We start from the raw sequence: 56599 nt of genomic DNA on the forward strand, positions 1-56599 counted from the left end.
GCACGTCGGTTCATGTCGGCCAAGCACCATGATCGTGTGGCTGGGTTTCCGCAACGGAAGTCACCGCTGGCAGGCTCGCTCAGCGTCGTACACGACGGCGCATCGGCGGGACGTTCTGACCTACTTGGACCGCGGCATTTCGTTGGCGCGTACGCGGACGGCATCAGGACTCACGCCTGGCCGAGCATCTCCGGGTCCACCGCACGGCTCGGGGTCGCCCGACGACCGCGACAAGAATCAACCAGCCGGCAAGAACGAGCGAGGAGACGCACACCACTCTGCCGATCCATACGGGAAACGTCACGATGAGGCTGAGCCACCAACTGACCGGCCGGCCGTACGAACAACGACTCCGGCTAGGCCCGTCACACGCCTCCCTGAGCTCGATCCGATGACCTATGTCGTCCGGCGTGGCGATTGAGTGGTACAACGTCACCTGTTCCATCCGGCGATCTTTTTCGACGTGCACCGTGGCACGGCACTCCCAGGAGTAGCCGACCATCCAGATCGTCACCCGGAACTCACGCTGGCAACTCGTGACCTCACCCGACGCCACCACTGTCGATGGCGAGGTCTTGCCCAGCGTGCTACCCGGATAGAGGTTCAGGACAAGATTGTTGACCAGCCCCACCACGACTGCCACGAGGACCGCCGCCAGGGCCTGCCCCAGGACGAATAGACGATTCCATGGCGTACCACGCCTGTTCCAGGTCGCCAAGGCAGCGGATTGCCGCTGGGCGACCACTACCGCTTTCCGCTCAGCGGCACTTTCCTGCCGGGCGGGCAGCACCATAGCGCCAAGGCTGTTCGGACGGGGAAGCTGCTCCACGAAATCGCCGTCGGCCGCATAAGGCAACTCCAGTTGATACAGCGCATCCAGTAGGGCGACCACGTCCGCGACAACACCGGGCACCCCTGGTTTGGCGATGATGTCGAGGTGTATCTCGTACGCGGTGAAGTCGGCGAGGTCGGCCCGCGCCCCGTCGTAGCAGTCGTTCCAGTGGACCTCGATATCCGAGGCAGCCAACGCGATGCTGCCGGGAGGTCGGAAGACCCCACCAATCAAGGTGCTCAGCGTTGCCGCAAGCTTGGCGACATCATCCCCGCCCCGGACATGGACAATGCAGCAAGGACTTGACTCGGTACGGCCTTCGAGGTCACATGTCGGCACCCGCCCAGCATGCGAATTCCGGTCAAGAGTCGATCGGATGTCGAACATCAGACGTACTCCAACCGCTTCTTCCCCATGGCCACGCCACCGACGCCGTGCCGCGGCACCGCTTCGCTGACTGGGGCGCTAGCGGGCTACGCCCACTGACCGGGACGGCTCCTCCCTGTCCGGTCCGAGCCCGGTCAGGAACCGTACGACACTGTCGACGGTGGTGGGGTCACGCAGGATACGTCGGTGCCCGAGACCACTGGTCGGCAACAGTTCGGCCCCGGGCCAGGCCGCGACGAGCGCCTCACCATCGGTGTAGCGGACCTCCTTGTCCGCATGGTCGTGGACGACCAGCATCGGCGGCAGGTGCTGCTGACCGGCGGCCCGGACCACGATGTCGAACTCGGACATCTGTCGGCCGACCCGCCGTTCGAGCCGACGGAGGAAGCCGGTCCGGATCCGCTCGTCGAATCCGAGCGTCCGCGCGAAGTCGCGGGTGTAGGCCATCGGATCGCCCATCGGGGCGATGAGGACCAGCCGGTCGGCCGGCAGCCCGTCAAGGACGGCGATGGCGGTGGCGGCACCGCCGAGGGAATGCCCGATGACGGTGTACGCCGGTCCACCCACCTCGATCACGGCGGCCAGGGCGTCGACGAACTCCGGCAGCAGACCTCTCCCCCGGCCGAACGCACCGGGTGCCGAGTCGCCGTGGCTCGGCGCGTCGAAGGCGATGACCCGGTGGCCGGCGTCGACCAGTGGGGCGACGAAGGCGCTGAACTGGCCACGCCAACCGCCCCAACCGTGCATCAGGTACACCGCCGGCCCATCACCCCAGGCTTCGGCGACGACCGTACGGCCGTGCACCGTCACGGTGAACCGCTCGCCGGGCGCGTCGGGCGGGCGTACCGGGCCGCGCGGGACCGTACACCAGACGCGCTCGGCCAGTACGGCCCCGGGACCGGGTGCCACCCGCTCCAGCGCCCCGAAGGTCAGGCGGAACGCGCCCATCGTTGCCGTACGAACGATCGTGCTTTTCTTGCTGCGCCAAGCGGCCATCTCGTTCCTTCTCCGTTTTCGGATCCGATCCAGGGGTCTAGCGGATCCGGGCGTTGTCCAACAGCACGTCCACGGCCCGACGGGTCCTGGACACGGCTGCGGAATCCTTCATCAGGCGGTAGGCGTGGAAGAACCCGAGCATGACGCCGTACAGGTCGTGGGCGAACTGTTCGGGATCGGCGTCGGACCGGAACTCCCCCTCGGTGATCCCGCTACGGAACATCTGGGCGATCGACTCCATCAGGTCCCGGTGGTCGCGGACGAGTTGGTCACGGACCGGCCCGGGCTGGTCGTCGAACTCGGTGTCGGCCGACACGAAGAGACAGCCTGCCTTCCGCTTCAGACCGCAGGCCAGCCAGCCCTCCACCAGCACCCGCACCCGTCGCTCGCCACGGGGTGCAGCCAGCGCGGGATGAATGACCGCCTCGATGAAGTTCTGCCGGGCGTACGCCAGGACCTGGAGCTGAAGTGACTCCTTGGAGCGGAAGTGCCCGAACAGTCCGCTCTTGGACATCTCCATCTGGCTGGCCAGGGAACCGATGGTGAGCCCGGCCAGGCCGATCCGGTCGGCTATCTCCGCCGCTGTCGCCAGGACCGCCTGCCTGGTCAGCTCGCCCTTCCCCACGCCGACATCGTTGCGCACGATCGTTCGGTTCGTCAACCACCTCGGTCGCCGACAGCCATCCGGTAGTGCCCCGGCACCAACCATGATCGCTCGCTCTTTGGCGAGTACGGCGAAAAGCCCGATGACGACGGTCGGGTTGGCGCCACCGTGGCTCGGTCGCGCCAACCCGACGGAAGGCTCGATGGTCGGTTAGCGGATCAGACAGAGGTAGACGCCGGAGCGGCAGATGAGCTCGTCGGCGCGGGACCACCAGGTCCTCACACCTCGGTCGTCGCCGAGGTAGTTCCTGACGTCGTCGCCGAGTTCCTCCCCGGTTCCGTCAGCGGTGGGCAGCATGTTGCTGGCGCCGGCGTTGTAACCGATGGCCAGCAGCTCGTCCCGGGTGTAGTCGCCTGGCCAGGTGGTGGGAAGTTGGTCGAGCAGATCGCGCAGGTGCCAGGCAGTGGTCTGGATCGAGAGTTCGTCGTCACCGGTCAACTCGTGGAACTGGCGGCTGCCGAACAGCTCCGGGTGCTTGCGTCTGGTCTCTTCGAAGGTGGCCTTGGACATGTTGCCGAGGCCACGGGAGGCCTCGTCCTGAAGGACCCAGGTCTTGATGTCCTCCCAGGGTCGGCTGTAGCCGAAGCTGCCTTCCTCCCGTACCAGGATCGCCAGGAGCAGCCGGGGATCGATGCCAGCGGCGTTGGCGTGGTTGACCACCAGGTCGATCTTGGTGATCGGAGTGAGACAGGAATCGGTGTGGCGTCCGACGCGACAATGGTTCCAGGCACCTACGGCAGCAGGCTCCGACGAGGTGATCCTGACAGCTCGGGCGGCCAGGACGTCCTTGGCGCCGGCCGGGCCGGGCATGGTGTTGCTGATCTGTGGAGCGAGCGGGACCTCACCGCAGCGTTCGACCTGGGCGGTGATGTCACCACCGGTGTCCAGCCACGCATCGGCCACGAAGCCGATCGCCCGACGCGGGTCCGTGGGGTCGACGACCAGGTCCCAGTACCGGTTCGTTCCACCGTCGCCGGTCACCTCGTCACCCTCGCGGTAACAGGCGACGGTGTAGGAGTGGTCCGCGACGAGAAGCTGCAGTTCGGTTCGGGGGGCGGCCAGGGACGGTCCGGTCTTCACCGCCAGGTGCTCCGTCGCCGTCACCCTTCCGGTGACCGTACGGGGTGCAGCATCGGTCGCCTGCCTGTTGGCGGCGCTGTTGCGGATTCCCGCGCCCAGTTGTCCTTCCCTACAGGGGTCGACCTGACTGGTGATGTCACCACCGGTGTCCAGCCACACGTCGGCGATCCAGCCGGCATCGTTTCCGTTTTCGTCCACGACCCTGTCCCAGTACGGACTGGCACCTTCGGAGCCGGAGATCTGGTTGGGACCGCTCCGATAGCAGACGACGGTGTAGCCGGTGCCATGGGCGGCGTTGCCGATGATGGCCCCTTCCACACCGTCGCGGATGTTCGCCTCCGGGCGTGCGGTAACGGTGCCGCGTACCGTGCGGGTCTCGTCGGCTGAGGCGGCGTAGGTGCCGGTGATACCCGCGCCCACGGCCATCAGTGTGGCCAGCAGGCTACCGAGCTTGATCAGGGTACGGCGGTCAGGTCTGGTACGGGTCGGGACATGCCCTTGTCGGGCATCGCTGTTCGTCATGTCGACCAGCCTCAGCCCGCGAGCCGGCAATCGACTCCGCAACCGGGGCTCAACCGGCTGCAAGCAGGGACAACCGGGCACCGGCAACCTCAACAACGGGCGCAACAACGGCGCTGACCAGGCGGAACAGTGCTCCCTTCGCTGCCATAAGCTGAACTGCAACGCGGGCGCTGACGATCAGCAACACAGCGGGAATGCCGAGGTACGCCCACGGTCGACATTGGATTGGATGGCTTGGTGACAGTTCACGACCTTGCCCGCGCCCTGCCCGACATCGCGACGCTCCGGGACCGGTGTCGGGCGTTGGCGACACTCGCCGGGATCGGTTACCCGTCCCAGCCGGAGTAGCACCCCGTCAGCATCCGAATTGCGACACGACGCGTCACGCAGCCCTGGGGGAAGACGGATTCGAAGAAGTTGTTCTTCCCCCAGGGCTGGTGCTGACTACGCCGTAAGCAGCGGCAGCACCCGGCGACCGAGCAGATCCACCCCGGCGTACGGGGTCAACCCGTGCGGGGTGCCGAACTCCACCCGCGTCGCCCCGGCCTCGAACACCGCCTCGGCCTGGGCGGCGATCTGCTCCGGTGTGCCGGCGAAGGCGAACAGGTCGAGCAGGTCGTCGCCGATCAGCTCGCCGGCCCGTACGTGCTCCTGTCGGGCGACGAGCTGCTGGATCCGGGCCAGCAGTTCCGGGTCCACCTCGACGGTCGGGTCCAGGTCGGCCACCACCGCGAGATACATCGCCACCTCGGTACGCGCCACCCGGCGGGCGAGTGCCCCGTCCTCGTCGACCACGGTGACCGCGCCCAGCACCACGCCGATCTCGGCACCGGATCGGCCGGCTGCCGCAGCACCCTCGTCCAGCCAGGCCCGCATCGTCCTCGCCATCGCCGGATTGGCCGATCCACCGACCTTGATCTCGTCGGCGAATGCCGCAACCTGCCGGGCGGTACGCTCCCCCCAGGTGCCGATCAGGACCGGTACCCGGTCCCGCACCGGGGAATAGCGCAACGCGGTGCCCGGCGCCACCGAGAACTCCCGCCCCTGGTAGCCACGCTCGTCCCGGGCCAGCAGCAGTCGTACCACGTCCACCGTCTCGACCAGCCGACGCAGTGGCCGGGCCTGGGGTACTCCCACCTGGTCCAGCCAGGTGCCCCGGGCCAGGCCCAGGTAGGCCCGTCCGTCCGAGGCCAGGTCGAGTGCCGCCGTCTGCCCGGCGATCTCCACGGGATGCATCGTGAACGGGTTCAGGCAGGCCGCGCCAAGCCGGATCCGTCGGGTGTGCCGGGCGGCCTCCAGCAACGGGAAGATGGGCGGCTGGTACATCAGATCGCCGAACACCGACAGCACGTCGAACCCGTGCCGTTCGGCGAGTTCGGCCAGCTGCGCGTACTCACTGGCGGTCTTGTCCGACTGTAGGCCGACGCCGACCAGCCGCTCACCACCGCCGGTCACGTCAGGTCCCCGGTCGGGATCCGCCGCCGCGCGGTCCGCTCGATCCGCAGGATCACCCGCTCGTCCGGGTCCGGGCAGGCCACGTGGCAGTCCCGGGCCAGCCAGTCGCCGTCCGGCAACGGACGCTGTTTCGCCGGCAGCAACGGCAGACAGGCGGCCAGAGCGTACAGGCAGAAGTGCTTGCCCGGTGGGATGGTTATCCGGCTGGATTCGGTCAGTTCCAGGTAGTCGCCGGGCGCGAGTCCGCACACCGAACGCCCCTCGATCCGCTCCACCACGACCCGCAGGTCGTACAGGTCGGTCACCGCGTCGTCGCTGCTCATCGGAGCGCCTCCGCATGGTGGTGCACGATCCGCCAGCCGGTCTCGTCACGACGCAGCACGTCGGTCACGCGGAAGCAGTCGTCCGGCTGCTCACCGGCATAGGTCGCCCGCAGGACGTACCGGACCAGGCCGGTCTCCCCCCACACCTCGGCCAGCAGTTGCTCCGGTACGACGGAGGTGGGCGGCACACCCGACGCGGCGGTGGCGGCCCGCTGGTCCCGCAGGGCGTCGAGCGCGGCCAGCCCGTGCAGCAGGTCGGGCGCGTCCGACTCCCAGATGGTCAGGGCGGGATGCAGATGGGCGTCGAACGCGGGCCGGTTGCCGAGTGCCCGGTACATGGCGGTGATGGTGGCGGTGATCTCTTCGACGGTCATCAGGGCTCGTTTCCGGATGGGCGGACGGCAGGCGGACGGCGGAACTTCGTTGGTGCGGCAGAGCGTCAGCAGGTGGTACGTCGGTTCGGACGGAGGTCGGTTCAGGAGGAGGTCGGTTCAGCTGGCCGACGATAGGGCGGCCAGCCGGGTACGCAACGGATCGAGGCCCATCGGCCCCAGCCGCAGCGCGGTCCGGTGGAACAGTTTGCGGTCGAACGCGGAGCCGTCGCGTTGCTCGGCCTCCCGGCGGGCCTGCTGCCACAGTCGCGCCCCCACCTTGAAGGCCAGCGCCTGCGCCGGCCAGCCGAGGTAACGGTCGACCTCGAACCGGGCGGTCGCCCGGTCCAGCCCGGCGACGTCGACCAGGAAGTCGACCGCCACCGCAGGGGTCCACCGACGGGCATCGGTGAACCCGGTCCCGGCGGGAATCGGCGCGTCCAGGTGCAGTCCGATGTCTATGACGACCCGGGCGGCCCGCCACATCTGGCCGTCCAGCATGCCGAGCCGCTCGGCCGGTCCCCGGTAGAGGCCGAACTCGTCGGCCAGCCGTTCGGCGTAGTGTGCCCAACCCTCGGCGTACCCGTGGACGTGGCACAGCGCCCGCTGCCAGGGATGCAGGTCGGCGGTGGTGAGGGTGATGGCGTGCTGGAGGTGGTGTCCGGGCAGCCCTTCGTGGTGCAACGTTCCGACGTGCCGCCACACCGGCACGCTGGTCTCCCCGGGCGGGACCGACCACCAGATACCGCCGGGTCGGGTCAGGCCCGGGTCCGGCGGGGTGTAGTACATGACGCCGGACGCGGCCGGGCTGAGCCGGCAGACCACGTCCCGGGTGGCGGCCGGGATGTCGAAGTGGGGACCGTCGAGGGCGTCGGTGACCTGGGCGGTCCGGTCCCGTAGCCAGGCCTCCAGGTCCGGGCCGACCGGCACCCGGCCCGCCGGGTCGGCGTCCAGCGCCGCCCGCGCGGTGGCTACGTCCGGATGACCGAGTTCGGCGGCGACCGCCCGCAGTTCGGCGGCGGTGCGTTCGAGTTCCGCCCAGCCGTAGGCGTACAGCTCGTCGAGGTCGACCTGCGCGCCGAGGAAGTCCCGCGCGGTCACCGCGTAGAGATCCCGCCCCACCCCGTCGACCTCGGTGGCCTGCGGGGCCAGCTCGGTACGGAGAAAGCCGGCGAAATCGAGGGTGGCGCTGGCCGCCAGCCGGGCACCGGCGGTCAGTTCACCGGCCAGCACCCCGGTACCGGGATAGCCGGACACCAGCCGACCGTAGAAGTCGTCGACGGTGATCCAGGCGGTGCACTGGTCGGCGACGGCGAGGATCTGGCGGCGGGCGACGACCTGCCCCCGGCCGGCCGACCAGCGCAGCGTGTCGGCGTACTGGCCCAACGCGACCGGCACCCGGCGCAGGTGCGCCGCGACGTCCGCCCAGTCCGCTTCGGACACCCGGGGCAGGTTGTCGAAGACCTGCCGGGTCAGGTGCACCGGGGTGGCCAGCGGTGCCAGCAGCCGGGTGGTGAACCCGCTGTCATGAAGGGCGACCTCGCTGGTGAGCCGGTCCACCAGGGCGGCGGCGAGGGCGAGTTCGGAGGTGCCGTCCGTACTCGCCCCGGCCGCCGCCGTGGCCGTGGTCCGGGCCAGCTCAGCCCGAGCGGCGAACCCGTCCGGGCTGAGGTCCGCGAACCGCGACTGCGGGGTACGACCGGCTGCCTCGGCCGCCACCGGGTCCAGTCCGGCCAGCGCGTCGAGGTACCGGTCGGCCACCTCGGTGATCGTGGTCATCGGCCGACCCGTGCCCGCCCGGTGTCGTCCCGGTAGACGACGCCGCCCTTCATCACCAGGTGCAGGGTGCGCAGCGCCGAGACCGAACGGGTCGGGTCGTCGCGGAGTACCAGCAGGTCGGCGTGCTTGCCCGCCTCGATGCTGCCGAGCCGGTCGGCCTGACCGAGCCACTGCGCGGGCCGGATCGTGGCGGAGCGCAACGCGTCGGCGACCGTCATCCCGGCGTCGACCATGAACTCCAACTCACGCACGGTCGCGGTGGTCTCGTCGTAGCCGGCGTGCGGCGGCATGTCACTACCCAACGCGATCGGTACGCCGTTACGGATGGCGTGTTGCAGGCTCTCCCAGTGCCGGGGCCCGGCGGCCAGCGCCCGGTCCATCAGCCAGCCCGGCACCCCGGAGTCCCGGAAGAACTGCTCGCACCGGCTGACCACGATCGTCGGGACGTACCAGACGTTCCGCTCGGCCATCAGCCGGGTCACCTCGTCGGTCAGCTCGTAGCCGTGCTCGACGCAGTCGAGGCCGAGTTCCACGGCACGCCGGACCGACTCGGCGGGACCGGCGTGCGCGGTCACCTTGCGTCCCCAGTCGTGGGCGACCTGGATGACCGCCGCCATCTCGTCGTCGAGCAGCTGCGGGGTGTCGATCGCCTCGAACTGGCCGGCGATCCCACCGGAGATGCACACCTTGATCAGGTCGGCACCGGCCCGGATCTGCTGCCGGGTGAGCCGGCGGAACCCGTCGGCCCCGTCGGCCTCCAGCGCGTCGGCCTCCCAGCCGTGTCCGCCCGTACAGCAGAGTGCGTGCCCGGCGGTGAAGATGCGCGGGCCGTCCACCGCCCCGCCCTCGATGCCCTTGCGCAGCGCAAAGTCGGCGTACCGACTCTCGCCGACGAGCCGGGCGGTGGTGACACCGGAGTGCAGGGTACGCCGGGCCGAGTCGGCCATCAGCAGCACCAGCTCGGCGAGGTTGGACCGGTGCACCTCGTCGCCGAGGTGACCGGGCAGCCCGAGGGAGAGGTGGACGTGCATGTTGGTCAGGCCGGGCATGACGTGGTGACCACCGAGGTCCACCACGGGCACGTCCCCGGCCTCGGTGAGCACGTCGTCGACCTGGCCGACGGCGCGGATGGTGCCGTCCGCGCCGACCCAGATACCCCGGTCGGTCTGGATCTCGTCCTGGACCCCGTCGTAGAGGGAGAGGTTGACCAGGACCTGTTCAGTGGCGGAGTGCATGCGTCTCCTCAGATGGCGGGCACGGTGGGCCGCGCCACCGTGGGGTCGGTGAGCCAACAGGCGGCGGTACGTCCGCCCAGGTCGATCGTTGGCGGCTGCTGGCCGCACGGATCGAAGGCGTGCGGGCAGCGGGGCCGGAAGCGGCAGCCGGTCGGTGCGTTCGCCGGGTCCGGCACCTCCCCGGCCAGCGTCTTCGGCAGCCGTGGGGTGGTGCTGATCTGCGGTACCGCGTCGATCAGCGCCCGGGTGTACGGGTGCGACGGCGCGCGCCACAGATCCCGGGTCGGCGCGGTCTCGACGATCTTGCCGAGGTACATCACCGCGGTCACGTCGGCGATCTCGTGCACCAGGGCCAGGTCGTGCGAGATGAACAGCATGCCCATGTCGAGTTCCCGGACCAGCTTGACCAGCAGGTTCACCACCTGGGCCTGGGAGGATGCGTCGAGGGCGGTGACCGGCTCATCGGCGATGATCATGCGGGGTTCCGGGGCGAGGGCCCGGGCGATCGCCAGCCGCTGACGCTGCCCGCCGGAGAACTGGTGCGGATAGCGCTGTCCCGTGCTGGCCGGCATTCCGACGCGGTCGAGCAGCTCGGTGACCCGGGCCCGCCGGGCGGCGGTTCCGGTCACCGTCGCCGGCACCCCGTCGAGAAGCTGGTCGCCGATGGTACGGCGGGGGTTGAGCGAGGCGTACGGGTTCTGGAAGACCATCTGCAACCCGACCTCGGACTCGGCCCGCCGTCGCCAACCCAGTGGCGTGACCGGCGCACCGGCGTACCGGATCGTTCCGGCGCTCGGCGCGGCGAGACCGACCGCGACCCGGGCCAGCGACGACTTGCCGCAGCCGGACTCGCCGACCAGGCCGACGATCTGGCCGGACGCGACCTCGAGGCTGACCCCGGCGACGGCACGTACCGGGCCCCGGCCCCGGGGCTTGTACTCCACCTCGACGTCGTCGATCCGCAGCAGGGCCTCCGGCTCGGTGCGCTCGGTCATGCCACCACCTCCAGGCTGGGACGGACGGGGCAGGCCGCCGAGCGGTCGGTGCCGACCGGGGCCAGTGGGGGTGGCGCGGTGGTACAGGACGGTTCGGCGAAGTTGCATCGGGGCTGGAACGCGCAGCCCGGCGGCAGCTCCCCCGGCGCGGGCGGACCGCCCGGGATCGGCCTGAGGGTGCCGACCGCCTGGGTTCCGTGCGGCCGGGCACCGAGCAGCGCCGCCGTGTACGGGTGACGCGGCTCGGTGAGCAACGCACCGGTCGGCCCGGTCTCCACCACCCGACCGGCGTAGAAGACGTAGCTGCGGGTGGTCAGCGAGCTGAGCACCCCGAGGTCGTGGGTGATGAAGGCGACGGCCAGCCCCGTCTCGGACCGCAGCCGGTCCAGCAGCGCCAGGATGCCGGCCTGCACGGTCACGTCGAGGGCGGTGGTCGGCTCGTCGGCGATCAGCAGTCGCGGCTTCGCGGCCAGTGCGATGGCGATGGCCACCCGCTGGCGCATGCCGCCGGAGAACTGGTGCGGGTACGCCCGGACAGCACGTTCCGGGTCCGGGATGCGCACCTGGTCGAGCAGTTCGACAGCCCGCCGGTCGGCGGCCCGCCGGTCCAGCTTCAGGTGGACCCGCATGTGTTCGGTGAGCTGCCGACCGACGGTGAGCATCGGGTGCAGGGCGGCCGTCGGGTCCTGGAACACCATCGAGATCCCGGCGCCGCGTACCCGCTGCCAGCCCCTGTTGTCCAGACCGAGCAGTTCGGCGCCGGCGAACCGGGCCGACCCGGTGACCTTGGCCCCGGGTGGCAGCAGCCCGAGCAGGGCCTGTGCGGTGAGGCTCTTGCCGCAGCCGCTCTCCCCCGCGATGCCGACGAGTTCGCCCTCACCGACGGTGAGCGAGACGCCGTGCAGGATCGGCAGTGGTCCACGGGGGCCGGGCAGGGTCACGGCCAGGTTGTCGACGTCGAGCAGGTTGCCCATCCTCAGCGTCCCTTCGAGCGGGGGTCGATCCGGTCGCGCAACGCGTCGCCGAGCAGGTTGAAGGCCAGCACCACGGTCAGGATCGCCAGTCCGGGGAAGACGCTGACCCACCACATGGAGAGGTCCTGCGCACCGAGCGCCACCATCGAGCCCCATTCGGCGGCCGGTGGGCGTGGGCCCAGGCCGAGGAAGGAGAGCGCCGCCAGCATCAGTACGGCGTTGCCGAGTTCCAGGGTGGCCAGCACGATCGCCGGTCCGATGCTGTTGGGCAGCACGTCACGGCGTAGGGCGCGGATCGGGCCGACACCGAGCAGCCGGGCGGCGTTGAGGTAGTCCTCCCCGCGCATGGTCAGCACGGCGCTGCGGATGACCCGGGCGTAGACCGGCCAGGAGACGATGACCAGCGCGAGTACGGCGTTGCGGGTGCTGGGCCCGAAGGCGGCGGTGACCGCCATCGCCAGGATGATCTGGGGGAAGGCGAAGACCAGGTCGGTCAGCCGCATCAACGCCTCGTCGACGAACCTGCCGACGTAGCCGGCGATCAGGCCGAGCAGTCCGCCGAGCAGCAGCGCCAACGAGACGATGGCCAGCGCGAGAGGGATCGACAGCCGCGCCCCGTACACCACCCGGCTGAAGACGTCGCGGCCGAGCGAGTCGGTGCCGAACCAGTGGTCGCCGGAGGGTCCCAGGTAGCTGTCCGGGCTCTGCGCCAGCGGGTCGTACGGTGCGACGACGGGGGCGAACACGGCCACCAGCAGCCAGCCGGCGAGGATGACCAGCGCCGCGGCGGCGATCGGCTGCCGCCAGATCGGGCGGGCGGTCGAGCCGCCGCGCAGCCGGCCCAGCCAGCGGCGACGGTTCAGGGCCTTGGCCACCTTCGGGTCCGGCGTGGCGGATTCGGGGGCGATGGTGGTCATGACAGTCGGATCCTCGGATCGATGAGCCCGTAGAGCAGGTCGACGGTGAGGTTGACCAGGGTGTACACCAGCGCCACGAACAGGCTGACCCCGAGGATCGAGGGCAGGTCCAGCGCGGTCGCGCTGCGGTAGGCGTACTGGCCGAGGCCGGGCCAACCGAAGATGTTCTCGACCAGCACCGTTCCGGAGAGCAGGGAGGCGAAAGCCAGTCCGGAGACGGTGACCACCGGCACCAGGCCGGCGCGCAGCAGGTGCCGGCGCAGCACCACCCGGCCGGGCAGGCCCTTGGCGTACGCGGCCCGGATGTAGTCCTGCTGGAGCACCTCGAGCATCGAGGAGCGGACGAACCGGACCAGCATCGCCACGGTCAGGCAGGTCAGCACGAGCACCGGCAGGATCAGGTGCTGCGCGGCGTCCCAGGCGACGTCCCACTGGCTGGCGAGGGCGGCGTCCACCGTGTACATACCGGTGACCGTCTCCGGTGGGCTGAAGTCGGTGGAGAGCCGGCCTCCGCTGGGGGCCAGTCCGAGCTGGTAGAAGAAGACGTAGAGCACGACGAGGGACAGCCAGAACGGCGGGGTGGAGAGCCCGAGCAGCGCGCCGACCCGGACCAACTGGTCGGTGATCCGGCCGTTGCGTACCGCCGCCAGCATCCCGATACCAGTGCCGATCAGCAGGGCCAGCACCATGGTGGGGATGGCCAGTTCCATGGTGGCCGGCACGTACTGGAGCAGGTCGTCCAGCACCGACCGGCCGGTCTGTTGCGAGATGCCCAGATCGCCGTGCAGCAGGTTGCCCAGGTAGTGCAGGTACTGCAGGTAGATCGGCTGGTCCAGTCCCCACTTCTCGCGGAACGCGGCCACCGCCTCCGGGTCGTTGAGCGCCTGGTCGGAGAGGTTCGCGGTGACCGGGTCACCGGGCACCACGTTGACCAGCCCGAACGTCACGATCGTCACGCCCAGCAGCAGGCCGGCGGTGATGGCCAGCCGCTTGGCCAGGAAGCGCAGCAACAGGAACTGGCGGCGCGGCCGAGGCCGGGACACGGTCTGGTCGACCGTGCCCGGCTCGGCGTCGTTGTCGACTGTCGTCGTCATGACTTCCCTACTTGCGCCCGACCGCGGCGAGGTCCACCTGCCAGCCGGCGGCGCTGTACTCCACCCCGGTCAGGCTGCTGGTCGCGACGAGCGTGGAGGAGTTGCTGGCCACCACGATGTACGGCGAGTGCAGGTTCATCGCCCGCTGCCACTCCTGCATGGCGGTGGCCCGGGCGGACAGGTCGAGGGTCGAGGTGACCTTCTTGCCGGCCTCGACGACGCTCGGGTCGGCCCGCTCCACGGTCCAGCCGGACCGCAGCGCGGTCGCCTGTCCGGGCGCCATGTTGTTGACCAGCGAGTCGGCAACCGGGTAGTTCAGGCTCTGCGGGGTGAAGCCCATCGCCGACTTGGCGCTGCGCATCTCGTCGAGGAACGTGGTGAGCGGCTGCGGATTCAGCTCCAGCTTGATGCCCGCCTCGGCGGCGTCGCCCTGGATCTTGGTCGCCACCGTACCGAGGTCGACACCCTTGTACGTGATGGCCGGGTAGTTGAACTTGACCGTCGGGTTGGTCAGGCCGGCCTCGGCCAGCAGCGCCTTGGCCTTGGCCACGTCCCGCTTCGACTCCTCGGCGGCGGGCAGCGCACCGGAGAAGGCCGGGGCCACCAGACCGGCACCGGCGGCGGCGCCCTTGCCGTACAGGGCGGCGATGCCCTGGTAGTCGATCGCGGCCCGCAGCGCCTGGTTGAACCTCGGGTCCGAGGTCACCTTGGAGACGGCCGGGTCGGCGTTGAGGTAGAGGAAGTAGACCGTGTCCTGCACGCCGGAGGTCTGCAGGCTGTCGGGCAGCCCGTCGAGCAGCTTGCCGGAGATGTCCAGCGCGATCTCGGCACCGTCGGCCCGCTGCATGGTGAGCTTCTGCGTCTGGACGTCCATGTTGCGCAGCACGACCCGGTTGAACTGCGGCTTCTCGCCCCAGTAGTTCGGGTTGGCCTCCAGCACCACCTGCGACGACGGGTCGTACGACTTCAGCACGTACGGGCCGCTGCCGAGGGAGTTGGTGTCCAGGTACTGCTGGGCGGTGTCACCCTGGGCGGCGTCGGCACCGTCCTTGGCACCGTGTTCCTTGGCGACCTTGGAGTTGACCACGCCGGTGGACGGCATCGCCAGCACGACGGGGACGTTGGGGTCCGGGTTGGCCGAGGTGACCACGACGGTCCGCTCGTCCTTCTTGTCGACCGTCAGTCCGGCGACGGTGACGGCCGGGCTGCCCTTGATGTTCTTCAGCCGGTTGAGCGAGAAGACGACGTCGTCGGCGGTCAGCGGGGTGCCGTCGGAGAACTTCACGCCGCTGCGCAGGGTGAAGGTGAAGGTCTTCGCGTCGGGCGAGACCTGGTACGACTCGGCCAGCGCCGGCACGGGCTTGCTGACGTCCGAGCCCTTGAACGTGAGCAGGGTGTCGTACATGGCGTGTACGGCGGTGAGACCGGTCGCCTCGTAGATCCGGCCCGGGTCGAGGGTCTTGAGCACGAACGAGGTGTTGACGGTCAGGGTGTTCGTGCCGCTGTTCGAGTTTCCTCCGCTGCCGCCCGCCGTACACGCGGCGGTGCTGGAGACGATGGCCAGCGCCGCCAGAGCGAGCGCTCCGCCGCGGAGCCGGCGAGGGGTCACCGACATGCTGCTCCTACCTTCATTGAGGCTTGCCCGTTACGCGGGCACCGAAAATCCACGGGCCGATGACACCGTTGACATCCGGCCCGTCGATACGGGCGATGGTCCGCTCCGGGGCTTTACGTTCAGCGCCATCACGGGTCTGATGTATCCGGATGAGGGTGGTCCGGTTTGTGGTCCGGTGGGGTTGTCTAGGTGGATTGAATATGACGCCCCCGCTGTTTGACCATGCTAAACAGCCTCGTATAGTTTAGTCAAACAAGTTCAGCCATACTGTTGGGAAGAGGACCCCATGCTCGGTGACCGGCTCCGCGACCTGCGGCAGCAGCACTCCCTGACGCTGCGCCAACTGGCGACCGCAGCCGACGTGTCACCCGCGCTACTGAGCCAGATCGAGAACGGCGCGACCGACCCCAGCCTGGCGACGTTGCGCAAGCTGGCCCAGGTCTTCCAGACCTCGATCGCGGAGCTGTTCTCCGAGCCCGAGGCCCCGGCCGTACACATCAGCCGGGCCGGCTCGCGGACCCGGCTGGCCGCACCACCCGGCCAGATCGCCTACGACCGGCTCACGCCCGGCCGGGGCGACCTGGAGGTGCTACAGGCCGACCTGGCCCCCGGGGACGCCAGCTCCGCCGAGCCCTGGGCGCACCCCTCCACGGAGTGCACGATCGTCCTCGTCGGCGAGATCGTGGCCGACATCGGCGGTGAGAAGTATCCCCTGACCACCGGCGAGGCGATCACCTTCGACTCCCGGCTGCCACATCTCTACCGCAACGCCAGCGACCAGCCGGCCCGCATCGTCATCGCGGTGACCCCGCCGACCCCCTAGTCGGCCCGGCCACCCCACCCAGCCCGCGTCCGGCACGCGGGCGGTTCCGCCCTGCTCCGAAAGGCTACCCATGGATCGTCACAGCGTCGACTGGTACGGCTACCTCCCGGCGGTCACCACGCCGTTCACCGAGAACGGCGCACTGGACCTCGACGCCTGGCGGATCCAGTTGGACTGGCTGGCCGGCGAACGCCTGCCCGGCGTGATCGTCGCCGGCACCACGGGCGAGTGGTTCAGCCTGAGTGAACACGAGCGGGCGGAACTCTTCACGGTCGCCGCCGAACAGGTCGGTGACCGGCTCACCGTGCTGGGTGGATGCAACGCGTACACCGCCGACGAGGCCATCCGGCACGCCCGCGCCGCACAGGCCGCCGGGCTGGACGGCATCCTGCTCACCCCACCGCCGTACGTCGTACCGACCCGGGCGGAGATCCTGAACTTCTACCGTACGGTCTCCGACACCGTCAAGATCCCGCTCTGCGTCTACAACTGGCCCCGGGGCACCGGCGTCGACCTGGACACCGAACTGCTGCTCGAACTGGCCGAACTGGACACGGTGGTGGCGGTGAAGAACTCCACCGCGAACTTCGGCGGATTCGTCCAGGGCCTGGTTGCACTGCGGAACCGGGTTCGCTACTTCGGCATCCCCACCAACGAGGTGGGTATCGAACTGCTCACCAAGGTCGGTGGCGAGGGACTGATGGGGGCGGGCGCGGTACTCGGTGCCGACCACCCCGACTTCTTCCGTGCCGTGCAGGCCGGTGACCTGGAGCGGGCCCGGACGCTCGGGGCCCGGGACCGGGTGATCATGGAGAACTGGTTCGGGCCGGACTACGGTGCCCGGTTCGGCAACGCCCAGGCGATCATGAAGTACGCGTTGACCCTGCGGGGCGTACCAGCCGGCCACGTCCGCGCACCGCTGCTGCCGCTCACCCCCGAGGAACAGTCCCGGGTCCGCGCCACGATGACCCAGCTCGACCTGCTCTGATGTCCCACTACGACGTGGCCGTCATCGGCGGCGGGCTGCTCGGCTGCGCCACCGCCCGGCACCTGGCCCGCGCCGGCAGCCGCGTCCTGCTCCTGGAAAAGGACCAGCTCAACCGGCATGCCTCCGGCCAGAACGCCGGCAGCCTCCACTTCCAACTGGAATACCGGATGGTCGAGCACGGCGACGCCGGTGCCCGGCTGGCCGCCCGCGCACTCCCCCTGCACCTCGACGCGATGCGGGCGTGGGCGACGCTGGAGGACGAACTCGGCGAACGGTGTGGGGTGGCCCGGCGCGGCGGGCTGATGCTGGCCGAGACACCGGCCGAGGTCGCCGCGCTGGACCGGAAGGCGGCCCTGGAACGCCGGTACGGTCTGGACACGACCGTGCTCTCCGGCCGGGAGCTACGTGAACTCGCGCCCTACCTGTCCCCCACCGTCACCGCCGCCGGATACGTCGCCGGCGAGGGCAAGGCCAATCCCCGCCTGGTCACCCCGGCCCTGGCCCGGGCCGCGGTCCGGTACGGCACGGTGCTGCGCACCGGCTGCCGGGTGACCGGGCTGTACCGGCACGGCCACCGCTGGGAACTGGAGACCGGCGGCACGACCGGGGACACCTCCGGTACGGCGTACACCGCCGACGCCGTCGTGCTGGCCGCCGGGGTGTGGACCGCCGAACTGGCGGCCATGGCCGACACCCGGCTGCCGGTCTTCCCGGTCGGGCTCACCATGAGCACCACCGCCCGTACCGCCCCGCTGATCCCGCATCTGGTCCAGCACGTCGGCAAGCGACTGTCGATGAAACAGACCGAAGAGGGCAACGTGCTCATCGGCGGTGGCTGGCCGGCAAAACTGGTCACCCGGGCGGGACGACTCGACCTGGAACACAACCCGGAACTGCGGTACGAGTCCCTGACCAGCAACGCTGACGCCGCCCGCGTGGTTCCGGCCGTACTGCCCCTGCCAGTCATCCGCTCCTGGACCGGGATGACCACCCTCACGCCGGACCAGTTGCCGCTGCTCGGGGCGGTGCCCCGACGCCCCGGCCTGTTCGTGGCCACCGGCGGGTCGGCCTTCACCCTCGGCCTCACGTACGCCCGGCTGCTGGCCGACACCCTGCTGACGGGTCGGCCCGATCAGTCGATCGAGGACTACTCACCGGCCCGGTTTGGAGCGCTGAACTTTGTCTGACCCCACCACCCAGGCCAGCGCCGCCCACCGTACGGCCCTGGACCGCCCCCAGCCGGTCACCATCGAGGTCGACGGGCAGCGCGTCTGCGCGTACCCCGGCGAGTCCCTGGCCACCGCCCTACTGGCGGCGGGCCGCCGCGCCGTCCGCACGACGGCCAGCGGTGCCCGCCGTGCCCCGTACTGCAACATGGGTGTCTGCTTCGAATGCGTGGTCACCGTCGACGACGTGCCCTACCAGCGGTCCTGCCTGGTCCGCGTCCGGGCCGGGATGCGGGTGCGTACGGGGGTGGCGCGATGACCGCCACCGACGTGGTGGTGGTCGGCGCCGGACCGGCCGGACTCGCCGCTGCCGCGACCCTCGGCCGGCACGGTGCCACCGTCACGGTGGTGGACGAGCAGGAACAGCCCGGCGGGCAGATCTACCGGCAACCGCCCGCCGGGTTCACCCGCCCGGCCAGCCACGTCACCGCCGGTCAGACACTGATCACCGAGGCGACCGCCGCGCCGAACGTCCAGTGGCTCACCGACACGACGGTATGGGGCATCCTCGGCACCCGGGCCGGACTGGACGGGTACGGCGGTACGGAGCCGAGCGGGCGCTACCGGGTCGCCACGCACGGGCCGACCGGTGCCGGGGTGCTCGAACCACGTGGGGTGCTGATCACCTCCGGCGCGTACGACCTGCCGGTGCCGTTCCCGGGCTGGACCCTGCCCGGGGTGCTCACCGCCGGCGGTGTCCAGACGTTCGTCAAGGCCCAGGGGCTGCTGCCGGGCAGCCGGTTCGTGCTGGCCGGCGGCCATCCGCTACTGCTGGTGGTGGCCGCCCAGCTGGTCCGGGCCGGTGCCCGGGTGGTCGAGGTAGCAATGACCCAACGTCGCCGGGACCTGCTCGTCGGACCGGCCGGGCTGGCCGCCATGGCCGGAGCCCGGGGCAAACTGGCCGAGGGGGCCGCCGCGCTGCGCACCCTGACCCGGGCCGGCGTGCCGATCCGGTTCGGCACGGTGGTACGCCGGGCCTCCGGAGACCCCGACCTGTCCTCGGTGACCCTGGCCGACCTCGATCGCGACGGCCACCCGGTCACCGGCTCCGAACGGGAACTCGCCTGCAACGTACTGGCCCTCGGTTACGGCTTCGTACCGTCCGTGGAGCTGGCCGGCCAGGCCGGCTGTGCCCTCGGCTGGGATTCACCGGCCGGGGGCTGGGTGGTCCGACACGACGAGTGGCTGCGCAGCTCGGTGCCGGGGATCGCGGTGGCGGGCGAGCTGACCGGAGTGGCCGGCGCCGAGCAGGCGACGGTGGAGGGTCGGCTGGCTGCCCTGGGCATGCTGCTCGACCTGGGACTACTGGAGACGGACGAGGCCACCGCCCTGGCCCGCCCGATCCGCCGCGAGCTACGGCGTCGTCGGCGGTTCGTGGCCCAGGTCCTCGACCGGTTCGCCCCTGATCGGCCGGCGCTGGGCACACTCGTCACCGACGACACCGTGCTCTGTCGATGTGAGGAGGTTCGGGCGGGCGACATCCGCCAAGCCCTGCGGGACCATCCGCACCTGGGCACCGCCAACGCGGTCAAACTGGTCACCCGGGCCGGGATGGGCCTTTGTCAGGGTCGGTCCTGCCAGCCCGGCGTCTGTCAGCTGGTGGCCACCGAAACCGGCCGTACGCCCGAACAGCTCGGTCCGTTCACCGCGCAGGCCCCGGTGAAACCGGTTCCGCTCGGTGCCCTGGCCGCAGCGGTCGAGCCGCCCGATCCGGACCGCCGGACCCGATCCGACCAGCCCTCCGGCCGTAAACTGTCTCCGCCGTAGTTCCAGCAGATCGCCGTCCCGACAACGTCAGGTTGGCGCTGTCCGCACACCCGTCGACGCCCCGCGCTCGACTGATTGAGGGACCAACCGGCCACGGCCGGGGCGCTAGTGTCGCGTGTCTAAAGTGGTTTGACGGGTGGGGTGCGGGAGGATGAGGTGTGTCTGTTGCTGCGCCGTTGGTTCTCCGTCCGGGTGACGGTGCCCGGCTTCGTGTCCTGACCCGCTCGTCCACGGCCCCGGCCGGACATGTGCAGCGTGCTCGGATGGTGTTGCTGGCCGCCGAGGGTGTATCGAATGCGGAGATCGCCCGGCGGGTGGGCATGACTCGTCAGACCGTCATCTCGTGGCGGGCCCGATACGCCTCTGGTGGTATCGACGCGTTGGCTGACCTGCCCCGTTCGGGTCGTCCACCGGTCATCGACGAGGCCACGGTGGTGACCGCCACGCTGAACCCGCCGCCGTCCGGGTTGGCGGTGACGCACTGGTCGGCCAGACTGTTGGCCGGTCACCTGACCAGAGGTGGAATACCGGTCAGCTTCGCCGAGGTCGCCCGGATCTGGCGGGACTGGGGCCTGCAACCACACCGGGTCGAGACGTTCAAGTTCTCTACCGACCCGCAGCTCGAGGCGAAGATCCGTGACGTCGTCGGTTTGTATCTCGACCCGCCCGCGAACGCCGTCGTCGTGTGCGTTGACGAGAAGTCGCAGATCCAGGCCCTCAACCGGACGGCGCCACTGTTACCGATGAGGTTCGACCAGGTCGAACGCCGTACCCACGACTACCAACGCCACGGGACGACCACCCTGTTCGCCGCCCTGGAGGTCGCCACCGGTCGGATCACCGCCGACGCCTGCTACCCCCGACACCGTAACGACGAGTTCCTGACTTTCCTCAAACAGGTCGCCAAGGCCCACCCACGAGTGAAACTGCACGTCGTCGTGGACAACTACGCCACCCACAACCACCCGAACGTCAAAACCTGGCTCGCCAAGCACCCACGGATCACCATGCACTTCACCCCGACCAGTTGCTCGTGGATGAACCTCGTGGAGGTCTTCTTCGGGATTATCACCCGCCAGGCCATCCGCCGCGGCACCTTCACCAGCGTGCCCGACCTGATCGGCGTGATCCGCGCCTTCATCGACGCCTACAACGAACGCTGCCAGCCGTTCGTCTGGACCAAAACCGCTGACCAGATCCTCACTAAGGCCAACCGTCAAAAGAACTCAGACACGGGACACTAGATTACGGAGAAGTTCTTCCAGGCGACGTTGTTGTTGAACCGCGCGTTCTGATAGGCGTTCGGCCCCTCGTAGAGCATCGGGTCATCCGTCGACACCCAGCGGTACAGGGTGGAGACGAGTCCGGGGCCCGAGGTGGTCCACGGAAGTACCACGGTCATGACACCCGGCGGGACCGTGACCGTCGTCGAGTTGAGATGTGTCCAATCGGTCGGCCAGACCGCGGAGCCGCCCATCGTGGTGAAGTAGAGGCGCAGGGTACCAACGTCGGTGCCGGATCCGTACGGCCCGGGATTCCGCAAGGTCACGAAGATGTAGTTGGTCGTGTAGGCGGGCGCGGTGAGGCCGCCTGAGCACGGAACCGTGGTGGGGCAGACCTTGACGTCGGGGCTGTTCCAGTAGGTGGCAGTCGTGCTGTTCGGCTCGAGAGCGGTGTCCCCGACGTAGTCCATGATGTAGACGTCCCTGGGGGTCAGGATCCCGATACCGCCGTCCGACCCGTCACCGGCCATGGCGACACCGCTCACGGGAATTGTCATCAGCGCCGCCAACAGTGCGGCAAGGAGCAGTCGACCTGCCGAGCGGTGTACACCCGGTTGCAGCATGGTCATAAGGATTCCTTCCGTCGCTACCGGATTGTGGGGCGGAAGATGTCGAAGCTGGGGTGAGAACCTTCTCACCGATCGACAGGGCGACTGTATGACAGTGACGTACAGCAATGGAATTGCCAGTCAATTCGAATACCACACGTGCCCGCATATGTCAGGGACGACAAAATTCTCGGATACGGGGAAACGCGAGCCGGAGAAACCAGCCCGACTCCGGTATCAGTCGGGGCCGACCCGGGCCGGCCCGCCGTGGCTCCCGACGTCGACGTCAGACGATGGCGCCCCCGGCGGCGGAATCCGGTCTGTCGCACCCCCGGACCATCATGGTCGGAGTCCAGCCCCGCGCACCGCCCTGCCAGGCATCGTCCTCGTCGGCATGCGGTAGTGCCGGGGTTGGGCCCACCGACCCGTGACCCGAGGCCAGGACCAGGAAAGGCGCGCACATGTCAACAGCAGAGGTCGCTTCCGAAGAACTCGCCGAGATCGATCCGATCGTCGACGCGGAGCGCGCCCTACCGTACGACAGGGTCGAGGACTACCTCGCGGCGATCACCGTCATCAGGTCCGCCGCAGTGGCCTACTACGCCGGTACCGACCTCGAGTTGGACGACGCGGCCTACGACGCGCTGGTGGCGCGGGTGGCCGCGACCGAGACATCGCACCCGACCTGGGCAACCACCGACTCACCGACGCATACGGTCGCTGCGGGCGTCGCGGTCAGCGCCGACGTGCCGCACTCCACGCCGATGCTGAGCCTCGACAACGTCTTCGACGTCGACGGACTGCGCGCCTGGGCGGGCCGCCTCGACCGGGTCCTCGGCCGTCCGGCCGGCGGGTACACCGTCGAGCCGAAGATCGATGGCATGGCGATCGCCGCGCGATATGTCGATGGTCGCCTGACGCAGGTCATCACCCGCGGCGACGGACGAGCCGGGGAGGACGTCACCACCCAGGCCCGGCTCGCGGCCGGGCTACCGCAACAGCTCACCGAGGCGGTCACCGTGGAGATCCGCGGTGAGGTCTTCATGACCGACACCGACTTCGCCAGGGCCAACGAGCTACGTACCGCGCACGGCGGGCAGCCGTTCGCCAACCCCCGTAACGCGACCGCCGGCACCCTCCGGGCACAGGACCGGGCGTACGACGCACCGCTGTCGTTCCTCGCCTACGCCGCCCATGGTCTGGACGGGGTCGATGCGCAGACCCGGTACTCCACGTTGATGGCCTACATCGGCACTCTCGGCGTAGCCACGACGGCGGGGTCGGTGGCCGGCATGCCGCTGTGCCCGACCGTCGAGGAGGCGGTGGCCGCCATCGAGGCTCTCGGCGAACGTCGTGGCCAGCTCGGCTTTGGCATCGACGGCGCGGTCGTCAAGGCCGACTCGGCCGACGACCGCGAGTTGGCCGGTTCCTCCAGCCGGGCACCGCGCTGGGCGATCGCCTACAAGTTCCCGGCCGACACCCGTACCACCAAGCTGATCGACATCGTGGTGCAGGTGGGACGCACCGGCGTGATCACTCCGGTGGCGGTGCTGGAACCGGTCCAGGTGGGTGGCGTCGTGGTCACGTCGGCAACGCTGCACAACTTCGCCGACCTGGTCCGCCGCGACGTACGGGTCGGGGACCGCGTCTTCGTCCGCCGCGCCGGTGACGTCATTCCCGAGGTCACCGGAGCCAAGCTCGACGAGCGCCCCCTGGACTCCGTACCGTTCGCCGCGCCGGCGGACTGCCCACGTTGTGGCGGCGAGATCGACCGGTCCCAGAAGCGGTGGCGGTGCACCAAGGGACGGGCCTGTGGCGCTGGCGAGTCGCTGGCGTACTTCGCGGCCCGCGACGCCATGGACATCGAAGGGCTCGGTGACAAGATCATTGACGGGCTCGTCGACAGTGGCCTGGTCACCGATCCGGCCGACCTCTACGACCTGGATGCCGCGACACTGGCCAAGCTCGACCGGCTGGGTGACACCTCCGCCGGGAAACTCGTCGCGAACATCCAGGCCTCCAGGGAGCAGCCGCTGTCGCGGGTTCTCACCGGTCTCGGCGTACGCATGACCGGCCGGTCGATGTCGCGCCGGCTCGCCCGGCACTTCGGCACGATGGAGGCGCTGTGCAACGCGTCCGTCGAACAGCTTCAGCAGGTGGACGGCGTCGGACCGGAGCGTGCCACCACGATCGCCGCCGAGTTGGTCGACCTCGCGCCGGTCATCGCCAAGCTCGTCGAGCGGGGCATCAACATGATCGAACCCAGCAGTCCCAGCCAGGTGGCAGCCACCCGTGCGGAAGCGCCCGCCCTGCCGCTGCGCAGGGCCGACGGTGCCCCGATGACTGTGGTAGTCACCGGCGGGGTGCCCGGCCTCAGCCGCAACGAAGGAAACGAGGCGGTCGAACTGCTCGGCGGCAAGTCCTCGGGCTCGGTGTCCAAGCGAACCGACCTCGTCGTGGTCGGCGAGGGTGCCGGGTCCAAGGCGCAGAAGGCCGAGGAACTCGGCGTCCGGGTTCTGCCGGCAGAGCGTTTCGCGGCGCTGCTGGCGGCGTACCGGGCCGGGGACACCGAGGCCGTCGCCGAGATCCTGGCCTGACCCACCGTGCCCGCATGAGCGGCGTCGACGGGTTGAGCACTCGCTGGGTCAGCGGTCGCGCGCCGCTGACCCAGCGAGTTCCCCGCGGTCTTTGGGGGAGGGATCGGAACGCGCGGCACGGGAGATGCTTCCAGCCACCTGGTCGCGGGATTCGTGGGTACTCGCCACGGGGTGGGACTGACCGCACCGGCCCATGGCATCCGATTCTCACCTGGCTTCGATCCCGTCAGGCGTATGGCGTCCTCAGATAGCTGTCGAGCGCGGCTGCGCCCGACAGCATCGCCAGGCCCCGCGACGTCAGCCGGTCGTGCCACTCCCGCAGCGTCGCCCGCAGTGGCTCCGGGCCGCCCGCAGCCCGTACCTGCTCCAGCACCCGCGCGATCTGCTTCAGCCCGTGCCCACCCCGTCGTAGCTGGTGGGCCAGCAGGACGTCGCGTACGTCGGCGGGGGCGTAGACGCGGTAGCCGGTGCGCGGGTCGCGCCGGGGCACGATCAGCCCGGCCCGCTGCCATTTGCGCAACGTCGCTGGCCGGATACCGAGCCTGCGTGCCAGGGGCCCGATGAACGTCACCCCCTGCTCCAGCTCACGCGGCGGCTCCAGACCACGCAGCCCCCGTTCCACAGCCTCCAGGGTGCACCGGTCGCCGGCCAACTGCGCATGGCTCTCGTCGATCAGTCGCAGCGCCTCCTCGACCCCACCACCGTTCACGGCCCGCATGATCGCCCCCGCAGTCGCATGGCCGTGCGCGGGAATCAACGCCAGGAACGTCCGCAACGCCGCCGCATGGCGCGAACCGTAGACGCGGTAGCCGTGCGGCGAGCGCTCGGCCGGCGGTAGGAATCCCGCCTCCTCGTAGTTGCGTACCGCCTGTGTGGACAGGCCGTGCTCGCGCGCCAGATCGATGGGCCGCAACCGCATTTGAAGGTATTTCCCTGTCTCTAGCCTGAAACCCAGCCAAAGCTTACACAGTCAGTTCAACGATAAGGTTGATGGTATGCCGGGATCTATCCGGGATGCCGCCCGTCCCTTCACCGGCAGCGCCCTCACCGCGCTGCTGTCCCCCGCCACCCGCCTACTCGGCCTCGGCGAGCCCACCCATGGCATCGAAGCCTTCCTCGAACTGCGCAACGAGCTCTTCCGCCACCTCGTCGAACGCGGGGGCTACGGCTCGATCGCCATCGAGAGCGACTGCCTGGCGGCCCTGGCCGCCGACGCGTACGTCGCCCACGGCGTCGGAACCCTCGACGATGCGATGAGTCGCGGCTTCAGCCACGGCTTTGGCGACTCACCCGCCAACCGGGAACTCCTGCGCTGGATGCGCGCCTACAACACACAGCGTCCCCTGTGCCAGCGGCTCCACCCTCGCCTTCGCCCACAACCGCCACCTACAGCGCGACAAGAGCCGGATCCACTTCGCCGGCCAGCCACTCCAGTGGTGGAGCGCGGGGGCCATCGTCGGCACCCACCTCGGCGACCGGTACGCCTTCGCCGCCACCACCTTCGGTACCCGTGGCTCCGACGTCCCTTCTCCGGACACCCTCGAAGGGATCCTGTCGACCCTTCCCGATGCCCGCGCTGTCATCGATCCCGGGCGTCTCACCGCGTCCCTCGACCGGAAGCCGATGCCCCGCGTCCCGGCCGACCACACTTACTTTCCCCTCGACCCGGCCACCACCGACCAGGTCGACGCCATCGTCTTCGTCAAGGAGATCTGAGCCGCCCCCGCAGAGTGGCGCAGTCGTTCCTTGACGATCACACCTCCAATTCCTACTATCCAGATGGACTTTGTAGGTTTTAGAGGAAGTGAAACGTGTCCGAATCAGTGCTCCCCTCGCCACCGCCCACCACCACCCGACGTCGCGCCCTCGGCACCCTGGCCGTCGCCGCAGCGGCAGCGGGTACCGCGACCGCCTTCCCGCAATCCGCCTTCGCCGGCGCGGCGCACGAACGTCCGTTCGCCGCTGACCCGAACCCCCGGCACACCCGACGCCCCAACTTCCTGGTCATCCTCGGCGACGACCTCGGCTGGGCCGACCTCGGCAGCTACGGCGCGCCCGCCATCCGTACCCCGCACCTCGACCGACTGGCGCAGGGCGGCGTACGGTTCACCAACGGCTACTCCGCCGCCGCTGTCTGCTCGCCCACCCGGTTCGCCCTCTACACCGGCCGATACCCGGGCCGACTCCGCGGTGGCCTGGCCGAGCCCATCGGCAACATCAACGAACTGGAGGGGTTGCCGCCCGGCCACCCGACCATAGCCTCCCTGCTGGCCGCCAAGGGCTACCGCACCGCGATGTTCGGCAAGTGGCACGCCGGATTCCTGCCCTGGTTCGGACCGTTGAAGTCCGGGTGGCAGGAGTTCTTCGGCAACTTCTCCGGCGGCCTCGACTACTACTCCAAGGTCAGTCACCTCGGCCAGCACGACCTCTACGAGGGCGAGGTCCCGGTCGAGTCGCTGGAGTACTACACCGACACCGTCGCAGCCCGGGCCGCCTCCTTCGTACGCCGCCGGCACGACCGTCCCTGGCTGTTGAACCTCAACTTCACCAGCCCACACTGGCCCTGGGAGGCTCCCGGCGACCGCGCCGTCAGCGAGGAGGTCACGGCAAAGCTGCGCGCTGGCGATCGGCAGGCGCTGTTCCACCGCGACGGTGGCTCACTGGAGACCTACCGCAAGATGGTGGAGAACCTCGACGCCGGCATCGGCCGGGTCCTCCAAGCCCTGCGGGACACGGGGCAGGAGCGGGACACTGTCGTACTGTTCGCCAGCGACAACGGCGGCGAGCGCTTCTCCTACTACTGGCCGTTGACCGGCGGCAAGGGAAACCTGAACGAGGGCGGCATCCGGGTGCCGACGATCCTGCGATGGCCAGCCCGGATCCGACCCAACCAGGTCAGCCACCTGCCCGTCATCACCCAGGACTGGACCGCCACCCTGCTGGCTATCGCCGCAGCCACCCCCGCCGACGGTCACCCTCTCGACGGGCGCGACCTCACCGGCTACCTGCTACGCGGTGACGCCGAGCCGGACGGGGACCTGTTCTGGCGCACCCGGTCGTCCCGCGCGCTGCGCCGGGGTAGGTGGAAGTACCTGCGCTCGTCCAACACCGACACCCTCTACGACGTCGTCGCCGACCCACGTGAGCAGGCCAACCTGGCCGGACGCAAGCCGGCGCTGGTGACCGAACTGCGCACCCGGTGGGAGGAGATCAACCAGACCCTGCTGCCGTACCAGTGACCGGCCTCGGCTGGTTGGCAGCGAGGTAGGCAGCGCATCTTGGCACGATCCCGCCGCAGCCCACGGAGGATCGCCGCCACGGGATGCGCCTGCCTGAGCCGGTTCCGGGCAGGGCAGTCTCGCGACCACTCCTGCCCGGAACCCGCCAGCCACGTCTCGACCTCGTCCACCTGCCGGTGACCCGACCGTTCCGCTCCGTGTCGTGACAGGAGAGCGACGAATCACCGACCGCGCTGATCGATCTCCTCGACGAGCTGCGGCACCACATCGAAGAGGTCCCCCACCACCCCGAAGTCGGCGATCGAGAAGATCGGCGCTTCGCTGTCCTTGTTGATCGCCACGATCGTCTTGGCGGTCTGCATCCCGGCCCGGTGCTGGATCGCACCGGAGATGCCCACGGCAACATAGAGTTGCGGCGCGACGGTCTTACCGGTCTGGCCGACCTGGTGGGCATGCGGATACCAGCCCGAGTCGACGGCCGCACGGGACGCACCGACCGCACCGCCGAGAGCATCCGCCAACCGTTCGACCAGGCCGAAGCCATCGGCCGAGCCGAGCCCCCGACCTCCGGACACCACGATGGACGCCTCAGTCAGTTCGGGACGGCCGCTGGTGACCGCGCGGACCCGTTCGACGACCCGGACGGCCCGGTCACGATCCACGAACGGCACACCGATCGCCACGATCCGGCTGGTGGCCGGGTTCTCGACGGGCTCCGCCGCGTTCGGTTTCACCGTGATGATCGGGGTGCCCCGGGTCACCGTCGAGGTCACGGAGAAGGTGGACGCGAAAGCGGCCTGGTACGCGACCGGCCCGGCGTCACCGGCCCGTACGTCCACCGCATCGGTGATCAGTCCGGACTCCAGCAGTACGGCCAGCCGGGCGGCGATCTCCTTGCCGTCCTTGGTGGAGGTCAGCAGCACGGCGGCCGGTGACGACTCCCGGACGATCTGGGCCAGTGCCCGGGCCCGGGGCGCGCTGCCGTAGTCGTCGAACTCACTGGCCCGCACCTGGTAGATGGTCGTGGCGCCGTACCGGCCCAGGATGTCGGTGACCTCGTCGATCTCGTCCCCGGGGCTGCTGAGCAGGACCGCCGCCGGCTCGCCCAGTCTGGCAGCGATCGCCAACAGTTCCAGTGTGGGCTTGCGTACCTTGCCCTCGGCAGTGTCGACGAGGATGAGCACCTCGGCCATGACGGTCTTCTCCTTCGCGTACGCAGGCGGATCAGATGAGCTTTTCCGAGGCGAGGAAACCGGCAAGCTGCCGACCGCCGTCCCCCTCGTCCGGGACCAACCGGCCGGCCTGCCGGGCCGGTCGACGAGTGATCTGCTGTACCGAGGTGACCGAACCGGACCGCCCCACGACGGCCGGATCGAGGTCCAGGTCCGCCAACGACCAGGTGGTCACCGGCTTCTTCTTGGCCGCCATGATCCCCTTGAAGGAGGGGTACCGGGGCTCGCCGGACTGGTCGGTCACCGAGACGACGGCGGGCACGGCTGCCTCGAGTCGTTCGATGACACCGTCGCCCTCCCGCCGCGCCGACACGGTCGACTCGTCAGCAGTACCGAGGGTGAACTCGGTGACGAAGCTGAGTTGCGGGATCCCGAGCCGCTCGGCGACCATCGTGGGAAGCACCTGACCACCGCCGTCGGTGGAGGCCATCCCGCAGACCAGCAGGTCGAAGCCGATTTTCTCGGCCGCCCGGGCCAACACCCGCGAGGTGACCAGGTAGTCGGAACCGCGCAGTTCGTCGTCACAGACGTGGACAGCCGCGTCGCCGCCCATGCTGAGTGCCTTCCGCAGGGCCGCCCCGGCCTCCGGCGGGCCCATCGTCAGGTACGTCACGTGCGTACCGACACCCGCCTCGACCTGCCGTAGGGCCTGCTCGACGGCGTATTCGTCCAGCTCCGACAGGACTCCCGGGACCGCGTCGCGTTCGGTGGTGAGGTCCTCGGTGAATCGCCGGTCCGCGGTAGCGTCCGGCACATATTTGATCAATACCAGGATCTTCATGGTTCTCTCCTAGTCGTCATGGCGACCGGGCAAGACTCAGGCCTGCGCCCGGACCAGGCCCAGGGTGCGACGGGCAGACCGGATGACCGCCTCGTCGATCATTCGACCGTTGGCGTCGAGGGTGACACCCGCACCGCTGTCGCGGGCCGCCGTCAACCGGTCGACGAGGTCCTGTGCCCGACGGATCTCGTCCGGTTCCGGGGTGAAGACCGCGTTCACGGTCGCGATCTGTGCCGGGTGGATGCAGGCCCGCCCCAGATATCCGAGGCGGTGCAACCGGCCGGTCGATGCGCTCAGTGCGTCGAGGTCGCGGAAGTCGGTGGTGACCGGGGCCACCGGTGGACCGATGCCGGCCGCCGCGCTCACGGTCACGACCAGGCTGCGGGCATAGAGGAACTCGGTACCCGCGTCGTCCGGGTGACCTGGCTGTACCCCCAGGTCAGCCGCCAGGTCGGCCTCCCCGAGGTGCAGGAAGGCAACTCGGGGAGCACGGGCGATCTCCCGTGCGGCCAGCAGACCGGCGGCGGTCTCGATCAGCGGGGCCACCACGACCGAGCCGATCGGCAACCCGGCGTCCTGCTCCGCCGTACCGATCAGCCGGTCGACCTCGACCAGTTCGTCGGCGTCGCCGACCTTCGGTACGCAGATCCCGGTCAGCCCGGCACCGGCTCCCACCACCGCGGCGATGTCGTCACCACGGCGGGGACCGCTGTTGACCCGTACCCAGATCTGCGGGGCGGACCCCGACCACTGCCCCACCCAGCGGGCCACCTCGGCGCGGGCCAGGTCCTTGCCCGCCTCGGCGACCGCGTCCTCCAGGTCCAGGATGATCGCGTCGGCCCCCGAGGCGACCGCCTTGGCGAAGCGGGCCGGGTTGTCGCCGGCGACGTACAGGTGACTGCGGGGCGTCACCGGACCTGTCCCTTGCCGGAGACCAGCGCCTTGGCGATGACCGTACGCATGATGTCGTTGGTCCCCTCGCCGATGCTCATCAACGGCGCATCCCGGTACAGCCGTTCCACGACGTACTCGGTGGAGTAGCCGTACCCGCCGTGCACCCGCATCGACTCCAGCGATGCCTTGATGGCGACCTCGGAGGCGAAGTACTTCGCCATGCCGGCCTCCATGTCGACCCGGTTGCCGGCGTCGGCCCGGGACGCGGCCCAGTACGTCATCAGCCGCGCCGCCTGCAACTCGGTGGCGATGTCGGCGAGCTTGAGCTGGATGGCCTGGAAGTCCGCGATCGGCTTGCCGAACGCGGTACGGTTCTTCGCGTAGTCCAGGGCGGCGTCGAAGGCGGCCTGGGCGATGCCCACGCTGCGGGCGGCGATGTTGAGGCGGCCGATCTCCAGTCCGGAGAGGACCTGCTGCATCCCCCGGCCCTCGATCCCGCCGAGCAGGTTCGCCCGGGGCACCCGGACGTCCTGGAGTACGACCTCACAGGACTCGGTGCCCTTGTAGCCGAGCTTGCCGATGTCCCGGCTGACCGAGTAACCGGGCGAGTTCGCGTCCACGATCAGCACGCTCATGCCCCGATGGGCGGGGTCGGCGGTGGGATCGGTCTTGACCAGCACCGGCAGGACGTCCGCGTGCCGGGCGTTGGTGATCCACATCTTGGTGCCGTTGACGATGAAGTCGTCGCCGTCGGCCCGTGCGGTGGTGGTGATGCCCTGCAGGTCGGTGCCGGCCCCCGGCTCGGTCAGCCCGATGCCGGTACGGTGCTCGCCGCTGGCCAACTTCGGTAGGAACCGGGTCTTCTGCTCCTCCGTACCGTGCCTGGCGATCATCCAGCAGGACAGGTTGTGGCTGCCGAGAATGCCGGCGATCCCCATCCAGCCCCGGGCGATCTCCTCGTAGACGAGGGCAAACGAGACCATGTCCAGGCCGAGGCCACCGTACTCCTCGGGGGTGGTCATCCCGAACAGGCCGAGCCCGCGCAGTTGGTCGACGATCTCGGTCGGGTAGCGACCGGTGCGCTCCCACTCGGATGCGACCGGAATGATCTCCCGGTCGACGAACTCCCGCAGCGTGCTCCGGAAGGCCTTCTGTTGGTCGTCGAGGGTGAAGTCCATGGGGTCAGTTCTCCTGGCGGGGGTCGGGTGCGTCGGCGAGATGGAAGATCGGTAGGTGGTGCCCGTCAGGCAGCGGTGACCAGCCCAGGGTGACCGGCCGATCGCAGCCGAGTTCGGCCTCGTCCGCTCCCTCGATCCGGGTGAGCAGCACCGGCCCGTCGTCGAGCCGGACCCGGGCGATGACGTACGGCACGGTCACGCCAGACACCGGGGCGCGGTGCACCACCGTGAAGCTGTCGACGACACCGGCACCGGCACTCTGCACCCAACCGAGGTCGTCGTGGCCACAGCTGATGCAGACGGCCCGGGGATAGTGCTGGCTGGACCGGCACCGCCGGCAGGTCTGCAACAGCAGCCGGCGCTCCCGGGTGGCCGCCCACCACGGCTCGGTGACCTCGTCCGGCACCGGCAACGGAAAACCCGAACTCATCGGTCCACCCCCAGGATCACCGTCGCGTGGGCGGAGAGGATGCCGCCGGTGCCGTGGGCCAGCGCCACCTGCGCGCCGGGGACCTGGCGGACGCCGGCCTCGCCCCGCAACTGCCGTACCGCCTCCACCAGCAGCAGCACCCCGAACTGCCCGGGGTGGCAATAGGACAGTCCGCCGCCGCTGGTGTTGAGGCCGAGGTCCCCACCGGGGCGTACCCGGTCGGAGGCGACCAGGTGGGCCGCCTCGCCGGGCGCACAGAAGCCGAGCGCCTCCAGGCTGAGCAGCACCGTGATGGTGAACGAGTCGTACAACTGGATGACGTCGACGTCGGCCGGGGTCAGGCCAGCCCGGACAAATGCCGTCCGGCCGCTGGCCACGGCGCCGGTGGGCAGCAGGGCGGCCTGACTCATCGACGTGTTGGTGGTCGACTCGCCGTAGCCGAGCAGCCGTACCGGCGGTCGACGCAGGTGCCGTGCCCGGTCCAGGGAGGTGACCACGACCGCGCCGCCGCCGTCGGTGACCAGGCAACAGTCGGCGGTGGTCAACGGGCTGGAGACCATCGGCGAGGTCAGCACGTCCTCGACGGTCAGCGGACCGGCGGCGTAGCGGAACGCCGCCGGGTTGAGCTGCGCCCACTGCCGGGCCAGGACGGCGACCTGGGCCAGGTCGGCCCGGTCGAGCCCGTACTCGTACAGGTAACGCTGGGCGGCCATCGCGTAGTACGAGATCGGGTAGAGCGGTCCGTACGGGGCTTCGAACTGGGCCTCCGGGGTGTGCGCCTCGTAGGCTCCGCCCAGCTTCCGGGACCGGGCCGACCGCTGGTTGGAGGCGAACGAGATGACCACCGTGCTGGCCTGTCCGGCCGCGATCGCCTGGGCGGCCCGGGCGAGGTACATCTCGTAGGCGCATCCCCCGGCGAAGGTGGAGTCGGTCCAGCCGGGGGTCAGGCCCAGGTACTCGGCCACCTGGGTGGCCGAGAACCGGGACACGCCGCTCGTGGCGACGCCGTCGACGTCGGCCAGGGTCAGGCCGGCGTCGTCGAGAGCCCGGGTGATCGCCTGGGCCTGTAGACCCAGGATCGAACGGTTGGTGATCCCGAGGTCGGATTCGGCGACACCCACGATCGCCACATCCGTACTCATGCCAGGCTCACCAGGGCGTCGCTGGTGGCGGCCACCGCGACGGTCGCGCCCTCCGTGTCGACGATGACGACGCGCAGCTTGACGGTGATGTCCGGTCCTTCGCTGGGCTCGGTCGCCCCTTCGCACCGTACGGTCTGCCCGGCCAGCACCGGGGTGGTGAACCGGAACGCCAGCCGGCGCAGCACGGCCCGGGGTCCCAGCCAGTCCTGGAGACACTCGGCCAGCAGCGCGCCGAGTACCTGGCCGTCCACCACGGGGGCGGTGAACCCCGCCGACCGTACGAACGGCAGGTCGTAGTGCAGCCGGTGCCAGTCCCACGTCGCCCCGGCGTAGGCGATCATGTCGGGTAGTTCGATCCGGCGGATCAGTGGCGGCACGGCGACGCCACCGGCCCGGAGCCGGACCGCGTCCGGGGTGGAGGTCATCACTCGGCTCCTGTCGCGGCGTAGATCAGGGTTTCGACGTTGACCGCCAGCAGGGTGTCGTGCTGGTCCCGGTAGCTGGCCTCCGAGGAGACGATCAACATCTGTCGACCGCCCCGGTTGGTGCGTTCCTGCATGTCGGCCAGCCGCCAGGTGACGTGCAGTACGGTGTCCGGCCCGGCCGCCTGGTGGAACGTGTACGTGTTGCCGCCCCGGACCAGGCTGGTGCCGGGCACGTCCAGGTCCCAGCTGTGGCCGGCGTAGCCGACGTCGTCGCGGGGCAGGCCCGCGTACTGGTTCGTCTCGAAGATCAGCGTCGGCGGGACGACCACGTCGGAATGGCCGTGCCGGCGGGCGTACTCCGCGTCGGTGTACAGCGGATTGTCGTCGCCGACGGCCAGCGCGAAGTAGCGGATCGCGGCTCGGCCGATCTCCTCCGGCGCGGTGTAGGTGCGGGTCTCGCCGATCCGCGCCCGCAACGCGTCGGTCAACAGTCCGGTTTGCTCAGTCACTGGTGAGCACCGCCATCGGGTCGACCTCGATCAGGAACTCGGGCCGCAGCAGTCCCGCGCAGATCGCACCGGTCGAGGCCGGCCACGGCGCGCGTAGCAGCCGCTCCCGTACCGCCGCAACGCCCCGGTAGTCGGCCAGGCCCTCCGGGCAGACGTACTCGATGGTCTTGACCAGGTGCTCCGGTCCGGCACCGGCGGCGGCGAGGACCTTCAGGATCGACTCGTAGGTGTACTCGGTCTGGGCGATCACGTCCCCCGGGTACACCGCCTGCTGGGTCTCGGGGTCGAGGGCGGCGAAGCCGGACATGAACAGGGTACGACCGGCGCGTACCGCCGGGTTGTAGGTGAGCGTGTCGTACCGGGACCAGCCGGGGTTCACCGCGACCGGCCGGTGCCGGGAGGCGATGACGTCGATGGCCACCAGCACTCCGGGGGCGTGCAACCGGTCCATCAGGATGCCGGCCGCGCCCGGGTAGACCGGGCCGAGCAGTTCCTGACGCGGCCGGCCGGTACGCCGGTAGACGTCGCGGGTCGCGGGGGTGCTGAAGTCGACGGTTTTGACGACGTGGCTGAGGTCGAGCCCGACCTGCTCCAGCAGGCTGCCGGCCCGCTCCAGGCAGTACCGGTACTGCCCGCCGAAGTCGCCCTCGGCGACGATCTCGCCGTTGTCGTCGATCGGCAGCATGGTCGGCAGGTAGACGGTTCCGTCGCCGCCCTCCCGTACGGTGTCGCGCCGCAGACCGCCGTCGTCACCGACGATGAGCGGGGTGCCCCCGCCCCGGGTCGCGGTGACCTCGATCTCGATGAAGGCGGCCGGGCGCAGTAGCCGGTCGACGGCGACCGTGACGACCGTGGGGCGGTGCTCGCCGAAGATCCGCTGGCGGACCTCGACCGCCTCCTGGTAGTGGTCGAGGCCGGCCCGGGTCACGTTCTCGACGACCCGTACGACGTCACCGTAGTCGAGCCCGGCTGCCGCCAGGATCGCGCCGATCTTGGCGTACGCGGTCTCGGTCTGCTCCCCCATCCCGCCCCTGACCACGATCCGCTGGCTCTGCGGGTCGTACTCGGAGGCCGAGTGCCCGGACAGCCAGGCGGTGGTGTCGTCGGTCAGCCCGAGCGAGAACGTGTACCCGTCGTATCGGAACCAGGGGAAGCTCTCCGGGCGAATGTCGCGCACGGCTGTCATGCGGGGTCTCCTTCTCGTGCGATCTCGGTCACGAGCCTGTTGATGCGTTCGATGTCGACCTGCTGCTCGAGCGTGAGGAGCAGGTCCGCGAGTTCGGTGACGGCGGGATGGTCGCCACAGTTGGCCCGGAACTTGTCGACCAGTTCCCGCTCGGTCAGGGGCGTGTTCGGACCACCCCGGCTGCCGGTGACCTCGCCCCGCGAGATCCGGCCGTCGGACAGCCGGATCTCGGCCCGGCCGGGCGCGTCAGCGGCGGGACCGTCACGCAGGGCGGCGACCCGTACCTCGACCCGGTCTGCGGTGGCCGCCACCTCGGGCCGGGCGATGGACGCGGCGGTATAGGTCCGTACGGTGATCGCGCCGTCGTGCAGTAGCGCGGCGACGCTCCACGGCAACGAGAACTTCGCGTCGTACGCGGTACGGGGCTGGACCTTCTCCGGGCCGTCACCGCAGACGATCGCGGCGCTGTCCGGATTTACCCAGACGGTGATCTGCTCGATGTCGACCGGCTCGATCCGGTCGCCGGACACCGCTGCCGCGACCGCGTCGAGGGTGACGTGGATGAGCTGGCAGGCCGGGTACGGCTTGATGGTGATCGCCAGGGTCTCCCAGCGTTGCCCGAGTTCTCCGGTGACGCGGCTCGGGTCGGCGGGTCGGGCCGACAGGGTCGCGTAGAGCCCGTTACGTCCCTCGATGGCGGTGTCCGGGCCGCTGGCCCCGGCTGCCGCCAGCCGGGCGGCGATGATCCCGTTCATCGAGGCCAGTCCCGGGTGCAGGGTCTTGGTGTCGGCCCCGGTGTCGAGGAACTCCAGCAGGCCACCGCTGGTCGATCCGGCGATGCCGACCGCGTCGACCAGCACCTCGGCGGGCAGGTCGAGCAGCTTACCGGCGACCAGGGCGGCGCTGACGGTGCCGCAGACCGAGGTGGCGTGCATTCCCCGGGTGTGGAAGCCGTGCGGGCTACCGGCACCGAGCCGGCAGACGCTCTCGTAGCCGGCGACCGCCGCCAGCAGGATTTCCGCACCGGTGGCACCGGTCTGCTGTCCCACGGCGAACGCCGCCGGTAGGGTCACCGCAGTGGCGTGCACCAGCCCACCGGCATGGGTGTCGTCGAAGTCGAGCGCGTGGACCAGCACCCCGGTGGCCAGTGCGGCAGCCGGCGCGGAGAGCAGGTCGCTGCTGGTGAGCGGGGTCGCCTCGGCGGGACCACCGAGAGCCGCTGCCACTACGGTGGCGGGTCTTCCGGCTCCGTACCGGCTGGCGGCAACCGCGGTGCCGACTCCGTCGAGCAGGTGCTGCTTGGCCCGGGTCGCGACGGCGTCGGGCACCTCGGCCGGGCGCAGCCCGCGTACCCAGCCGGCAAGTTCGCTGGCCACGCTCATCAGAGGCTCGTTCCGCTGCCAGCCGCCGCCCGGGCGCCCCCGGCTGTCTTCGCCGGCTTCCGGACACCGTCGGGACCGAAGGCGCCCCGGGCGGCCAGCTCCTCGACCCGGGTCGGGTCGAGGTTCAGGATCTCCCGCGTGACGAGGTCGAAGTCCTCGTTGCGCAACGGTGCGCGGCGGTAGGTCGGGGTCTCGGTGCCGAACCGGACCGGGGAGGCGACCTGCCGTACGGTGCCCAGGTTGGGATGCTCGGTCTCGACGACGAGTCCCCGGGCCACCGTGTGCGGTTCCCGCAACGCCTGTTCGACGTCGTTCACCGGGCCGCATGGCACACCGGCCGGACCGAACAGGGACAGCCAGTGCTCGGCGGTCTCCTCGGCGAAGATCCTGTCCAGTTCGGCCAACAGTTCCTCACTGTTGCGCTGCCGCTGTGCAAAGGTGGCGAAACGGCTGTCGGTCGCCAGGTCGGGCCGGCCGATCACGGTGGTCAGCCGCTGCCAGAACTTCTCCTTGGCGCAGCCGACCACGAACCAGGTGTCCCGGGCCTGGAAGAGCTGGAACGGCACCAGGGACGGGTGGGCCGAGTTGCGGGTGCGGGCGGGGCGGTAGCCCTCGTTGAGGTGCCAGGTGGCCGGATAGGTCAACATGGAGACCGCCGTGTCGTAGAGCGAGACGTCACAGTCGCCGCCGATGCCGTCGCGACGTGCCGCGTGCAGGCCGGCCAGCAGGCTGATCGCGGCGACGAAGCCGCCCGAGTAGTCGACGAGGGAGAGCCCGGACTTGGTGGGCGGCCCGTCCGGGTCACCGGTGAGGCTCATCCACCCGGCCAGCCCCTGGAGGATGTAGTCGTAGCCCGGCTCGGCGGCCCGGGGACCGGTCATGCCGAAGCCGGTCAGGCTGCAACAGACGATCGCCGGGTTGAGATGCTTCAGGTCGTCGTACCGGATCCGCATCTTGGCCGGTACGTCACCACGCAGGTTCGAGTAGACGACGTCGCTGCGGCGGACCAGTTCCTCGAAGATCTCGCGCCCGGCCTCGGAGGTGAGGTCCAGCGAGAGACTGCGCTTGTTGCGGTTGAAGGTCTCGAAGAACAGCGAGTCCTCGCCCTGGGCGTACGGCGGCACGTACCGTCCCACATCGCCGCCGACCCCGGGGTCTTCGATCTTGATGATCTCCGCGCCGAGGTCGGCGAGGTGCACGCTGCCGAACGGGCCGGCCCCGTACTGCTCCAGGGAGATGATCCGTACGTCCTGCAGTGGTTTCATGCTGTTCTCCGAAACTTGGAACGTCACGACCAGGAGGCGATGGCGGCGATCAACCGCTGCTGTGCCTGTCGGATGACCTCCGGCGGGAGGCCGTGGGTCGGTGGGCTGAGCTTGACTGCGTCGGCCAGCCCCTCGTACTCGGCGAGACGCTGACGGACCTGCTCCGCGGTGCCGGTCAGGGTGAGCTGGTCGATCATCCGATCCGACACGTAGTCGCCGAGGTAGCTGCTGGTGACGTCCCCCTGGGCGAACCGGTCGACGATCCGCTGCTGGTCCTCGCCCAGCCCGTGCAGCGCGAAGAAGTCGGCGTAGCTGCGGACGGTCGCGTAGAAGCCGACCCCGCCGGCGGCCCAGCGGCGGGCGGTGGCCGGGTCGTCGTCGATCGAGCAGACCGCCGACACCACGACCTCGAGGTCCCGTCGGGTACGCCCGGCCTGGGTCAGCCCCTGCTCCAGCGCGGGTAGTGCGGTCTCGCGCAGCGCCAGCGGTGAGCACAACTCGTGGCTGATCCAGCCGTCGGCGATCCGGCCGGCGAGCCGGGTCATGGCCGGGCCAACCCCGCCGAGGTAGATCGGGATGCTGGTCCGGACCGGCGGTGCCGGCCGCTGGTAGCCGACGATCCGCAGGTGCTCGCACTCGCCCTGGTACTGCATCGGCTCACCCCGGTGCGAGTTGGCGACGATCTGCCGGATGACGGAGACGGTCTCACGCAGGTGCGGGACCGGGCTCTCCCACCGGACGTTGTGCCAGTTCTCGTTGACGCCCCGGACCCCGGTGCCCAGTCCGAGGATGAACCGCCCGTTGGACAGTTCGTCGATGTCCATCGCCTCCAGAGCGGTGATCATCGGGCTGCGGGTGAAGGCCAGGGTCACCGCTGTGCCGATCATGCTGCTCTCGGTTCCGGCCGCCAGGGCCGCCGCCGAGATGGTGGCCGAACGGTGCATCTCCGGCGCCCAGACGACCTCGGCCCCCGCGCGCTCGGCCTGACGTGCCGCCTCGGTCAACTCCGCCAGCGACTCGCCCCAGGGGGCGTAGGTGATCCAGACGGACATCAGGAGACGGGGGTTTCGAGGCTGAGTGGGCCGTTCTTGGCCTCGGGGAAGTAGCCCTGGCTGAGTCCGCTTTCCCGTTTGGGAATCATGACCGAGCGCACCCAGGAGACGACCTCGTCGCCGTGCTGGTTCAGTCCACGGGTACGCATCGTGATGATGCCGGCCCATGGCTTCGAGGACGACTCGCGCTTGGCGGTACACAGGCTCTCGGCGTAGAGGGTGTCGCCCACGTACACCGGATGTGTCAGACGGATCTCGTTCCAGCCGAGGTTGGCCATCGCGTTCTGACTCATGTCGAGCACGGAGATCCCGAGGATGAGCGCCACGGTGAGGCCCGAGTTCACGATCACTCGGCCACCGGTGATCGGGTTCTGCCCGGCGAGGTGCTCGTTGAAGTGGTTCTGGTTCGTATTCATCGTGAGCAGGGTGAACCAGGTGCTGTCCGCCTCGCTGATCGTACGACCGAGCGGGTGCTGGTAGACATCGCCCACGACGTAGTCGTCGAAAAATCGTCCGAGGATTGCCGGATGAACGGCCATCGTGACCTCCTAGCGTCCGGCTCACCATAAACATCTGATGTTTAGACCGTCAAGGGCCAGGGTGAGGAATGATCAACGAGGACAGCCGGCGTCACCGAGACCGCCCGGGAGCCTTCACGAGTAGTGGCCCAACCCCAAGAAACACCAATAAATCGGACAGGCGCAAAGCGGCGGACAGCAACTGACAGTGACCATCGTCGGCAGCACGGCCCCAGAGTCAGCGCATCCCGCGACCGGACACCCCTGCCCGACTCCGACGCCGTACCACCGACAGGTACGCCAGGCGTCGGCGGGATCGGTTCCCCCGCCTCGGGAGAACCGGTCCCGTCATCGACGTACCACCCCCGGTCAGCGCCGGCGTCGCCGGTCCATCTGCAGGTAGGCGTCCCGCAGATGGCTCAGGTGCTCCCGCATCGCCTGCATCGTCGCCACCGCGTCCCCCGCCTCGACCAGGGTCAGCAACCGCTGGTGGTCCTCGTCGACCCGGCGCCAGAACGAGGCCGGTCCACGATCCCGACCAAACCTCGTCTCCAGCACCCGGAACACCGGTGCCGTGACGACCTCGAGCAACGGGTTGCCGCTGCACCGCAACAGAATCAGGTGGAACTCCTGGTTCTGCGGATAGGCGACGTCCCCGCTCTTGCCCCGGGGCGCCAGGGCCGCCGACCGCAGCTGCTCCAGTTGCTCGTTCGTACGCCGTTGCGCCGCGTTGCCGGCCGCCGGCACCTCCAGCAGCTGACGTACCTCCAGCAACTGCTCGACCGAGATCTCCTCGACCAGCGTCAGCAGCGCCAGCCCGATCTCCAGGTGGGCACTGATGTCCTCCGGTTCGGGAACGGCGACGAAGCTGCCGCCGGTGACCCCACGCGTCGTCTCGATCAGGTTCTGGCTCGACAGGACCCGCAGCGCCTCACGCACCGTGCTGCGCCCGACGCCGTACTGCGCGCTCAGCTCCGACTCGTTGGGAAGTCGGACGCCGGTACGTAGTTCGCCGGAGAGGATCTGCTTCCTGAGGGCGTCCGCCAGCACCTTGTACGCCGGTACCTTCGGAACCTCGACCTCAGTCATCGCCTGGCGACCCCCTCGCTTGCATGGCGTTCCGCGCTTCTGTCTGAGGATTATTGCGCAGACCCGGCACGGTCTGCGCCAGCCGGGCCCCCAACAGCCGACCGAGGGTCAGCGCCGGGGTCAGCAGCATGCCTCCACAGAACGAGTTGCCACAGGTCGCAGCCGCGCCCAGCACCTCGCCGACAGCGTACAGTCCGGGAAGACCCCGGCCCGTCCCGTCGACCACCGCAAGATCGACGTCCACCGCTATCCCGGCGAAGGTGACCAGGGTGGTGCCGTGGTTCTCCAGGGCGTAGAAGGGGGGTTCCCGAACCGGAGCGGGCAGACTACGCCGCCCGAACACTGGATCGTGGCCCTGGGCGACCGCCGCGTTGTACTCCCGGACCTGGGCGATCAACCCGTCCGGCTCGATACCCGCCAACCGGGCCAGTCCCGCCAGGGTGTCCGCTGCGTGGACACCGGGATGCCGGTTGGCCCGCTCGGCCAGTTCCCCGGGAGTCCAGCCGCCCACCACCGGTTGGGAGGCTCGCACCGCCCGCGCGTCCAGCACCTGCCAGAAGGTCATCCCCTCGACACCGGTCAGGACACGTTCCTTGGCGTCGATGCTCGGCTCGTCCTCGGCCATGAACCGACGGCCCCGACGGTCCACGTAGATCTCCCAGGGAACGCGGTCCGCCGTCAGCACCGGACGGGCCGGCCAGGCCGCCCGTCCACCGTCGTCCGGGTCCGCCGGCAGGCCACCGAAGGTGGGTATCCACGTTCCCCGGCCCGCGACATCAGCGCCGACGGCGACCGCCATGGTCAGCCCGTCCCCGGTCGCGGTGTGCCACGCGGAGGTACGCAACGCCGGGCTCTCCAGGTCGGCCAGCAGCGCCGGGTTGGCCCCGTATCCGCCGGTGGCCAGCACCACCCGGGCGGCGAGCACCCGGTACTGCCGGTCCCCCGCGCGTACCTGCACCCCGACGACCGCGCCGGCCGGGTCGAGGAGCAGCCGCGGGACGTACGACCCCAGCGACAGTTCCAGCAGTCCGCCGGCCAGCGCCCGGTCCAGTTTGTGGCGCAGTACCCGCAGCACCGCCTGTCCACCGCCCGGCCCGTAGTACGTGCGTGGCCGGCTGTACGCCTCATGGCTGGACACGATCCTCGGTACGGAGTGCGCGTAGACGTACCCGTCGTCCACCAACCACCGCATCGTGTCGGCTGCGCCCCGGACGGCCAGGTCCACCAGCGGGCCGGTTGCCGTACCCCGGCTAATCCGGTCGATGTCCGCCCGGTGCCTGGCCCAGTCGTCGTCGATACCGCGTTCGGCCTGCCGATCGGTGCCGGCCGCCGACAGGTGCCCGGCGGAGATGTGCAGGGCACCGCCGACGTCGTCGGACTTGTCCAGCAACAGGGTCCGGGCACCGTTCTCGACGGCGGTCACCGCACAGGCGATGCCGGCCGCGCCGGCACCGACCACGACGACGTCCACCGACCGGTCAGGCACCAAGGTAGATCTCCCGTACCAGACCGTCCTCGGCGAGCTGGGCGGCGGTCCCGTGGTGCGCGACCTGCCCCTGCCGCAGGGCGTAGCCCCGATCGCTGAGCCGCAGCGCCAGGCTCGCGTTCTGCTCGATGAGCAGCAGCGCCAGGCCCTCGTCCCGTAGTCGGCTCAACGCCTCGAACACGATCACCGAGTTCTTGGGCGACAGGCCCATGGTCGGCTCGTCCAGGACCAGCAGTTTCGGCTCGGAGATCAGTGCCCGACCGATCGCCACCATCTGCTGCTCGCCACCGCTGAGCAGGGACGCCCGGTAGCCGATCCGCTCCCGCAGCGCCGGGAACAGGGCCAGCACCCGTTCGATACGACGGTCCAGTTCAGCGGCGTCCAACCGCAGACTGTAGGCACCCATCTCCAGGTTGACCCGTACGGAGAGGTCCGGGAACAGCCGGCGGCCCTCCAGCACGCTGGCCACCCCGGCGGTCACCGCCTTCCACGACCGTGACGGCAGCGGCGCTCCGGCGAGGCGGACCGTGCCCGAAGCGGGGCGGGCCAGTCCGCCCACGATCCGGGCCAGCGTCGACTTGCCCGCACCGTTCGGGCCGATGACACAGACCGCTTCGCCGGTGTCGACCACGATGCTGACCTCCCGCAGTGCGCAGACCGCACCGTAGGAGAAGCTGAGCTGGTCGGCCCGCAACAGCGGCTGGTCCACGTTGGTCTCCGGGGTACTCATCAGACGGCCCCTTCCGTCACGGACAGCGATGGGTCGGGAAGTTCCTGGCCGGGGCCCAGGTACGACCGCAGCACCGCCTCGTCGGCCATGGCGTCGGCGACGGTGCCGTGGAAGATCGGCCGCCCGAAGTCGATGACGGTGACCTCGGAGCAGACCGCGTGGACGAGGTCCATGTGGTGCTCGACGAGCAGGATCGCCACGCCGTCCCGGTTGAGTTCACCCAGCAGCTCGGCGAGTTCCTGTCGTTCCCGGGGACTGAGTCCGGCCGCCGGTTCGTCCAGCAGCAGTACCTTCGGCTGCGCCGAGATCGCCCGGGCGATCTCGACCCGACGCTGGCGGCCATAGGGCAGGGTGGACGCCAACGTCTCCCGTACGTCGTCCAGGCCGAGCCGGTGCACCGCCTCCCTGGTGGCTGCCATCGCGTCGCCCCGGGGATTCGCGGCGCTCGCCGCGGTCAGCACGTTCTCCATCACGGTCATGGTGGGGAACAGGCGCATGGTCTGGAATGTCCGTACGAGCCGGGCGGACCGGGCCCGCCGGTCGGGACTCCACCCGGTGACGTTCCGACCGTCGACGTGGACCGTACCGGCGGTCGGGCGTTGCAGACCGCCGAGAATGTTCAGCACGGTGGTCTTACCCGCACCGTTGGGTCCGATCAGCCCGGTGATGGCACCCGGCTGTACGACCAACGACAGGTCGTCGACAGCGGTCAGACCACCGAATCGTTGCAGCAGCCCCCGCGCCTCGAGTGCGGGTACGTCGGTGTTGGTGGCGCTCATGCCACTTCCTCCAGGACGGATGCGGAATCCGGGTCGCCGGTACGGGTAGGCGACCGGTCAGGGTCCGACCTGCCGCTTCGTCGTTTCGCCCTCGCCCGCAGACTCGTCAGCATCGCCCCGAGACCGGCGAACCCCTTCGGTACGAAGGCCATCATCAGGACCACCACCACTCCCAGTACGGTGAGTGCCCAGTCACCGGCGCTGGGAATGGACTGGGTGATCCACTGGATGACCCCCGCGCCCAGGATCGCGCCGAGCGGCTGCCCGAGCCCGCCGATGACCGCCATGACGAGCAACTGGATGGAGACGTTCGAGTTGAACAGGGCCGGGTCGATGGCTGACTGGATCGAGGCCAGCAGACCACCGGCCAGCCCACCGAACGCGGCGGACAGGGTGAAGATCTGGATCTTGCGTCGGGTGATGTTCACACCGACCGACTGCGCGGCGACCTCGTCGTCGCGCAGGGCACGAAGCTCCCGACCGAACCGGCTCACCGTGACGAGCTGGGCCACCAGGTAGCAGGCCACCAGCGCCACGGCGACCAGGAGGAACTGCGCCATCGGGTCGATGAACTCGTATCCGGCGATGGACGGTGCCGGGATCGCGGCGAGTCCGGACGGGCCGCCCAACGGTCCGTCGATGAGCAGCAGGGCGTGAATGATCATCGCGGTGGCGAGGGTCGCCATCGCCAGGTAGTTGCCCTTGAGGCGCAGCGCGATGTAGCCCACCACCAGGCCGGCGACGCTGGCCAGCACCACCGCGATCAGCAGTGCCGCCAGGAAGGGGAAGCTCTCACTGCCCCGGGTCAGTACGGCGACGGCGTATGCGCCGATGGCCATGAAGCCGGCCTGCCCGAGGGCGAGTTGGCCCGCACCGCCGACCGCCATGGTGAGTCCCATGGCGGCGATGGCGGCCACCGCGATGTTGACGCCAACGGCGAGTTTGTAGGCGTTCGGCGCGGTCGCCGCGAATCCACCGGCGACCAGTACCACCAGGGCGGGCCCGAGCAGGACCCTGCGGAGACCACCGGAGGCCAGCAGGGGACGAAGGGACTCAGGCAAGGCGGGCCCCCCGACGTCCGAAGATCCCGGAGGGGACCACCAGCAGGGCGACCAACAGCAGGGTCAGCACGAGGGGCTCCTTGTATCCGCTCGGCAACATCCCGCCGAGCAGGTTCTCCACCACGCCGAGCAGCAGCGAGCCGACGATGACACCCGGAAGGCTGTCGATGCCCCCGAGTACCGCGCCGGTGAATCCCTTGAGGACGAGCAGGGCACCGACGGTGCCGCCAGCCAGGGTGATCGGCGCTACCAGCACACCGCCGAGCGCGGCCAGCCCGAAGGCCAGCGCGAAGGCGACGACCCGGGCGGCTGCCACGTTGATGCCGACGGCCGTGGCGGCCACCGGGTCGGAGGCTGCGGCGATCATGCCCTTTCCGAACCGGCTGTGGTTGGCACCGAGGTAGAGCAGCACGGTGACGAGCAGCAGGGTTCCCCAGATCCAGAAGCTCTGGTACGAGACGGCGGCGCCGAAGACCTCGACCGAACCGGCGGTGATGGCCGGGAACGGCTCACCGTTGGCGCCCCAGACGAGGACGTGGCCGTACGCCATGAACAGCATGGCCCCGACGCTGGCCGTGATGACGGCGGTCTCCCCGTTGCGCTGCGTCGGTCTGATGACGACGCGCTCGTAGAGCCCGCCCAGGCCGAAGCCGATGAGTGGGACCAGGACGAGGATGAGGTACATCGACACACCCTGCTGCAACATGGTGAGGCCGATCAGTCCGCCGAGGACCAGCTTCTCCCCCTGGGAGAAGTCCACCACTCCGCTCGTCCTGAAGATCAGGTGGAAGCCGATGGCGACCATGGCGTACACGGAGCCGAGGGTCAGCCCGTCCACGGCGAGGTCGAGAAGGCGCATGACGCTCCTCCGCTAGTCAGGACACTATGGTCAGGAAGTGGGCGAGACGAACTTGTCGCCGCTGAGCTGGACCGGGACGAAGACGCTGGCACCGGGGCCGGCGTGGTACTCCGGGGTGTACTCCTGCTTGCCGAGCACGCCCGAGAAACCGAGGTTGTTCTCCAGCGCCTTGCGGACCGCCTCGGCCTCGTACCTACCGGCCTTCTCGATGGCCGCCTTGAGCAGGTAGACGGCGTCGTAGCCAGTGGCCGCGAAGGACGCCGCGGGCTTGCCGAGCTCCTTCTGGATGGCCGACAGGTAGCGGGCGGTCACCTCGTCGGGGTTGGCGTAGTTGATCTGCGAGAACGAGACGATGGTCTCGGCGGCCGGGCCGGCGGAGGAGGACAGTCCCCCGGTGGCGAAGGTCAGGTCACCGAGGATGACTCCCTTGTAGCCGGCGTCCCGGATGGCCTTGAGGATCTGTCCGTTGGAGGTCCCGCCCGAGCCGTACATGAACAGCAGCGGCGGGTTGGCGGACATCAACTTGCTGGCCTGTGCGGAGAAGTTGAACGCGTCGGCGTTCCAGGAGTCCTCGAAGGCGATGCTGATGCCCCGCTCCTTGGCCTTCTCGTTGATGTACTTCGAGCCGTTGGTACCGAAGGGGTCGTTGATGTGCAGGATCGCCGCCCGGGTCAGCCCTTTGTCGGCGGCGTGGTTGACCATCGCGTGGGCGACGGAGCGCTGGGGACCCAGCAGTTGGAAGACGCCCTTGTGGCCTTCGGTGATCTCGGGCTGGGAGGCGAAGTTGATGAGGGTGACGCCGTTGCGGTCGGCCAGCGGGGCCACCGCCTCGGACGTGGCGGTGATGCCGGGGCCGAAGATCACCGGAAGCTTCTCCTGGACCGCGAGGCGCTTGAAGCCGGCGGTGGCCTCCGCGACGGAGCCCTGGTCGTCGACGACCACGACGTCCAACTGCGAGCCGTTGACGCCACCGGCAGCGTTGATCTCGGCGATGGCGAGCTTGATCGAGGCGATCTCCTCCTTGCCGACGGCACCGTAGCCGCCGGTCATGGAGTTGATGACGCCGAATCGGATCTTGCCATCGTCAGCCGCCCCGTCGCCGCCGCAGGCGGCTAGCAACGGGGCGGTCACGGCAATGGCGGCAAGGGCAGCGACACGCGCTAGGCGGGGTCGGAACATGTGGTCCTCCGGGGGTGACGACCTGAGCCTGAGCGGAAAAGGTCCGATGGTTAGGCAACGGTAGGGAACGTGAGCAGGCACTGCAAGAGTTGTACGGCCGAAATCCCGGCCAAATCTTCAGACAAACCCGATGGCGTCGGCGGCGAGGGTCCGCTCCAACTCGGCCAGGTACTCCCCGGCCAGCCGCCGCCGATCGGTGAGCCAACCAGCCTTGACCTGCCGTGCGATGCCTGCCGGAGCCATCAGGATCTCCGACACGGCAGCGGCGACCGCCGATCCGATGCCGGCCCGGTCGACCACCTGGACCCCGGCCGGCTCCAACAACCGGGCCGGAATCGGGCGCCCGGTCAACACCGCGAACCGGGCCAGGCCGGGCCCGGCCTGCTGCGCCAGGTGGGCGTAGCCGGCAACCACCCCGAATCGGGCTTCGGGCAGGCTCAGGATCCCGTCGTCGGCCACGATCAGCACGTCCGCCGACGTCGCCAGGATCAGGCCAGTGCCGACCGCCGCGCCGGCAACCCCGCAGACCACCGGCAGCGGGCAGGTCAGCACCGCCTCCACCGCCTGCCCGGCCTGCCCGAGGTAGCCCGCCGGATCGGCGGTCAGCCGCCCCGTGTCGGCACGATCCTGACCGGCACAGAAGTGCCGACCGGCCCCGGTGAGGGTGACCACCTCCAGCCCCGGGTCCCGGCCCACCTCGACGAAACACTGCGCAAGTTCCCGGTAGGCCTCCAGGTCGAGCGCGTTGACCGGCCCGTGGTCCAGGACCACGTCCAGCACGCCACCGGCACGGGTCGTACGGATCCGGTCGCCCACGTGGCCGGCGGTCCAGTCAGCCGGCTGGGCGGTCGGTACGGACGTTCCCATCAGTACGACTTCGGCAGGCCGAGGGTGCGTCGGGCGATGTGGTTGAGCACCATCTCAGTGCTCACCGGCGCGATCCGGAACAACCGGACCAATGCCAGCAGCGTCGCCAGTCCGTACTCGGTCGCCATCCCGTTACCGCCGTGGGTCTGGATCGCGGCGTCCAGGGCTGCCGAGGCCGCCTCCGAGGCGGCGAACTTGGCCATGTTCGCTGCCTCCGCCGCGTCCAGGCCGGCGTCATAGAGGGCAGCGGCCTTGGCGGTCATCAGCCGGGCAAGCTCCGTCTGCACCGCCGCCCGCGCCAGCGGGTGCGCCACCGCCTGGTGAGCACCGATCGGCACCCCCCACACCTGCCGCTGTGTCGCATACCGGGCAGCCTTGCCCAGCGCGTACCGGGCGATGCCGGTCAGCAGGGCCGCACTGCCGATGCGTTCGGGGTTGAGACCGGTGAACAGCACCGCCAACCCGCCGCCCGGCCGGCCGACCACCGCGTCCGCCGGGATCCGTACGTCGTCGAACCAGAGGGTGAACTGCCGCTCCGGCGACACCATCTCGACCTCGATCTCGGCCCGGGTGAGCCCCGGCGCGTCGACGTCGACGACGAACAGCGAGAGGCCGGCGGTGTCGTCGTCGGCCACCACCCGGGCAACGACGAGGATCGCCTGGGCGTTGTCGACGTGCGAGACGTAGTACTTCTGGCCGCGCAGCACCCAGCCGTCGTCGGTACGGACCGCAGTGGTGGCGATGTTGTGCGAGTTCGACCCCGCGTCCGGTTCGGTGATCGCGAAGGCCATCACCGACTCGCCCGAGGCAAGGCCGGGCAGCCAACGCTGCTTCTGCTCCTCGCTACCGTGCGCAACGAGTGTTGCCGCGCATACGGCGGGCGACAGGGCCAACAGCATCAGCGGCACACCGGAGGCCGCCGCCTCCTCGGTGACCACCGCGAGGTCCGCGATCCCGCCGCCGCCGCCCCCGTGCTCCTCCGGGATGGCCACCCCGAGCAGCCCTGCCTCGCCGAGCGCCTGCCACAGCTCACGGGGGTTCTGCCGCTCCCGGCACTGGCGGACGAAGTACTCGTGGCCGTACGGCTTGCAGACGGCCGCGACCGTCTCCCTCAGCAGCCGCGTGGTGTCCGGTTCGGTCAGGGAAAGGGCAACAGATGACACAGAAAGACTCCCAAGGACTGGATCAAGGCCAGCTAGCTCTGGCCTTGGGGGGCGAACCTACGGTAAAACTTCAGGTGTTTTCCGGGAACCCCCTCCACGGACCGGATCCGCGACAGCCCAGAACCCCGTCGTGAGGAGCGCGCCATGCCTTCCTGGCACCTGTCCATCGCTAGCGGTGTGCGCGAGTTCGGGCTCGCTACCCCGGACACCGTCGCGGTCGTCGACGGCGACCTCGAGCTGACGTACGGAGCCGTATATTCGCGGGCCAGACGGCTTGCGCAGGATCTTCTGGGGCACGGATTGCGCCCGGGTGACCGGGTCGGGATCCTGCTCGGCAACCGCGCCGAGTACTTCGAGATCGCGGCTGGCGTCGCTCTCGCGGGACTGGTGATGGTGCCACTCAACCCGAGGAGCACCGCCGCCGAAGTCGAGCTAATTATCAGACATTCAAACGCCCGCGCACTGCTCCTCGACGACACGCTGGGCGACCAGGCGGCTACCGTACTCGCCGAGATGGCGGTCGTCCGGGCCATCGGCGGGACCACGTCCGGCCCCGGCTACGAAGCCGCCCTCGCCGCAGCCCGCGACGACGACCCGCGCATCACCGTCGACGAACACAGCCCCTTCTGCATCGCGTACACCTCCGGAACGACCGGAAAGCCCCGTGGCGTCATGCTCAGCCACCGGTCACGGGCGCTCACCTTCTACGCCTCCGCCCTCGAGTGGGGCCTCGGCGTCGGCCGCCGCAGCCTGGCCGTCGCCCCGCTCTACCACGGCGGCGGGTTCGCCTTCGGCTACTCCGCCGTACATACCGGCGGCACCGTCGTCGTGCAGCGGAAGTGGGATCCGGAGGCGATGCTGCACGCGGTCGCCCGGTACGGCATCCAGTCCGCGTTCATGGTGCCCACCCATGCACAGCATCTGCGGGACAACAGCGAACATCTGCTGCGAACGACCGATCTGAGCAGTCTCGACACCCTCTACTTCAATGCCGCCGCGCTACCCGTACCGCTGAAACACTGGGTCCTGGACAGCTTCCCCGGGGTCGGAATCCACGAACTCTACGGCTCCACCGAGGCCGGAGTGGTCTCCGACCTGCGGCCGGCGGACGCCGCCCGCAGGGCCGGCTCGGTCGGCAAGCCCTGGTTCATGACCGAGGTACGACTCGTCGACGCCGACGGCAATCCGGTCGCCCGGGGCGAGGCCGGCGAACTCTACTCCCGGTCCCCGTACGTGATGAACGGCTACCTCGACGACGAGGCCGGCACCCGCGAATGCCTCACCGAGGACGGCTTCGTCAGCGCCGGGGACGTCGCGATCATGGACGACGAGGGGTTCATCAGCATCGTCGACCGGAAGAAGGACATGATCGTCTCCGGCGGGGTGAACATCTACCCCCGGGAGATCGAGGAGATCCTCCTCGGACACGCCGGTGTCGCCGAGGTGGCGATCGCCGGCGTACCGGACGAGCAGTGGGGCGAGAGTGTCGCGGCCTGGCTCGTGGCCAAGCCGAACGCCACGCTGGATCCGGCGGTGATCGAGACCTACCTGCGTGACCGAATCGCCGGATACAAGGTCCCCAAGAGCTGGCACGTGCTGGACCGACTCCCCCGTAACGGCTCCGGCAAGGTCCTCAAGCGGGAACTCCGTACGATGATCACGCCGTGACCGGCACCATCGGTCGACCGGCCGGGAGCTGTCTCCCCGAGACCCGGTCGCCGGGACCACGCCCGCTCCTCCCCCGGCCCCAGGACCCGCCATGCCCAGTGAACTGACCAACCTGAGTGCCAGCGAGCTGGCCGCCGGCTTCCGGCGTTCGGACTTCACACCGGTCGACGTCGCGGACGCGGTGCTGTCCCGGATCGCCGCCACCGACGGCGACCTCCGGGCATGGACCCGCCTCAACCCGGCCTTCCGACGTGACGCCGAGGTAGCCGCCCGAATGTTCGACACCGATCGGGACGTCCCACCCCTGCTGGGCATCCCGATCGGCGTCAAGGACGTGATCGACACGGCCGGGCTGGCCACCGAGGGCGGTTCCCGCCTGTACGCCGGCCGGATTCCCGGCGTCGACGCGATGGTGGTCAGCCGCATCACCGCTGCCGGGGCGCTCGTGGTCGGCAAGACCAACAGCCACGAACTCGCCCTCGGTGCCACCACCCCACCGACCCGCAACCCCCTCGACCGGAACCGGATTCCGGGTGGTTCCTCGGGCGGCTCCGCGGCGGCGCTGGCCGCCCGGCAGGTACCGCTGGCGCTGGGCACCGACACCGGTGGTTCCATCCGTATCCCGGCCGCCGCCTGCGGCGTCGTCGGTCTCAAACCCACCTACCGGGCCGAATCCTGCGCCGGCGTGATCCCACTGGCCCCGAGCCTGGACCACGTCGGACCGATGGCCCGCACCGTAACCGACCTGAAGTTGCTCCATGCCGTACTCCAACCGACGGCGGCGACCATCGCGGTGCCGGCAGCCCCACGGGTGGGCCTCGTCGCCAGCCTGCTGCACCCCTGTTCGCCCGGGATAGCCGAGGCGGTCACCGCTGCCGCCGGGTTCCTACGGTCGGCCGGGCTCACCGTGACCGAACTGGATCTGCCGGATCTGGCGGAGGCGAACGAGACCGGCATGACGCTGTTGCTGGCCGAGGCACTGGCCGTGCACGGTCCGGCCGCGCAGCAGCGGCCCGAACTCGTCTCCCCGGACGTCGAGTCGTTCCTCGACATCGCCCGGAACCTGCCGTCCGACCGGGTAGCCGAGGCCCGCCGGAGCCGTACGGTGATCACCGACCGGATGCGGACGTTGATGAACGACGTCGACGTGCTGCTCACCCCCGGACTGGTCTGCACCCCGGCTCCGTACGGGGCACTCCCGACCGACCCGCTCGACCTGGGGGGCGAGACGCTGAGCGTGGCCGACGCCCACGTACGCACCAACCTGTTGTTCAACCTGACCGGCCAGCCGGCCGGGGTACTGCCCGTCGGGCTCGCCGACGACGGCATGCCCGCCGGTGTGCAGGTCGTCGGACGTACCGGGGAGGATGCCGTCGTACTCGACGTAATGGCCCGTCTTGAAGCTGGATGCCGTTGACGGAGCCGTGGAAGGTCTGGGCACGCTGCTGCTGGACCGGGCGGCCTTACGGCTGGCCGTCCAGCACCGATCCTGCGATGCGGCCGGTTATTCGGTTTACCACCCCGGGTGGTCTACGTATGGTCTTGGTCTATCGAACGCGTCCCGGCATCTGCCGATGCGTTGTCGTGACCGGTGAGGGGAGGCAGTCGTGCGTTACCGCACCGCTGTGGTCATTCCCTCGTCACGGTACGAGGTGATTCTGGTGTCTTCCCCGGTGTCCGGTATCCGCCGCCCGGCCGGTACCGGACGTCCGTGACGACACCCTCCTGATCCTGCTGCGTCGCCCGTCCTGGCTGGACGACGGCGGGGTCCATCTCGGCCCGTCTCCCGCGAAGCTCCACGGGACCACCGCCGATCTCGTCCGAGGTGTCGTCCGGACATTCGCCGTCCGTCGACCACCCTCTCGAAAGGCCTCCCACCGTGCGTACCCAGCTGCGCCGTCCTGCCCTCGAACCGCTGTCACGTCTTCGCAACCTCGGCATCCTCGCCCACGTCGATGCGGGAAAGACCACCATCACCGAACGGATCCTCTACCGCACCGGCACCACCTACAAACGGGGCGAGGTGCACGACGGAACGACCGTCACCGACTTCGACCCACAGGAACGGGACCGGGGGATCACCATCTTCTCCGCTGCGGTGAGCTGCACCTGGCGGGAACACCGGATCAACCTGATCGACACCCCGGGCCACGTCGACTTCGCCGACGAGGTGGAACGGTCGTTGCGCGTACTCGACGGGGCGGTTGCCGTGTTCGACGGGGTCGCCGGGGTCGAGCCGCAGACCGAGTCGGTGTGGCGGCAGGCAGACCGGCACCACGTACCCCGGATCGCGTTCGTCAACAAGCTCGACCGCGCCGGCGCCGACCTTGACGCGGCGGTCGCGTCGATCCGCGCCCGGTTGGGGGTGACCCCACTGGTGGTGCAGCTGCCGATCGGCCGGGAACAGCAGTTCACCGGGGTGGTGGACCTGATCGGGATGCGGGCACGGATCTGGACCGACGGACGTGACTCGTACGAGGAGGTGCCGGTGCCATCGGCGCTGGAGGAGCAGGCCCGGGCGCAGCGGCGCACGTTGGAGGAGGCGGTGGCCGAGTTGCATCCGGACGCGCTGGAGGAGTTCTGCACCACGTCGTCGCTGTCCAACGCCACCCTGGTCGCCGCGCTCCGGGAGCTGACCCGGACCGGAACCGGGCTGGTGGTGCTCTGCGGATCGGCGTACCGCAACCGGGGCATCGAACCCCTGCTCGACGCGGTGGTCGACTACCTGCCCGCGCCGGTGGACCTGCCGCCGGTCAGCGGCAACTGGAACGGCACCGACCAGGAACGGGCGGCCGACCCGGCCGCCCCGTTCGCCGCCCTCGCGTTCAAGGTCACCGCGACACCCACCGGGCGGCTGACCTACCTGCGGGTCTACTCGGGCACGATCACCAAGGGGGACGCCGTGCTCGACACGACCGCCGGACTTACCGAGCGGATCGGCCGGATCCTGCGGGTGCAGGCCGACCGGCACACCGAGATCGACCGGGCAACCGCTGGCGACATCGTTGCGGTCGTCGGGCTGAAGACTACCCGGACCGGAGGTACGTTGTGCGCCCCCGGGGCCCCGGTTCAGCTCGAGCCGCCGACCGTTGCCGATCCGGTCGTCAACGTGGCCATCGAGGTCCGTCGGAGTACGGACACCGACCGGCTGGCCACGGCATTGGACCGACTGGTCGAGGAGGACCCGTCACTGACCATACGCAACGACCCGGAAACGGGTCAGACCATGCTCTCCGGCATGGGGGAACTGCACCTGGAGGTGGCCGTGGAGAAGATCCGTCGCAACCACGGGCTGGATCTCGTCGTCGGCCGTCCCCGGGTGGCCTACCGCGAGACCCCCGTACGTGGCGTGTCTGGCCTGCTCTACCGGCACGTCAAACAGGACGGCGGGGCCGGTCAGTACGCCCACGTCGTGCTCGACGTACATCCGCTGGACGGCACGACCGGTGACCGGCCCGACGGCACGGACTTCGCGTTCGAGTCCCGGGTGGTCGGTGGTCGGGTCCCCCGCGAGTACGTCGCAGCGGTGGAGGCCGGCTGCCGGGACGCCCTGGGTGACGGCCCGCTCGGCGGACACCCGGTGACCGGGGTACGGGTCGTCCTCACCGACGGTGCCACCCATCCGAAGGACTCCTCCGAGCTGGCCTTCCGTACGGCGGGACGGCTCGCCCTGCGGGAGGCGCTACGGGCCTGTGAGATGGTCCTGCTCGAACCGACGGTCGAGGTCACCGTCACCGTCCCCGACGACTTCGTGGGCGCGGTGCTGGGTGACCTGGCGGCCCGGCGTGGCCGGGTCACCGGCACCACGACCCGGGCCGGCACGGTGATCGTCACCGCGACCGTGCCGCTGGCCGAACTGTTCGGCTACGCCACCCGGCTACGCAGCCGTACCCAGGGCCGTGGCACCTTCACGACCCGGGCCACCGGCTACGCTCCGGCACCCACCTCCCGGATTGCCCCGGCACCGGCTCGGTGACCCACACCGGAACCCTCGGGCGGGGCCGACCACACTGGTCAGGCCCCGCCCGTCAGGGACGCAGCCGGCTCTTCTGGACCTTTCCCATCGCGTTTCGGGGCAGTTCGTCGACCAGGTGTACGACCCGAGGCCGTTTGTGCGCCGCCAGGCGCTCGGCGACGAACGCGATCAGATCGTCCGGCGGCACCCGCTCGGCCACCACATACGCCGTGACCTGCTCCCCCAGATCCGGATGCGACGTGCCGACGACCGCCGCCTCGCGAACCGCCGGATGCAGCAGCAGGGCGTCCTCCACCTCACCGGCGCCGACCCGGTAACCGCCGGTCTTGATCAGGTCGGTGGAGGCCCGTCCGACGATCCGGTGCCAGCCGTCGGGACCGATCGTGGCGACGTCACCGGTCGGGTACCAACCGTCGTCGGCCAGTGGCGGCAGCTCGGCCCTGCCGTCACGCAGGTAGCCGTCGAACAGGGTCGCGCCACGGACCTGGAGCTGACCGATCGAGGTGCCATCAGCCGGAAGTGGTCCGCCGCTGTCATCGACCACCCGGCTACGTACGCCGTCGAGCGGCAGTCCCACGTGTCCGGCGCGGCGTTCCCCGTCGGCCCGGGCACTGACCGTGATCAGGGTCTCGGTCATGCCGTACCGCTCGACGGGAGCCTGCCCGGTGAGGGCGACCAGGTCGTCGAAGACCGGGACCGGCAGCGGCGCGCTGCCGGACACGAGTAACCGCGCGGACCGCAGCTGCCGGGCGGCGTCCGGTGCCGAGCAGACCCGGGACCACACCGTCGGTACGCCGAAGTAGAGGCTGCCGCCCGCTGCGGCGTACGCCTCGGGGGTGGGTCTGCCGGTGTGGACCAGCCGGGAGCCGATGCGCAGGGCACCCAGCACACCGAGGACCAGACCGTGTACGTGGTAGAGCGGAAGCCCGTGCACGAGGGTGTCCTCGGCGGTCCACTGCCACGCGGCGGCGAGCGCGTCGAGATCGGCGGCGATGGCGGCCCGGGAGAGCACCACGCCCTTGGGCGGTCCGGTGGTGCCACTGGTGTAGAGCACCAGCGCCGGGCGGTCGGCGGCAGGCTCTGGTGGCACGTTGCCGGACCGGCCCCGCCTCGTGATCGGCACCACCGGAAGGTCACTGCCCTGGGCTGCGGCACGATCGTCGGAGAGCATCAGCACGGCACCTGAATCACCCAGGACGTGGGCCCGCTCGAGCTGACCGGCGTCGGGAGGTACGGGCACGACGGGCACCCCGGCCAGCAGCCCTGCCGTGACGGCGACGATGGTGGACACTCCCGCAGTGGCGTGCACCGCGGCGATGCTGGCCCCGTGCAGGTCGGCGGCCACGGCGGCGGCCCAGCCGAGCAGCTCGTGCCGGGAGAGGACGCCATCGGGCGCAGCGACCGCAGCATCGAGATCGTCCCCGGGTAACGCCTCCAGCAACCGCATTCGACGATGGTCCCAGACCACGCGTCCCGGCATACCCCCGGTCGGAACGGATCGCCGACGGATCGGGGCCGGTGGTCGGGGATCCGGTGGTCCACGACCACCTCCGCTGCGCCACCGTTACCGGATGGAAAGGCGTGTTAGGCTCCGTCGGCTGACCGGACGAGATGCCATGACGGGAGCGGCATGACTCGGGCGTACCGTCGGGGATGGGCCGCTGTCGTCGTAGTGGCAACCGTCCTCCTCACCACGGGCTGCGGCAGCCTCGGCCGGACCGAGGACGAGCCGGTACACCGTGCAGCAACCGAGCTGACGGCCGCAGCGGCAGCGGTCCGGGACGCTCGGACACTGCGGGCGTCCATCGAGTTCAGACAGTCGGGCGGAACCGTGCTCGGCGGAGGCCTGAGCGGTAGGGCCGATGTCGTGGTGGGACATGGAGTGTCCCTCACCTACACCTACCAGCCGAGCACGACCGTCGAACGCAACAACAAGAACATCGAGGGTGAACTTCGCACCGTCGGCGACCGGGCCTTCGCACGGTCGTCGCGGTGGAAACCGCCGGCGGGCAAGGAGTGGTTCTCCACCAACCCCGCC

The 56599-nt window shown here is 69.8% G+C and carries 52 protein-coding genes and 1 pseudogene (1 of these 53 running past the window's edge); 14 read left to right on the forward strand and 39 right to left on the reverse strand.

The genetic code is table 11. The features are described from left to right. Nucleotides 1–163: 163 nt before the first annotated feature. The 14 genes from ACFQ4H_RS01085 to ACFQ4H_RS01150 all read right to left on the reverse strand — a co-directional run bounded on the left by ACFQ4H_RS01085 (nt 164) and on the right by ACFQ4H_RS01150 (nt 15239). Complete coding sequence (locus ACFQ4H_RS01085; RefSeq protein ID WP_377565804.1) at nt 164–1219, reverse strand: DUF6346 domain-containing protein; 1056 nt, start codon at nt 1217–1219, stop codon at nt 164–166. A 78-nt stretch (nt 1220–1297) separates the two neighbouring features. Continuing rightward, the gene (locus ACFQ4H_RS01090; RefSeq protein ID WP_377565807.1) at nt 1298–2215 is read right to left on the reverse strand and encodes an alpha/beta fold hydrolase; all 918 of its coding nucleotides are present in this window, start codon (nt 2213–2215) and stop codon (nt 1298–1300) included. 37 nt (nt 2216–2252) lie between these two features. Beyond that, nucleotides 2253–2840 carry a TetR/AcrR family transcriptional regulator gene (locus ACFQ4H_RS01095; protein WP_377565810.1) on the reverse strand — a complete coding sequence of 196 codons (588 nt, stop codon included), beginning with the start codon at nt 2838–2840 and terminating at the stop codon, nt 2253–2255. A 189-nt stretch (nt 2841–3029) separates the two neighbouring features. Next, on the reverse strand, nt 3030–4481 hold the full coding sequence (locus ACFQ4H_RS01100) for a hypothetical protein (RefSeq protein ID WP_377565813.1): 1452 nt from the start codon (nt 4479–4481) through the stop codon (nt 3030–3032). Between the two features lie 444 nt (nt 4482–4925). Further along, on the reverse strand, nt 4926–5936 hold the full coding sequence (locus tag ACFQ4H_RS01105; protein WP_377565815.1) for an LLM class flavin-dependent oxidoreductase: 1011 nt from the start codon (nt 5934–5936) through the stop codon (nt 4926–4928). After that, a complete protein-coding gene (locus ACFQ4H_RS01110; protein ID WP_377565817.1) occupies nt 5933–6259 on the reverse strand; it encodes a TIGR04076 family protein in 327 nt (108 codons plus the stop codon). The genes ACFQ4H_RS01105 and ACFQ4H_RS01110 overlap by 4 nt, the downstream gene beginning before the upstream one ends. Beyond that, nucleotides 6256–6633, reverse strand: coding sequence for a nuclear transport factor 2 family protein (locus ACFQ4H_RS01115; protein WP_377565819.1), 378 nt, complete (start codon nt 6631–6633; stop codon nt 6256–6258). The genes ACFQ4H_RS01110 and ACFQ4H_RS01115 overlap by 4 nt, the downstream gene beginning before the upstream one ends. Nucleotides 6634–6750: 117 nt before the next feature. Further along, complete coding sequence (locus ACFQ4H_RS01120) at nt 6751–8409, reverse strand: DUF885 domain-containing protein (RefSeq protein WP_377565821.1); 1659 nt, start codon at nt 8407–8409, stop codon at nt 6751–6753. Further along, entirely contained in the window at nt 8406–9644 is a 1239-nt protein-coding gene (locus ACFQ4H_RS01125) for an amidohydrolase family protein (protein WP_377565824.1), read from the reverse strand. The genes ACFQ4H_RS01120 and ACFQ4H_RS01125 overlap by 4 nt, the downstream gene beginning before the upstream one ends. A gap of 8 nt (nt 9645–9652) precedes the next feature. Beyond that, a complete protein-coding gene (locus tag ACFQ4H_RS01130; protein ID WP_377565826.1) occupies nt 9653–10639 on the reverse strand; it encodes an ABC transporter ATP-binding protein in 987 nt (328 codons plus the stop codon). Then, nucleotides 10636–11613: an ABC transporter ATP-binding protein gene (locus ACFQ4H_RS01135; protein ID WP_377565828.1), complete on the reverse strand. Its 978-nt coding sequence runs from the start codon at nt 11611–11613 to the stop codon at nt 10636–10638. Before ACFQ4H_RS01135 ends, ACFQ4H_RS01130 begins: the two co-directional genes overlap by 4 nt. Before the next feature lie 2 nt (nt 11614–11615). Next, the gene (locus ACFQ4H_RS01140; RefSeq protein ID WP_377565830.1) at nt 11616–12530 is read right to left on the reverse strand and encodes an ABC transporter permease; all 915 of its coding nucleotides are present in this window, start codon (nt 12528–12530) and stop codon (nt 11616–11618) included. Next, nucleotides 12527–13624: an ABC transporter permease gene (locus tag ACFQ4H_RS01145; protein ID WP_377565833.1), complete on the reverse strand. Its 1098-nt coding sequence runs from the start codon at nt 13622–13624 to the stop codon at nt 12527–12529. Before ACFQ4H_RS01145 ends, ACFQ4H_RS01140 begins: the two co-directional genes overlap by 4 nt. A 7-nt stretch (nt 13625–13631) precedes the next feature. Beyond that, nucleotides 13632–15239, reverse strand: a complete 1608-nt coding sequence (locus ACFQ4H_RS01150) for an ABC transporter substrate-binding protein (RefSeq protein WP_377565836.1) — start codon at nt 15237–15239, stop codon at nt 13632–13634. Between the two features lie 286 nt (nt 15240–15525). On the opposite strand from ACFQ4H_RS01150, the gene ACFQ4H_RS01155 reads away from it, so the two are divergent. From ACFQ4H_RS01155 to ACFQ4H_RS01180, 6 genes are all read left to right on the forward strand, one after another. After that, nucleotides 15526–16062, forward strand: a complete 537-nt coding sequence (locus ACFQ4H_RS01155) for a cupin domain-containing protein (protein WP_377565839.1) — start codon at nt 15526–15528, stop codon at nt 16060–16062. Nucleotides 16063–16132: 70 nt separating this feature from the next. Further along, nucleotides 16133–17050, forward strand: coding sequence for a dihydrodipicolinate synthase family protein (locus ACFQ4H_RS01160; RefSeq protein ID WP_377565842.1), 918 nt, complete (start codon nt 16133–16135; stop codon nt 17048–17050). Further along, the gene (locus tag ACFQ4H_RS01165; RefSeq protein WP_377565845.1) at nt 17050–18237 is read left to right on the forward strand and encodes an NAD(P)/FAD-dependent oxidoreductase; all 1188 of its coding nucleotides are present in this window, start codon (nt 17050–17052) and stop codon (nt 18235–18237) included. Before ACFQ4H_RS01160 ends, ACFQ4H_RS01165 begins: the two co-directional genes overlap by 1 nt. Continuing rightward, nucleotides 18230–18535 (forward strand): (2Fe-2S)-binding protein, encoded by a 306-nt coding sequence (locus tag ACFQ4H_RS01170; protein WP_377565848.1) that lies wholly within the window; start codon nt 18230–18232, stop codon nt 18533–18535. Before ACFQ4H_RS01165 ends, ACFQ4H_RS01170 begins: the two co-directional genes overlap by 8 nt. Further along, nucleotides 18532–20043 (forward strand): FAD/NAD(P)-dependent oxidoreductase, encoded by a 1512-nt coding sequence (locus ACFQ4H_RS01175; RefSeq protein WP_377565851.1) that lies wholly within the window; start codon nt 18532–18534, stop codon nt 20041–20043. The genes ACFQ4H_RS01170 and ACFQ4H_RS01175 overlap by 4 nt, the downstream gene beginning before the upstream one ends. Nucleotides 20044–20201: 158 nt before the next feature. Further along, on the forward strand, nt 20202–21287 hold the full coding sequence (locus ACFQ4H_RS01180) for an IS630 family transposase (RefSeq protein WP_377565854.1): 1086 nt from the start codon (nt 20202–20204) through the stop codon (nt 21285–21287). On the opposite strand, the gene ACFQ4H_RS01185 is transcribed toward ACFQ4H_RS01180, so the two are convergent. After that, entirely contained in the window at nt 21284–21895 is a 612-nt protein-coding gene (locus ACFQ4H_RS01185) for a hypothetical protein (protein ID WP_377565857.1), read from the reverse strand. The genes ACFQ4H_RS01180 and ACFQ4H_RS01185 overlap by 4 nt on opposite strands. 440 nt (nt 21896–22335) lie before the next feature. Between ACFQ4H_RS01185 and ligA the strand changes: the two genes are divergently transcribed. Continuing rightward, nucleotides 22336–24471 carry an NAD-dependent DNA ligase LigA gene (gene ligA / locus ACFQ4H_RS01190; protein WP_377565860.1) on the forward strand — a complete coding sequence of 712 codons (2136 nt, stop codon included), beginning with the start codon at nt 22336–22338 and terminating at the stop codon, nt 24469–24471. Nucleotides 24472–24697: 226 nt separating this feature from the next. Here the strand turns inward: ligA and ACFQ4H_RS01195 are convergent, their stop codons facing one another. Beyond that, nucleotides 24698–25390 (reverse strand): TioE family transcriptional regulator, encoded by a 693-nt coding sequence (locus ACFQ4H_RS01195; RefSeq protein ID WP_377565863.1) that lies wholly within the window; start codon nt 25388–25390, stop codon nt 24698–24700. A 76-nt stretch (nt 25391–25466) separates the two neighbouring features. On the opposite strand from ACFQ4H_RS01195, the pseudogene ACFQ4H_RS01200 reads away from it, so the two are divergent. The 3 genes and pseudogenes from ACFQ4H_RS01200 to ACFQ4H_RS01210 form a co-directional block, all read left to right on the forward strand. Beyond that, a pseudogene (locus ACFQ4H_RS01200) lies at nt 25467–25760 on the forward strand (erythromycin esterase family protein); the annotation flags it as partial. Then, on the forward strand, nt 25750–26187 hold the full coding sequence (locus tag ACFQ4H_RS01205) for an erythromycin esterase family protein (RefSeq protein WP_377565866.1): 438 nt from the start codon (nt 25750–25752) through the stop codon (nt 26185–26187). The pseudogene ACFQ4H_RS01200 and the gene ACFQ4H_RS01205, both read left to right, overlap by 11 nt. Before the next feature lie 95 nt (nt 26188–26282). Beyond that, nucleotides 26283–27710, forward strand: a complete 1428-nt coding sequence (locus tag ACFQ4H_RS01210) for a sulfatase-like hydrolase/transferase (protein ID WP_377565868.1) — start codon at nt 26283–26285, stop codon at nt 27708–27710. Between the two features lie 221 nt (nt 27711–27931). Here the strand turns inward: ACFQ4H_RS01210 and ACFQ4H_RS01215 are convergent, their stop codons facing one another. The 22 genes from ACFQ4H_RS01215 to ACFQ4H_RS01320 form a co-directional block, all read right to left on the reverse strand. Next, on the reverse strand, nt 27932–28903 hold the full coding sequence (locus tag ACFQ4H_RS01215) for an electron transfer flavoprotein subunit alpha/FixB family protein (RefSeq protein WP_377565870.1): 972 nt from the start codon (nt 28901–28903) through the stop codon (nt 27932–27934). A gap of 31 nt (nt 28904–28934) precedes the next feature. Next, the gene (locus ACFQ4H_RS01220; protein WP_377565873.1) at nt 28935–29723 is read right to left on the reverse strand and encodes an electron transfer flavoprotein subunit beta/FixA family protein; all 789 of its coding nucleotides are present in this window, start codon (nt 29721–29723) and stop codon (nt 28935–28937) included. A gap of 36 nt (nt 29724–29759) precedes the next feature. Next, a complete protein-coding gene (locus ACFQ4H_RS01225; RefSeq protein WP_377565876.1) occupies nt 29760–30635 on the reverse strand; it encodes an HpcH/HpaI aldolase/citrate lyase family protein in 876 nt (291 codons plus the stop codon). Next, complete coding sequence (locus ACFQ4H_RS01230; protein WP_377565878.1) at nt 30632–31795, reverse strand: acyl-CoA dehydrogenase family protein; 1164 nt, start codon at nt 31793–31795, stop codon at nt 30632–30634. The genes ACFQ4H_RS01225 and ACFQ4H_RS01230 overlap by 4 nt, the downstream gene beginning before the upstream one ends. 4 nt (nt 31796–31799) lie before the next feature. Beyond that, entirely contained in the window at nt 31800–32225 is a 426-nt protein-coding gene (locus ACFQ4H_RS01235) for a Zn-ribbon domain-containing OB-fold protein (protein WP_377565880.1), read from the reverse strand. After that, a complete protein-coding gene (locus ACFQ4H_RS01240) occupies nt 32222–33367 on the reverse strand; it encodes an acetyl-CoA acetyltransferase (protein WP_377565883.1) in 1146 nt (381 codons plus the stop codon). The genes ACFQ4H_RS01235 and ACFQ4H_RS01240 overlap by 4 nt, the downstream gene beginning before the upstream one ends. Beyond that, complete coding sequence (locus tag ACFQ4H_RS01245; RefSeq protein ID WP_377565885.1) at nt 33364–33792, reverse strand: MaoC/PaaZ C-terminal domain-containing protein; 429 nt, start codon at nt 33790–33792, stop codon at nt 33364–33366. The genes ACFQ4H_RS01240 and ACFQ4H_RS01245 overlap by 4 nt, the downstream gene beginning before the upstream one ends. Beyond that, entirely contained in the window at nt 33792–34301 is a 510-nt protein-coding gene (locus ACFQ4H_RS01250) for an FAS1-like dehydratase domain-containing protein (RefSeq protein WP_377565887.1), read from the reverse strand. Before ACFQ4H_RS01250 ends, ACFQ4H_RS01245 begins: the two co-directional genes overlap by 1 nt. Then, a complete protein-coding gene (locus tag ACFQ4H_RS01255; RefSeq protein ID WP_377565890.1) occupies nt 34294–35487 on the reverse strand; it encodes a RidA family protein in 1194 nt (397 codons plus the stop codon). The genes ACFQ4H_RS01250 and ACFQ4H_RS01255 overlap by 8 nt, the downstream gene beginning before the upstream one ends. Then, on the reverse strand, nt 35484–36869 hold the full coding sequence (locus ACFQ4H_RS01260; RefSeq protein WP_377565892.1) for an MmgE/PrpD family protein: 1386 nt from the start codon (nt 36867–36869) through the stop codon (nt 35484–35486). The genes ACFQ4H_RS01255 and ACFQ4H_RS01260 overlap by 4 nt, the downstream gene beginning before the upstream one ends. Then, a complete protein-coding gene (locus ACFQ4H_RS01265) occupies nt 36869–38134 on the reverse strand; it encodes a CaiB/BaiF CoA transferase family protein (RefSeq protein ID WP_377565894.1) in 1266 nt (421 codons plus the stop codon). The genes ACFQ4H_RS01260 and ACFQ4H_RS01265 overlap by 1 nt, the downstream gene beginning before the upstream one ends. A gap of 23 nt (nt 38135–38157) precedes the next feature. Beyond that, nucleotides 38158–39186, reverse strand: coding sequence for an LLM class flavin-dependent oxidoreductase (locus tag ACFQ4H_RS01270; protein ID WP_377565897.1), 1029 nt, complete (start codon nt 39184–39186; stop codon nt 38158–38160). Beyond that, entirely contained in the window at nt 39186–39725 is a 540-nt protein-coding gene (locus ACFQ4H_RS01275; protein WP_377565900.1) for a MaoC family dehydratase, read from the reverse strand. The genes ACFQ4H_RS01270 and ACFQ4H_RS01275 overlap by 1 nt, the downstream gene beginning before the upstream one ends. 348 nt (nt 39726–40073) lie before the next feature. After that, nucleotides 40074–40793 (reverse strand): FadR/GntR family transcriptional regulator, encoded by a 720-nt coding sequence (locus ACFQ4H_RS01280; protein ID WP_377565904.1) that lies wholly within the window; start codon nt 40791–40793, stop codon nt 40074–40076. Further along, nucleotides 40786–42279 carry an FAD-dependent oxidoreductase gene (locus ACFQ4H_RS01285; RefSeq protein ID WP_377565907.1) on the reverse strand — a complete coding sequence of 498 codons (1494 nt, stop codon included), beginning with the start codon at nt 42277–42279 and terminating at the stop codon, nt 40786–40788. Before ACFQ4H_RS01285 ends, ACFQ4H_RS01280 begins: the two co-directional genes overlap by 8 nt. Further along, nucleotides 42272–43009 (reverse strand): ABC transporter ATP-binding protein, encoded by a 738-nt coding sequence (locus tag ACFQ4H_RS01290; protein WP_377565910.1) that lies wholly within the window; start codon nt 43007–43009, stop codon nt 42272–42274. Before ACFQ4H_RS01290 ends, ACFQ4H_RS01285 begins: the two co-directional genes overlap by 8 nt. Beyond that, nucleotides 43009–43788, reverse strand: a complete 780-nt coding sequence (locus tag ACFQ4H_RS01295; protein WP_377565913.1) for an ABC transporter ATP-binding protein — start codon at nt 43786–43788, stop codon at nt 43009–43011. Before ACFQ4H_RS01295 ends, ACFQ4H_RS01290 begins: the two co-directional genes overlap by 1 nt. Beyond that, on the reverse strand, nt 43785–44849 hold the full coding sequence (locus tag ACFQ4H_RS01300; protein ID WP_377565916.1) for a branched-chain amino acid ABC transporter permease: 1065 nt from the start codon (nt 44847–44849) through the stop codon (nt 43785–43787). Before ACFQ4H_RS01300 ends, ACFQ4H_RS01295 begins: the two co-directional genes overlap by 4 nt. Next, on the reverse strand, nt 44842–45708 hold the full coding sequence (locus tag ACFQ4H_RS01305; protein ID WP_377565919.1) for a branched-chain amino acid ABC transporter permease: 867 nt from the start codon (nt 45706–45708) through the stop codon (nt 44842–44844). Before ACFQ4H_RS01305 ends, ACFQ4H_RS01300 begins: the two co-directional genes overlap by 8 nt. 30 nt (nt 45709–45738) lie before the next feature. Continuing rightward, entirely contained in the window at nt 45739–46887 is a 1149-nt protein-coding gene (locus tag ACFQ4H_RS01310) for an ABC transporter substrate-binding protein (RefSeq protein ID WP_377565922.1), read from the reverse strand. Between the two features lie 117 nt (nt 46888–47004). Continuing rightward, nucleotides 47005–47754 (reverse strand): enoyl-CoA hydratase/isomerase family protein, encoded by a 750-nt coding sequence (locus ACFQ4H_RS01315; protein WP_377565925.1) that lies wholly within the window; start codon nt 47752–47754, stop codon nt 47005–47007. Further along, nucleotides 47754–48917 (reverse strand): acyl-CoA dehydrogenase family protein, encoded by a 1164-nt coding sequence (locus ACFQ4H_RS01320; protein ID WP_377565928.1) that lies wholly within the window; start codon nt 48915–48917, stop codon nt 47754–47756. The genes ACFQ4H_RS01315 and ACFQ4H_RS01320 overlap by 1 nt, the downstream gene beginning before the upstream one ends. Before the next feature lie 144 nt (nt 48918–49061). Between ACFQ4H_RS01320 and ACFQ4H_RS01325 the strand changes: the two genes are divergently transcribed. From ACFQ4H_RS01325 to fusA, 3 genes are all read left to right on the forward strand, one after another. Then, nucleotides 49062–50585, forward strand: a complete 1524-nt coding sequence (locus tag ACFQ4H_RS01325; protein ID WP_377565931.1) for a class I adenylate-forming enzyme family protein — start codon at nt 49062–49064, stop codon at nt 50583–50585. A gap of 91 nt (nt 50586–50676) precedes the next feature. Then, a complete protein-coding gene (locus ACFQ4H_RS01330; RefSeq protein ID WP_377565934.1) occupies nt 50677–52002 on the forward strand; it encodes an amidase in 1326 nt (441 codons plus the stop codon). A gap of 462 nt (nt 52003–52464) precedes the next feature. Continuing rightward, nucleotides 52465–54561, forward strand: a complete 2097-nt coding sequence (fusA, locus tag ACFQ4H_RS01335) for an elongation factor G (RefSeq protein WP_377565937.1) — start codon at nt 52465–52467, stop codon at nt 54559–54561. Nucleotides 54562–54613: 52 nt separating this feature from the next. Here fusA and ACFQ4H_RS01340 read toward each other — a convergent pair whose 3' ends face one another. Continuing rightward, nucleotides 54614–56008 carry an acyl-CoA synthetase gene (locus tag ACFQ4H_RS01340; protein WP_377565940.1) on the reverse strand — a complete coding sequence of 465 codons (1395 nt, stop codon included), beginning with the start codon at nt 56006–56008 and terminating at the stop codon, nt 54614–54616. Nucleotides 56009–56191: 183 nt separating this feature from the next. Here ACFQ4H_RS01340 and ACFQ4H_RS01345 point away from each other — a divergent pair, with 183 nt between their 5' ends. Further along, nucleotides 56192–56599: the 5' portion of a hypothetical protein gene (locus tag ACFQ4H_RS01345; protein WP_377565943.1), read on the forward strand. Its footprint extends 402 nt past the window's final position; 408 of the gene's 810 nt are visible here — the first part of the coding sequence; the start codon lies at nt 56192–56194; the stop codon falls past the right edge of the window.

The sequence above is a fragment of the Micromonospora sonneratiae genome (assembly GCF_042679305.1).
Classification (GTDB): Bacteria; Actinomycetota; Actinomycetes; order Mycobacteriales; family Micromonosporaceae; genus Micromonospora_H; species Micromonospora_H sonneratiae.

Bases quoted from the DNA above. Each gene is read 5' to 3' on its own strand.
- ACFQ4H_RS01085 (WP_377565804.1), bottom strand. From the start codon at position 1,219: ATGTTCGACATCCGATCGACTCTTGACCGGAATTCGCATGCTGGGCGG.
- ACFQ4H_RS01090 (WP_377565807.1), bottom strand. From the start codon at position 2,215: ATGGCCGCTTGGCGCAGCAAGAAAAGCACGATCGTTCGTACGGCAACG.
- ACFQ4H_RS01100 (WP_377565813.1), bottom strand. From the start codon at position 4,481: ATGACGAACAGCGATGCCCGACAAGGGCATGTCCCGACCCGTACCAGA.
- ACFQ4H_RS01110 (WP_377565817.1), bottom strand. From the start codon at position 6,259: ATGAGCAGCGACGACGCGGTGACCGACCTGTACGACCTGCGGGTCGTG.
- ACFQ4H_RS01115 (WP_377565819.1), bottom strand. From the start codon at position 6,633: ATGACCGTCGAAGAGATCACCGCCACCATCACCGCCATGTACCGGGCA.
- ACFQ4H_RS01120 (WP_377565821.1), bottom strand. From the start codon at position 8,409: ATGACCACGATCACCGAGGTGGCCGACCGGTACCTCGACGCGCTGGCC.
- ACFQ4H_RS01125 (WP_377565824.1), bottom strand. From the start codon at position 9,644: ATGCACTCCGCCACTGAACAGGTCCTGGTCAACCTCTCCCTCTACGAC.
- ACFQ4H_RS01130 (WP_377565826.1), bottom strand. From the start codon at position 10,639: ATGACCGAGCGCACCGAGCCGGAGGCCCTGCTGCGGATCGACGACGTC.
- ACFQ4H_RS01135 (WP_377565828.1), bottom strand. From the start codon at position 11,613: ATGGGCAACCTGCTCGACGTCGACAACCTGGCCGTGACCCTGCCCGGC.
- ACFQ4H_RS01140 (WP_377565830.1), bottom strand. From the start codon at position 12,530: ATGACCACCATCGCCCCCGAATCCGCCACGCCGGACCCGAAGGTGGCC.
- ACFQ4H_RS01145 (WP_377565833.1), bottom strand. From the start codon at position 13,624: ATGACGACGACAGTCGACAACGACGCCGAGCCGGGCACGGTCGACCAG.
- ACFQ4H_RS01150 (WP_377565836.1), bottom strand. From the start codon at position 15,239: ATGTCGGTGACCCCTCGCCGGCTCCGCGGCGGAGCGCTCGCTCTGGCG.
- ACFQ4H_RS01155 (WP_377565839.1), top strand. From the start codon at position 15,526: ATGCTCGGTGACCGGCTCCGCGACCTGCGGCAGCAGCACTCCCTGACG.
- ACFQ4H_RS01160 (WP_377565842.1), top strand. From the start codon at position 16,133: ATGGATCGTCACAGCGTCGACTGGTACGGCTACCTCCCGGCGGTCACC.
- ACFQ4H_RS01165 (WP_377565845.1), top strand. From the start codon at position 17,050: ATGTCCCACTACGACGTGGCCGTCATCGGCGGCGGGCTGCTCGGCTGC.
- ACFQ4H_RS01175 (WP_377565851.1), top strand. From the start codon at position 18,532: ATGACCGCCACCGACGTGGTGGTGGTCGGCGCCGGACCGGCCGGACTC.
- ACFQ4H_RS01185 (WP_377565857.1), bottom strand. From the start codon at position 21,895: ATGACCATGCTGCAACCGGGTGTACACCGCTCGGCAGGTCGACTGCTC.
- ligA (WP_377565860.1), top strand. From the start codon at position 22,336: ATGTCAACAGCAGAGGTCGCTTCCGAAGAACTCGCCGAGATCGATCCG.
- ACFQ4H_RS01195 (WP_377565863.1), bottom strand. From the start codon at position 25,390: ATGCGGTTGCGGCCCATCGATCTGGCGCGCGAGCACGGCCTGTCCACA.
- ACFQ4H_RS01215 (WP_377565870.1), bottom strand. From the start codon at position 28,903: ATGGCCGAGGTGCTCATCCTCGTCGACACTGCCGAGGGCAAGGTACGC.
- ACFQ4H_RS01220 (WP_377565873.1), bottom strand. From the start codon at position 29,723: ATGAAGATCCTGGTATTGATCAAATATGTGCCGGACGCTACCGCGGAC.
- ACFQ4H_RS01230 (WP_377565878.1), bottom strand. From the start codon at position 31,795: ATGGACTTCACCCTCGACGACCAACAGAAGGCCTTCCGGAGCACGCTG.
- ACFQ4H_RS01235 (WP_377565880.1), bottom strand. From the start codon at position 32,225: ATGAGTTCGGGTTTTCCGTTGCCGGTGCCGGACGAGGTCACCGAGCCG.
- ACFQ4H_RS01240 (WP_377565883.1), bottom strand. From the start codon at position 33,367: ATGAGTACGGATGTGGCGATCGTGGGTGTCGCCGAATCCGACCTCGGG.
- ACFQ4H_RS01245 (WP_377565885.1), bottom strand. From the start codon at position 33,792: ATGACCTCCACCCCGGACGCGGTCCGGCTCCGGGCCGGTGGCGTCGCC.
- ACFQ4H_RS01255 (WP_377565890.1), bottom strand. From the start codon at position 35,487: ATGACAGCCGTGCGCGACATTCGCCCGGAGAGCTTCCCCTGGTTCCGA.
- ACFQ4H_RS01260 (WP_377565892.1), bottom strand. From the start codon at position 36,869: ATGAGCGTGGCCAGCGAACTTGCCGGCTGGGTACGCGGGCTGCGCCCG.
- ACFQ4H_RS01265 (WP_377565894.1), bottom strand. From the start codon at position 38,134: ATGAAACCACTGCAGGACGTACGGATCATCTCCCTGGAGCAGTACGGG.
- ACFQ4H_RS01270 (WP_377565897.1), bottom strand. From the start codon at position 39,186: ATGTCCGTCTGGATCACCTACGCCCCCTGGGGCGAGTCGCTGGCGGAG.
- ACFQ4H_RS01275 (WP_377565900.1), bottom strand. From the start codon at position 39,725: ATGGCCGTTCATCCGGCAATCCTCGGACGATTTTTCGACGACTACGTC.
- ACFQ4H_RS01280 (WP_377565904.1), bottom strand. From the start codon at position 40,793: ATGACTGAGGTCGAGGTTCCGAAGGTACCGGCGTACAAGGTGCTGGCG.
- ACFQ4H_RS01290 (WP_377565910.1), bottom strand. From the start codon at position 43,009: ATGAGTACCCCGGAGACCAACGTGGACCAGCCGCTGTTGCGGGCCGAC.
- ACFQ4H_RS01295 (WP_377565913.1), bottom strand. From the start codon at position 43,788: ATGAGCGCCACCAACACCGACGTACCCGCACTCGAGGCGCGGGGGCTG.
- ACFQ4H_RS01305 (WP_377565919.1), bottom strand. From the start codon at position 45,708: ATGCGCCTTCTCGACCTCGCCGTGGACGGGCTGACCCTCGGCTCCGTG.
- ACFQ4H_RS01310 (WP_377565922.1), bottom strand. From the start codon at position 46,887: ATGTTCCGACCCCGCCTAGCGCGTGTCGCTGCCCTTGCCGCCATTGCC.
- ACFQ4H_RS01315 (WP_377565925.1), bottom strand. From the start codon at position 47,754: ATGGGAACGTCCGTACCGACCGCCCAGCCGGCTGACTGGACCGCCGGC.
- ACFQ4H_RS01325 (WP_377565931.1), top strand. From the start codon at position 49,062: ATGCCTTCCTGGCACCTGTCCATCGCTAGCGGTGTGCGCGAGTTCGGG.
- ACFQ4H_RS01330 (WP_377565934.1), top strand. From the start codon at position 50,677: ATGCCCAGTGAACTGACCAACCTGAGTGCCAGCGAGCTGGCCGCCGGC.
- ACFQ4H_RS01340 (WP_377565940.1), bottom strand. From the start codon at position 56,008: ATGCGGTTGCTGGAGGCGTTACCCGGGGACGATCTCGATGCTGCGGTC.